The organism is Streptomyces sp. NPDC097640, from assembly GCF_040302705.1.
GTDB lineage: Bacteria > Actinomycetota > Actinomycetes > Streptomycetales > Streptomycetaceae > Streptomyces.
The window spans coordinates 154036-210801 of record NZ_JBEOSB010000005.1; the positions used below are offsets into that span (position 1 = coordinate 154036).

Genomic DNA, 56766 nt, shown 5'->3' on the forward strand with positions numbered 1-56766 from the left:
CTTCCCGGCCCCTGCCGATTTGCGGCTCCGCCGCGCGGGGGGCTCTGCCCCAGACCCGGGGTCCAGGGGCGAAGCCCCTGGTTACGGATCCGCCGGAGAGGGCCTGGGGCCCGCCGCCCGGAGGCCGTGACGCCTTGTGCGCGTGGGCAGTAGGTTGGCGGCGTGAGACTGAGGGTTGAGTTCACCACCGAGCCGTTCGACCTCGACGAGGTGCCCCCGCACGCCGTGGTGGCCCGCGACATCGTGCAGGGCGCCGCGCTGGACTCCGTCGACGTCGGCCCGTTCGGCAACACCGCGGAGGGCCGGGCGGAGGCCGTCCTGGCCACCATCGACGAGCTGCTCCGCAAGTCCCTGGGGGCGGGCGCCACCCGGGTCTCGCTCCAGGTCAACGTGGTCGCGGAGGAGCCGGAGGAGCCGGAGGAGCCGGAGGAGCCGGACGAGCCGGACGAGCCGGGGGAGGGCGGCCGATGACCCCGCCCGCCGACGACGACCCCTTCGCCAAGGCCGTCAAACCGCTGGTGGACGCCATAGGCGGCGAGCTGATCGCCCCGGACCGCGCCCAGGACGACGACGTGGTCCTCTCCTGGGAGGGCCGGGAGGTCGTGGCCGTACGCCTCCCGCACCTCTCCGACTCGCTCGACCACATCCTCGCCGAGCTCCGCCGCCGCCACGGCGTCCCGCTCGCCGACCTCGACCGCAAGACCAAGCAGTCGGTCGTCCGCCTCCTCGAACAGCGCGGCGCCTTCTCCATGCGCCACGGCGTGGAGACCGTCGCGACCGCGCTCGGCGTCAGCCGCTTCACCGTCTACAACTACATCAATTACGCCAATGAGCAGCGGGCCAAGGCGCGTGGGGGCGGCGGGACGAGCGACCCGGCGCACCGTGACGATCAGGTCGGTTGAACCGCGATCAGGCAGGTGTCGTCGTCGGTGTCGGCGATGTCGCAGGACAGCAGTGCGTCCAGATAGCCCTCGAGGTCGTCCACCGGGCGGCCGGCGGCGGTGAGGAGCTGCCCGAGGGCTTGGTCGATGCCGCTGCCGCGGCGCTCGATCAGACCGTCGGTGTACACCAGCAGGATGTCGTGGCGCCGCAGCTCGTGCCGGGACTCCTCGTACGAGGCGGAGTCCACGGCGCCCAGCAGCACGCCGTCCGGCGGCGTGAGCGCTTCGGCCTTCCCGCGGCGGACGAGGATCGGGGGCACGTGTCCCGCGTTGGCCCAGTGCAAGGTCCGGGCGGCGGGATCGAACAGGCCGCAGACGACTGTGGCGGTGACCTGCTCGGGGAGGCAGCAGGCGACGCTGTTGAGCCAGGAGAGCAGCCGGCCCGGCCCCGCGCCGGTGACGGCGAGGCCGCGCAGCGCGTTGCGCAGGACGACCATGCCCGTCGCGGCGGCGATGCCGTGCCCGGCGATGTCACCGACCGTGAGCAGCATCCGGCCATCGGGCAGCACGACGGCGTCGTACCAGTCTCCGCCGACTCGCTGGTCCTCTTCCGCCGGGCGGTAGCGCACGGCGACGCGCAGCCCCGCCCCGTACACCGGGTGTTCCTCCGGGGGCATGATCGCCCGCTGTAGCTGCCGGGCCAGCCGATGACGCTCCGCGGCCTGCTGCTCGACCCCGGCCAGCCGGTCCCGGGTGGCGGCCAGCGCGACCTCGGTCCAGCGGTGGGGAGAGATGTCCTGGTAGGCGCCGCGCACCGCGACCAGGAGCCCGGAGGCGTCGCAGCGGGGTTCGGCGACCACCCGCAGGTGGCGGACCACCCCGTCGGCGCGCCGGAGCCGGAAGGTGATCGCGCTCTCCTTCCGCTGGTGCAGCACGCTGCGCAGGAAGCGGCTCACGGCGGCGGTGTCGTCGGGGTGCGCATGTCCGGAGAGCTGGTGCAGCGGCACCGGGTCCGCGCCGGGCTCCAGCCCGTACATGGCGGACAGCTGCTCGGTCCAGGAGATCTCACCGGTGGTCAGGTTCTCCTCGAAGGCGCCGATCCGGCTGAGCCGCTGGGCGTGTCCCAGCAGGTCGGCCAGTCGGGCGTCGCCCTCCGGGAGCCGCCAGCTGAGCAGCACCACATCGCCGAAGCGGGCCAGCCCCACGGCAGCGACCACGGCCGGTGGCGCCGGGCCGCCCGGGAACCTGAGCACCGTGCTCCGGCTGCGATACGGGGCCCCGGTGCTGTGCACCCGCTTGATCCGCTCGAACAGGCCGCCCTCCGCGGCGAACAGCGGATACGCCTCCAGCAGCGGGAGCCCGGTCAGCGCGTCACGGGGACGGCCGGCCGGGTCGGTGAAGCGCTCGTTGGTGTGCTCGATCCTGAAGTCGGTGATCCGGCCGTCGCGGTCCCGCAGCGGGCGCAGGAGGGCGGCGGAGTCCAGCAGGCCGTCGAGCAGTCCGACGAGCCAGGCGGCGGTTCCGCCGGGCGGGCTGTCCGACTCCGGGCCGTGGTCGGAGAGCGACAGGGTGCACAGCTGGGCCAGGGCGTCCAGCTGTCGTTGGAGGGCGAGCGCGGGGTGGGGGCCCGGCCAGTGGACCTCCAGGACGCCCACCCGCTGACCCCCGCCTTGAGCAGGCACGACAGCCCGTGTGCCGCCCTCGCCGCCGCCCCTGTCGCCGCTGCCGCTGCCGCCGCCGATGGTGGGCGGCGGCGGGTCGCCGGACTCGGTGATCCACAGCGTCCGGTCCTCGGTGATGGCCTGCTGGGCCGGGGTGCCGAGCCCGGGCGGGACATAGCGCCAGCGGGCGGCCTCGGCGGGGCCGAACCCGGCCTCTCCGGCCAGGGTGAGGGAGCCGTCGGGGGCGGCCGACCACACGGCGGCGGCGGTGGCGCCCAGTGGTTTCAGAGCCCGGTCGAGGAGGCCGCGGGCGAGCGCCTGGGTGTCGTCACCGGCCAGGATGGCGGCGGCCTCCGCCGTACGCAGCCGCAGGGCCGGCCCTTCGCGCCGCGGGCCCGCGGCTCCCCCTGCCGTCCGGCCGGTGCCGGACGCGGCGGCCTGCGCGGCCCGGGCTTCCGCGGCTCGGGCTTCCGAGGCCGCGGCCGCGGTGGCGTCCGAGGCGGCCTGGTTGATGATGTCGGCGGCCAGCTCGGGCAGGGGCATCCGGGCGTCGGAGGCGAGCCTCCGCAACTGCTGCGCGGCTTCGGCCGGAGCGCAGTTCAGCCGTTCCACGAGGACGCCTTCGGCGAGTTCCACCACGACCCGGGCCTCGCGGTCCTCCCACAGGGCGCGAATCTCCGTACTCAGCCGGTCGACCGTGGCCGCCAGCCCGGCCGCTCCGGCCTCACCGTGTGGTGCGGGACGCGCGGCGGGTTCGTGCTGCTGCTCCGCCATGGGGGTTGCTCCTCGGCCCGGGGATCCGGGGGGCCGCTGCTCTGCCCGCCCGGTACCCACCCCAAGCACATCACAGGTCGATCCAGCGGCGCATGCAGTGGACCAGCTGCTGTGCGTCGACGGGCTTGGGCACATAGTCGTCCGCCCCGGCGGCCAGGCACTTCTCCCGGTCACCGGACATGGCCTTGGCGGTGACGGCGATGATCGGTACATGGCGCCGCCCGGGCATGGCACGCATCGCCGCGGTGGCGGCGTAGCCGTCCATCTGCGGCATCATCACGTCCATCAGGACCAGGTCGATGTCCTCGTCGGCCAGCGCCTCCACGCCTACCCGGCCGTTCTCGGCGTGCACGACGCGCATGCCGTGCAGCTCCAGGATGCCGGTGACGGCGAAGACGTTCCGGTCATCGTCGTCGACGATCAGCACGGTGCGGCCGACGAGCGGGTCGGCCTCCCGGGGTGCGGGCCCCGGCCCGGTCTTCGGGGCGTGGACCAGCGGCAGGGCCTCGCCGGGGCGCTCGGCGGTCAGATGCAGCACGATGCGCATCCGCAGCTCGTCCAGGCTGGTGAGCACTTCGAGCGGCTGGCCGCCGGCCCGGGCCCGGAGCCGGTGCTCCTCCTCGGCCGAGGGCGCCGGGTGGCCGCAGTGGACCAGGACGGGGACGTGGCGCAGGGCCGGGTCGGCGTCGAGGAGACTCAGCAGTTCGCCCGCGCCCTCGCGGGGCAGACCGCAGTCCACCACCGCGCAGTGGTGTGTCCGGCCGACCAGTGCGGCCGCCGCCTCCCCGGGGTCGGTGGCGGTGTCCACCCGGACGGGCGAGGGGACCCCGGGCAGGTCGGCGACAGCGCTCTCGGCCAGCAGGGACAGCAGCCCCCGCGGCCTGGCCTCGACGACCAGCACGCGGCGCACCGCGGGTGGCACGCTGTCGGGCGGCGCGGCACCGGGCACCTCCGCCGCGGGGGCCGCCGTGGCAGTGCCCGGCGGGTGCGGTGCCGCGGTGTCCTGGACGGTGGGGTGCACGGTCGGCAGGTACAGGGTGAAGCAGCTGCCCTCGCCCTGGGTGCTCCGGGCGTGGATGGAGCCGCCGAGCAGGTAGGCGATCTCGCGGCAGATGGACAGGCCAAGGCCGGTTCCCCCGTACTTGCGGCTGGTGGTGCCATCGGCCTGCTGGAAGGCGCCGAAGACGCTCTCCAGGTGCTGTTCCGAGATGCCGATGCCGGTGTCGCCGACCCGGAAGGCCAGGGCGGGGCGGCTGGAGCGGCGGACGGAGTCGGGCAGGTCGGCGGCGGATGTGTCGACGCGTTCGATCCGCAGTTCGACATGGCCTGCCTCGGTGAACTTCACGGCGTTGGAGAGCAGGTTCCGGAGCACCTGGCGCAGCCGGGACTCGTCGGTGACCAGTTCGGACGGGACTCCGGGCGCCGTGACGACCTGGAACTCCAGCCCCTTCTGGGAGGTGAGGGGGCGGAAGGCGGCGTCCAGGGAGTCCAGCAGCCGGCGCAGCCGGAAGCGCTCGGGGCTGATGTCCATCTTCCCCGCCTCGACCTTGGACAGATCGAGGATGTCGTTGATCAGCTGGAGCAGGTCGGAGCCGGCGGAGTGGATGACTTCCGCGTACTCCACCTGCTTCGGGGTGAGGTTGCGGCCGGGGTTCTGGGACAGCAGCTGGGCGAGGATGAGCAGGCTGTTGAGCGGGGTCCGCAGCTCGTGGCTCATGTTGGCCAGGAATTCCGACTTGTACCTGGAGGCACGGGCGAGCTCCCGGGCCCGGGCCTCGAGCTCCTGCCGCGCCTGCTCGATCTCCTGGTTCTTCGTCTCGATGTCGCGGTTCTGACTGGCCAGCAGCGCGGCCTTCTCCTCCAGTTCGGCGTTGGAGTGCTGGAGTTCCTCCTGGCGGACCTGGAGTTCCTCCGAACGCGACTGAAGTTCGCCCGCGAGGCGCTGCGACTCGCCCAGGAGCTCGTCGGTGCGGGCGCCAGCGATGATGGCGTTGACGTTGCCGCCGACGGTCTCCATCAGCTGGTCCAGGAAATCCCGGTGCACCGGGGTGAAGCGGCGAGTGGAAGCCAGCTCGATGACGCCGAGCACCTGCTCCTCCGCCATGACGGGCAGCACGACCAGGCTGGCGGGGGCCGCGTCGCCGAGCCCGGAGGAGATGACGTAATCGGCTGGGACGTCGTCCACCGCGATGGTGCGCCGGCTGCGGGCGGCCTGACCCACCAGCGACTCGCCGAGCCGGAACCGCGTGGGGCGGCGGGAGCCTTCGGGACGTCCGTAGGAGTCGATGAGACACAGCCGCACGCCGTCGTGAGTGTCCTCGGCGAGGAAGAACGCGCCGTACTGGGCGGACACCAGCGGCACCAGCTCGTCCATGATCAGCCTGGCGACGTCGGCGAGATCGCGGCGGCCCTGTACCAGGCCGGAGATCCGGGCCAGGTTGGTCTTGAGCCAGTCCTGCTCCTGGTTGGCCCGGGTGGTCTGGCGCAGCGACTTCACCATGGCGTTGATGTTGTCCTTGAGCTCGGCGACCTCTCCGGAGGCGTCCACGGTGATGGAGCGGGTCAGGTCCCCCTCGGCCACCGCACTGGTGACCTCGGCGATCGCGCGGACCTGCCGGGTGAGGTTGCCGGCCAGCTCGTTGACGTTCTCGGTGAGCCGCTTCCAGGTGCCCGAGACGCCCTCCACCTCGGCCTGCCCGCCGAGGCGGCCCTCGCTGCCGACCTCGCGGGCCACCCGGGTCACCTCGGCGGCGAAGGAGGACAGCTGGTCGACCATGGTGTTGATGGTGGTCTTGAGCTCCAGGATCTCCCCGCGGGCGTCCACGTCTATCTTGCGGTGGAGGTCGCCGCCCGCGACGGCGGTGGTGACCTGGGCGATGTTGCGGACCTGGCCGGTCAGGTTGTTCGCCATGGAGTTGACGCTGTCCGTGAGGTCCTTCCAGGTACCCGCCACATGGGGCACCCGGGCCTGTCCGCCGAGGATGCCGTCGGTGCCCACCTCGGAGGCCACCCGGGTCACCTCGTCGGCGAACGCGGACAGCGTGTCGACCATGGTGTTGATGACCCCGGCGAGGGCCGCGACCTCCCCCTTGGCCTCGACGACGATCCGCTGGGAGAGGTCTCCGCGGGCGACCGCGGTGGCCACCTGCGAGATGCTCCGCACCTGGCCGGTGAGGTTGGACGCCATGACGTTGACGTTGTCGGTGAGGCCCTTCCAGGTGCCGGAGACCCCGCGGACGGTGGCCTGGCCGCCGAGGTTGCCCTCGGTGCCCACCTCGCGGGCCACCCGGGTCACCTCGTCGGCGAACGCCGAAAGCTGGTCGACCATCGTGTTGATGGTCTCCTTGAGCTCCAGGATCTCCCCGCGAGCGTCCACGGTGATCTTCTGCGAGAGATCGCCGCAGGCCACGGCGGTGGCCACCTGCGCGATGTTCCGCACCTGAGTGGTGAGGTTCCCCGCCATGGCGTTCACCGACTCGGTGAGGTCCTTCCACGACCCCGACACGTCCGGCACCCGGGCCTGTCCGCCGAGGCGGCCCTCGCTGCCGACCTCGCGGGCCACCCGGGTCACCTCGGAGGTGAACCGTGACAGCTGGTCCAGCATGCCGTTGAAGACGGTGGCGATCTCACCGAGCAGCCCGTCGCAGTCCTCGGGGATCCGGGTGCGGAAATCGCCGTCCCGGACCGCGGTGAGACCGGCGAGCAGACGGCGCAACCCGATCTCGTCCATCTGGCGGGCCACGCTCGCAGGTCCGTCCCGCGCGGCCGCGCCGGAAGCCTCAGCCATCTCCGCTCCAGCCGTACTGATCCGTCACCGGCCGACCGGCCGGAAGGCTGCCTGGAGACCGCGGCCCCTCGACCGCCCGGAGGCCGCCCGGCGGTCGCCCCGTCGTCTCCAGTGTGCCGCCGACGTTTCCCTGGCGGACAGCGCGGCCCGAGGCGCTACTGGGCCCTCCGTCTCACCGCAGGCCGCCGTTGCTGTGGAGCAGCTGGCCGTTGACCCAGCCGCCCTGGTCGGAGCAGAGGAACGTGACCAGGTTGGCGCAGTCCTGCGGCATTCCGAGGCGGCCCAGCGGGGTCGCCCGGCTCAGGTCGGCCTTCTGCCGCTCGGTCATCCAGCCGGTGTCCGTCGGCCCGGGGTTGACGGCGTTCGCGGTGACTCCGAGGTGGGCGAGCTCGTGGGCGGCGGCCAGCGTGATGCGGTCCATGGCCCCCTTGCTCGCCCCGTAGGGCAGATTACCGGCCGTGTGGTCGCTGGTCAGGCTGATGATCCGGCCGGTGCCCGGGGTGCCCCGGAACCTCAGGCCGTACTCCTTGATCAGCAGCCAGGTGGCCCGCGCGTTGACCGCGAAGTGCAGGTCGAAGCTCTCGACGGAGGTGTTCAGCAGCCCCGAGTCGACGGACTCGCAGTGGCAGAGCACCAGCGCGGTGACGTTTCCCAGCTCCTTCTCCGCCGTGTCGAAGAGCGCCGCCGGGGCGGCCGGGTCGCTCAGGTCGGCCTCGACCGCCATCGACCTGGCCCCGAGCGCGCCCAGCCGCTCGCGCAGCTGATCCGCGGCCTCGGGCTGGGCCCCCCAGGACATCCTCCGGTCGTACGGGGGCCAGTGGCTGAACGCCACGTCCCAGCCGGCCTCCGCCAGGCTCAGGACGATGGCCGCGGCGATGCCCTCCCGCCGGCCCGCCCCCGTGACCAGGGCCAGCGGCCGCTCCGCGCCGCCCCCCGCCTGCTCGCTCATCGCGCCCGCGCCATCGCTCATGGGGCCATCCTGCCCGGCCGTCCGGCCCCTGGACACACGGATTTCCGAGCAGTGGGCTGCTCGCCGTAACCCGAAGTTTTCAACAAACTGTTGACGCCCTGCCGTGGCGGCTCCTAGCTTGCGGGTGTGACTTCCAGCGCTCCGCCGGGACTGGCCCGGTTCAACACAGCGGACGAGCCGGGCGCGGCCGTACTGCTGGGCGAGGTGTGCGCCAGCCGGGCCTGGGGCGCGGCGGTGGCCGCCGGGCGGCCGTACGGCAGCGTCGGCGCGCTGCTGGCCGCCGCCGAGGACGCCACGGCGGGGCTGACCGCCGCCGACTTGGCCGAGGCGATGGCCGGGCATCCGCCCATAGGGCGGCCGAAGCCGGGCGACGCCACCTCGGTGCGCGAGCAGAGCGGGGTGGGGGAGGCCGAGCGCGCGGAGCTGCTGGAGCTCAACCTCGCCTACCAGGAGCGCCACGGCCATGTCTTCCTCATCTGCGCCACCGGGCGCGGCGGCGAGGAGATGCTGGCTGCTCTCAACGAGCGGATCGGCAACGACGCGGACACCGAACGCGAGATCGTCCGCACCGAGCTGGGCAAGATCAATCGCATCCGGCTGGCCCGGCTCGTGGACGTCGGGCATGAGGAAGAAGGAGGGCAGGGGTGATGGCCACGCCATCCGGGACGCGCACCTCCGTGTCCACGCACATCCTGGACACCTCCCTCGGCCGCCCGGCCGCCGGGGTGTCCGTCGAGCTGTCCGTACGCCGCCGGGCCGACGCGGCCTGGGCGGCACACGCCGTCTCCAGGACCGACGCCGACGGCCGCTGCAAGGATCTGCCCGCCCTCCCCGAGGGCACCGCACACGCACGGGTGCGCTTCGAGGTCGAGCCGTATCTCGTGCGCGCGGGACACACCCCCTTCTTCCCGGAGGCGGTCGTGGTCTTCGCCGTCGAGCGCGGCGAGCACTACCACGTGCCCCTGCTGCTCAACCCGTTCGGCTACTCCGTATACCGAGGGAGCTAGCACCGATGCCCACGCTCGGCCAGAACCAGTACGGCAAGGCGGAGACCCGCGTCGTCAGGATCGTGCGGGACGGCGCCGTCCACCACATCAGGGACCTGAACGTGTCGGTGGCGCTCTCCGGCGACATGGACGAGGTCCACCTCTCCGGCAGCAACGCCAACGTCCTGCCGACCGACACCACCAAGAACACCGTGTACGCCTTCGCCAAGGAACACGGCATCGCCTCGCCGGAGGAGTTCGGCATCCGGCTCGCCCGCCACTTCGTCACGGGCCAGGAGGCCATCCGCACCGCCCGCGTCCGGATCGAGGAGTACGGCTGGGAGCGGATCGAGACCGCCGGGGCCGCGCGCCACTCCTTCGTGCGCTCGGGACAGGAGACCCGCACCGCCCAGGTCGCCTTCGACGGCGAGCGGTGGGAGGTGATCTCCGGGCTGACGGATCTGACGGTCCTGAACTCCACCGACTCGGAGTTCCACGGCTTCGTCAAGGACGAGTACACCACGCTGCCGGAGACCCGCGACCGCGTCCTCGCCACCGAAGTGCACGCCCGGTGGCGCTACGGCTGGTGCGACGACAGCGAGCCGGTGCCGGACTGGGAGCGTATATACGCAGACGCGAGAGGCGACCTGCTGGCCGCCTTCGCCGAGACGTACTCGCTCTCGCTCCAGCAGACGCTGTACGAGATGGGCGCGCGGGTGATCGACAACCGCCCCGCGATCGACGAGATACGGCTCTCGCTGCCCAACAAGCACCACTTCCTGGTCGATCTGACGCCCTTCGGCCTCAAGAACGACAACGAGGTGTACTTCGCCGCCGACCGGCCGTACGGCCTCATCGAGGCCACGGTCCTGCGGGACGGCGTCCGGCCCCGCATCGCCACGGACTGAAGGGGGCGACTGACGTGAACAACACCGCGGAACCCGGCCACACCGCCGCCGCACCGAACCGCATCGTCATCGAGAACTGCGCCATCGCCACCGTCGACGCCCATGACACCGAGTACGCCTACGGCCACGTCGTGGTCGCGGGCAACCGCCTGGAGTCGGTGGGCCCCGGCCCCGCGCCCGCCGGCCTGGACGGGGTGGTCCGCCGGGTCGACGGCACCGGACATCTGGCGACCCCCGGCCTGGTCAACACCCACCACCACTACTACCAGTGGCTCACCCGCGGCCTGGCCCAGGACCACAACCTCTTCGACTGGCTGGTCGCGCTCTACCCCACCTGGGCCCGGATCGACGAGCCGATGGTGCACGAGGCGGCGCGCGCCTCGCTGGCCATGATGGTCCGCGGCGGGGTCACCTGCGCGATGGACCACCACTACGTCTTCCCGCGCGGCGCGGGCGATCTGCTGGGTGCCGAGATCCGCGCGGCGCGTGAGCTGGGCGTGCGGTTCACGGCCGCGCGCGGCTCCATGGACCGCGGTGTCTCGGACGGCGGGCTGCCGCCGGACTTCGCGGTCGAGACCACCGAGGGCGCGCTGCGCGCCACCGAGGAGGCGATCGACACCCACCACGACCCCTCCTTCGACTCCATGCTGCACATCGCGGTCGCGCCCTGCTCGCCCTTCTCGGTCTCCACCGAACTGCTCCGCGAGGGCGCGGCGCTGGCCCGCCGCAAGGGCGTACGGCTGCACACGCACGGCTCGGAGACGGTGGAGGAGGAGAAGTTCTGCCACGAGCTGTTCGGGATGGGCCCGACCGACTACTTCGAGTCGACCGGCTGGCTGGGCGAGGACGTGTGGATGGCGCACTGCGTCCATATGAACGACGCCGACATCGCGGCCTTCGCCCGCACCGGCACGGGCGTCGCCCACTGCCCCTCGTCCAACGCCCGGCTGGCCGCGGGCATCGCGCGCGTCCCCGACCTGCTGGCCGCCGGGGTGCCGGTCGGCCTGGGCGTGGACGGCACCGCCTCCAACGAGTCCGGCGAACTGCACACCGAACTGCGCAACGCCCTGCTGGTGGGCCGGCTCGGACCGCACCGGGAGGCGGCGCTGAACGTCCGTCAGGCGCTGCGCCTCGGCACCTACGGCGGGGCCCGGGTGCTCGGCCGGCAGGACCAGATCGGCTCCCTGGAGCCGGGCAAGCTGGCCGACCTGGTGCTGTGGAAGCTCGACGGCCTCGGCCACTCGACGATCGCCGACCCGGTCGCGGCGCTGGTCCTCGGCCCGCCCGCGCCGGTGACCCTGTCGCTCGTGGACGGCCGCCCGGTGGTGGAGGCGGGCCGGCTGATGACCGCCGACGAGGACGACATCGCCCGCCGCGCCCGCGACGAGGCCCGCCGGCTCGCCCGTATCGCGGCCGACGGCTGAGCGGCGGGGTGGCTCAGTGGTGGGGTGGCGGGGTGGCTCACCGGCTGAGTGGCTGAGTGGCTGAGCCAATCTCCGGGTCCGGTCAGCGCAGGGCGCTCTTGGCCCGCCACTCCTCCCAGCTCACGTTCCAGTCGCCGAAGCCGTTGTTCAGCGCCACCTGCCCCTTGGTCTCCGCGCCCTTGACCTCGAACGGGTCGCCGATGCGGGCGTGTTCGTACAGCCATGCCGCGTCGGTGTCGCTCATGCCGATGCAGCCGTGGCTCTTGTTGGCCCTGCCGAAGTAGGCGGCGTTCCAGGGCGCGGCGTGCGCGTACGTCCCCGACCAGGTCAGCCGCATCGAGTAGTCGACCTTCTGGTCGTAGGCGTTGCCGAGGCCGACGGTCTCGGAGTTCATCCGGATGGTGCCCTCCTTGGCCATCAGCACCTCCGTGCCCCGCCATGAGCCGGTGTCGGCGCCGGGGGTGCCGCCGGAGACCGGGAAGGTCCGTACCGCCTTGCCGTCGCGTTCCAGGGTGAGCTGCTTGTCGTCGAGGTCGACCTTGACCACCTGCCGGGCGCCGATGGTGAAGCCGAGCTTGTAGTCGCGGACGAACCAGCCGCCGCCCCGGCCCGAGTCGGTGCCGTTCAGCCGGGCGTCCAGGGTGACCTCGGTGCCCGGCCGCCAGTACTTCCTGGGCCGCCAGTCCACCCGGTCCCGGCCGGTCCAGTCCTTCATCCAGCCCCACGAGCCCTCGGTGTTGTTCGAGGTGGTGACCTTGAGCTGTTTCTCGACGGCGGCCTTGTTCTTCACCGGGCGGTCGAAGACCAGGGAGATCGGCTGCGCCACACCGACCGTGGTGTCCCCGCCCGGCCGCCAGTCCACCTTGTTGACCAGGCCCGCGGCGGCGGTGGTGAAGGACGACTTCGCGCTTCCCGCCGCCCCGCCCTCGGCATGGGTCGCCGCCTTGACGGTGTAGGTGGTGCCGGGTGCGGCGTTGCGGTCCGAGGTCCAGGTCCGGCCGTCGCGCGACACCGCGCCGGTGAGCCTGCCGCCCCGTCCGTCGGTGACGGTGACCGAGGCGAGGGTGCCGCCGCTCGCGGAGACCTCGACCGGCTCGCCCGCCCGCCGCGGCGTCACGGTGACCGCTACCTTCTTGCCGCCCCGGCCCTCGCCGTCGACCTTCGCCTCCGCCTTCGCCGGGGCCGAGCCGTCGGAGGAGCAGCCGCTGAGCGCGGCGGTCAGCAGGGCGGCGGCCGCCGCGGCGGTGGCGGCGGAGCGCACACGTATCTGGCGCAACGGAAACCTCCGTGAGAGTCGGGGAGATGACGGGACGCTCGGGACTCTAAGCCGCGAAAAGCACGGGAATCGGCCCGCGCGGCCATGTGACGGCAGCTGGAGAGGAACGGTCATCGTCCGGTCACATGCGCCGCGCGGCACGGTCACGGGCGGCTGTGAGCCTCCTCGCGTTCCGCATCCGAGGAACCGGAAGAAAGGGATCTCGTTGTCCGACACCACACCCCGCGTCGGTGCCGTCCGCCGTCGCCGTCTCGCCGTGGCCCTGGCCGCCGGAGTGGTCGCGCTGGCGATCGGCGCCGCCCCGGCGACCGCCCGGACCGGCTCCTGGCGCGCCGTCGTGCCGGAGGGCCTGAGCGAGGCCGTCCTCTACGACATCTCCAGCGCCGAGGGGGCGACATGGACCGCGGGGATCGATGTGACCGACTGGTCGCCGCTCGCCCTGCGCTGGAACGGCAGCGGCTGGACCAGGACGCCGCAGCCCGTGGAGCACGGCCGCTTCGACGACATCGCCGCGGGCTCCCGCGGCGCGGCCTGGGCGGTGGGCTCCCAGGGCGGCGGCGACGGCGGTGACGCGCCGATCGTCGAACGCTGGGACGGCAGCGCCTGGCAGTTGGAGGACGTGCCCCTGCCCGCCGGGGCGCGCGGCGGCTTCCACGCGGTCGCCGTCTCGCCGCAGGGCACGGTCTGGGCCGGCGGCGGCCTCTTCAACGACAACGAGGACGGGCTCCAGAGTCCGCTGCTGATGACCAAGGGCTCCGAGGGGACCTGGCGGAGCGTGGAACTCCCGGCCGACGCGGCCGTCGGCTCCACGGTCAACGTCCTCCCGCTGGCGGACGACGACGTATGGCTGCTCGGGGTCAAGGGGGTCGCGCACTTCGACGGCACGGCCTGGACCCGCCAGCGGCTCCCCTCCCAGCTCGACGACACGGTCTTCCACCTCTACGACATCGAGGAGCGGAAGCCGGGCGAGCTGTGGGCCGTGGGGCTCGCCCAGGACGACGAGCTGTGGCGGCGGCCGGTGGTGCTGCGCTTCGACCGCGGCCGCTGGAAGGAGGTGCCCACGCCGAAGGAGACCGCCGAGCTGCGCGGCATCACCTTCGACGACCACAAGCGCCCGGTGATCGTCGGAGAGACCGTGGACCCCGCGGTGGACCCCGACGGCAACTACACCCTGACCCTGGACGACGGCGGCCGCCTGGTCCGTGGGGAGCGGCCGCCCGGCGCCGGAAACCTCATCGGGGCGGACACCGACGAACAGGGCCGGATCTGGACATCGGGGACCTCGTTCCACCCGGAAAAGCCCGGTTGGTACCTGCCGTACGCCGCCGTGCGCGACTGACGGACCGCAACCGTACGACCCGTCTCCCGAGGCCAGGTCAGACAACCCGTCTGACCTGGCCTTTCGCCATGCGCGCGCTATGCGACCGGCTTTGCGCGCGGGCGAATGCGCCGACCGGCGGCCGTGTGACGGCGACCGCACAGCAACGGTCATCGTCCGGTCACACGCGCCGCTCGGCACGGTCATGGGCGGCTGTGAATCTTCCTCGCATCCCCATCAACGGCACCCGAGGAGGCGCAGTGTCAGCACTGCTGGTGACGGTGAGCCGCGGTCAGCGGGAAGCCCGGCTGGAGCCGATCAGCCCCGAGGCGTACCGCGCCTTCCTGGCGTCCCGCGCCGGCTCCGCCCTGGGCCCCGGCTTTCTCCAGTGCCCGTCCTGGGCCGAGGTGAAGGACGGCTGGCAGGCGAGGCTGCTCGGCTGGGGCCCGGAAGCCGGACCCGGGGCGGGGGAGCTGAGCGGGGTCGCGCTGGTGCTGCTGCGTCAGCTCCCCGGCACCCGGAAGTACTTCGCCTATCTGCCCGAGGGGCCCGTCGCCGACTGGACCGACCCGGACATCGACGGCTGGCTCGACCCGCTGCTGCGCCATCTGCGCGGCTGCGGCGTGTTCGCCGTGCGCATCGGGCCCGCCCCCGCCTACCGCGGCTGGCACGCCGCCGCGCTGAAGGCGCGCACCGGACCCGGGCGGCGCCTGTCCGACGTCCTCGCCAGCGAGGTCGACCCGCTGGGCAGCGCCGTCGCCGACCGGCTGCGGGCCCGCGGCTGGCAGCGCTGCGGCGGGGACGACGAGGACGGGGACGCCCAGCCCCGCTATGTGTTCCGGGTGCCGCTGGCCGGACGGTCCCGCGAGGACCTGTGGCAGGGGCTCAACCAGGAGTGGCGGCGCAACATCCGCCGGGCCCACAAGGCGGGCGTGCGGGTGGAGTCGGGCGGCCCCGCCGAACTCCCGGAGTTCTACCGGCTGCTGCGGATCACCGAGGAGCGCGACGGGTTCCGCCTCGGCCGCTCACTGGCGTACTACGAGCGCCAGTACGCGGCCCTCAACGCCGAGGAGCCGGGGCGGATGAGGCTCTACCTCGCCCGCCACCAGGGCGAGATCCTCGCCGCCCACACCATGATCACGGTGGGCCGGCGGGTCTGGTACCAGACCGGGGCCTCGGCTGACCACCGGCGCGAGGTCCGCCCTTCCAACGCCCTCCAGTGGCAGATGCTGCTGGACGCCCACGACCGGGGCGCGGAGGTGTACGACATGCGCGGGGTACCCTCCACACTCGACCCCGACGAACGGCCGTTCGGGCTGCTGCGCTGGAAGCTGGGCACCGGAGGCCGGGTCGTCGAGACGCTGGGGGAGTGGGAGACACCATTGAGCGGCACCGCCAACCACGCGCTGTACCGCGCCTTCCAGCTGTATCTGGCCCGCCGATGAGCGCCCCCGCGAACCCGGCGGCCGAGGCGAACTCGGCGGCCGAGGCGGTCGACGAGCCCCATGCCCCGTCCGCCGGCCGCCCCGCCTCCGTGCTGCGCAGCGGGGCGCTCATGGCCGCCGGGTCCCTGGTCTCCCGCGCCACCGGATTCGTCCGCTCCGCCGTCGTCGCCGCCGCGCTCGGCGTCGGGCTGGCCGCCGACGGCTACGCGGTCGGCAACTCCGTGCCCAACATCGTCTACACGCTGCTCCTGGGCGGCGCGCTCAACGCCGTCTTCGTGCCCGAGCTGGTCAGGGCCGCCAAGGAGCACGCGGACGGCGGCGCCGCGTACACCGACCGGCTGCTCACCGTCTGCACCGCGGCCCTGCTGCTGATCACCGCCGGGGCGGTGCTCGCCGCGCCCGCCATCGTCGCGGCATACACCGACTACGCGGGCGGGCAGGCCACGATGACGGTCGCGTTCGCCCGCTACTGCCTGCCGCAGATCTTCTTCCTCGGGCTCTTCACCCTGCTGGGGCAGGTGTTGAACGCCCGGGGCCGGTTCGGCGCGATGATGTGGACCCCCGTCCTCAACAACGTCGTCGTGATCGCCGTGTTCGGCCTGTATCTGGCCACGGCCGGCACCGGGGGCACGCTCACCCCCGGCGAGACCGCGCTGCTCGGCTGGGGGACGACCGCGGGCATCGCCGTCCAGGCGCTGGCACTGCTGCCGTCGCTGCGCGCGGCGCGCTTCCGCTGGCGGCCGAGGTTCGACTGGCGGGGCAGCGGGCTGTCCCGGCCGCTGCGCTCGGCCGGTTGGCTGGTGCTGCTGGTGTTCACCAACCAGGTCGCGTACTGGGTGGTCACCTGGCTGGCGACGCGGGCCGGGGAGCGCGCGGCGGCCGGGGGGACGGACGGCGCCGGGTTCAGCGCGTACAACAACGCGTATCTGCTGTGGGCCGTGCCGCACGGGATCGTGACCGTGTCGCTGGTCACCGCGCTGATGCCGAGGATGAGCGGGGCGGCGGCCGACGGCGACACCGCGGCCGTGCGGCGGGACGTCTCGTACGCCCTGCGCAGCAGCGCCGCCGCCGTCGTGCCCGCCGCCTGCGCGCTCTTCTCGCTCGCCGGGCCGGTGATGGCGGCCGTCTTCCAGTACGGCAGGACCGGCGCGGACGACATCGAGGTCATGGCGGGGACGCTGATGGCGTTCGCCCCGGGGCTGGTGGCCTTCTCCGGGCAGTACGTCCTCTCGCGCGCCTTCTACGCGCTCTCCGACACCCGCACGCCCTTCCTGCTGAACCTGGTGATCTCCGGGCTCAACGCGGGGCTGTCCGTGGCCGCGTATCTGCTGCTGCCCGCGCGCTGGGCGGTCACCGGGATGGCCGGGGCCTATTCGGTGGCGCTGTTCGCGGGCTGGGCGGCCACCGCGTATGTGCTGAACCGCAGGCTCCCGCCGACGCCCGCGCCCCCGCCGGGCGGGCGGGGGCGGACGAGGGTGCGGCGCGGCGGGCTGTGGCGCTCGCCGACCCTGGGCGCGCTGGTCCGGCTGCTGCTGGCCGCCGCGCCGGCCACCGTCTATGGCCAGTGGGCGGCCACCCGCACGGCCTCCTTGGGCCCGGTCGCCGCCGCCACCGCGGGCCTGGCGGCCATCGCGGCGGTCTACGCGATCCTGGCCGGACCGCTGCGCCTGACCGAACTGGACGCCGCCCTCAAGGCGGTGTTCCGCAAACTGCGCCGCCGCGCCTGACCGGATGCCGCGCCTGACCGGATACCGCGCCTGACCAGACGCCGCCTCACCTGCCGGAATGGAATACTCCGCACATGCCACGCGTCCTTCTCATAGAAGACGACCCCTCCGTCCGCGAAGGGATCGAACTCGGCCTGCGCCGCCGCGGACACGAGGTGCGCACCGCCGCCACCGGCGAGGCCGGGCTCACCGCCATCCGTGAGTTCCAGCCCGACCTGCTGCTCCTGGACCTCATGCTGCCCGGCATCAACGGAGTCCAGGTCTGCCGCCAGGTCCGCGAGGCCAGCCAACTGCCGATCATCATGCTCACCGCGCGTGGCGACGACTTCGACGTGGTGGTCGGCCTTGAGGCCGGGGCGGACGACTACATCGTCAAACCCGCCCGCACCGAGGTCATCGAGGCCCGTATCCGGGCCGTGCTGCGCCGGATCGAGGAGCCCGGCGGCCGCCCCTCCGTCGAGTTCCACGGCGACCTCGCCATCGACCGCTCCGGGCTGGCCGTGTCCAAGGCCGGGGAACGCCTCGCGCTCGCGCCCTCCGAGCTGAAGCTCCTGCTGTATCTGACCGCCGCGCCCGAGCAGGTCTTCAGCCGTCAGCAACTGCTCGAACAGGTCTGGGAACACAGCTACCACGGCGACGCCCGCCTGGTCGACGCCTGCGTACGGCGGCTGCGCCACAAGATCGAGGACGTGGCCGGCAGCCCGCGCTACATACAGACCCTGCGGGGCTTCGGCTACCGCTTCGGACCGCTGTGAGCCCCCGTTGACCCGCTGGAGAGCCCGCATCGGGCTGCGCACCCGGCTCGTGCTCGCCTTCCTGCTGGTCGCCGCGGTCAGCGCCGGCACCACCGCGACCCTCACCTACCGCAAGGCACGCACCGCGATCCTCGAACAGGCCCAGGACACCGCCGTCTCCTCCTTCCGGGACCGGGTCAGCGACATGGGCGTCCAGCTCCCCATCGAGCCCAAGTCCCTTCAGGAGCGGCTGCGCCAGCTCGCCCGGCAGGGCAAGCCGCACCCCTGGGTGGTGTTCGCCGAGTACGGATCGATCCGGGTCTCCTCCGGCACCAGCCCCGTCTCCACCGTGATCACCCCGGAGCTGCGCCGCGCCGCGCTCGCCAGCCCGCGCAGGGGCAGCTTCCAGCGCGTCGAGAAGCACGGCGCCCCCTGGCTGACCGTCGCCGTCCCGACCGTCTTCCGGGCCGGGAAGACCGTACGCCCCACCGGTCTTGTGCTCTACGCCGTGATGCCGCTGACCGACGAGGAGGCCAACGTCCGCGCCATGGTCACCGCGGCCCGCGACGGGGCCCTGCCGGGGCTCGCCGTGGCGCTCGTCCCCGCGCTGCTTGCCGCGCGCAGCGTGCTGCGCCCGGTGCGCGACCTGCGGAAGGCCTCGCAGAGCATGGGCCGGGGCCGCCTCGACACCCGGATCCAGGTCAAGGGCAGCGATGAACTCTCCGACCTCGCCCGCACCTTCAACGAGTCCGCCGTCGCCCTGGAGCGATCCGTCGGCGAACTCCAGGACGCCGAGGCGCGCGCCCGCCGCTTCGCCTCCGACGTCTCGCATGAGCTGCGCACCCCGCTCGCCGGGATGCTCGCGGTCACCGAGGTCCTGGACGAGGACGCGGCCCGCCTGGCCCCCGACACCGCGGCCGCCGTCCGGCTGATCAGCGCGGAGACCGGCAAACTCGCGGTTCTCGTCGAGGACCTGATGGAGATCTCCCGCTTCGACGCCGGGGCCGCCGAGCTGAACACCGACGAGGTCGACGTCGCGCAGACCATCCGCAAGACCCTGAGCGGCCGCCACTGGACCGACCCCGACGAGATCGTCACCGACCTGCCCGACGGCATCCGGGCCCGGCTCGACCCCCGTCGTTTCGATGTCGTCGTCGCCAACCTCGTCGGCAACGCGCTGCGGCACGGCGCCGCGCCGGTCGTCGTACGGCTGCGGACGGAGACGCCCCCGGCGCCGGACGGCGAGGTGCCCCGGCTCGTCGCCGAGGTCGCCGACAGCGGCCCCGGCATCCGCCCTGACGCGCTGCCGCATATCTTCGACCGCTTCTACAAGGCGGACTCCGCCCGCACCCGGTCGGAGGGCAGCGGCCTCGGCCTCGCCATCACCCTGGAGAACGTACGGCTGCACGGCGGCACGATCCGGGCGGCGAACGGCCCACAGGGAGGCGCGGTCTTCACCGTGGAGATCCCCCTGACGAGCGGGGAGGTGACGGCGTGAAGCGTCCGGGCAGCCTGGGCCGCCTGGGCCGCCTGGGCTCGGCCACGGTGGCGGCCGCGCTGCTCACCGGCTGCGGGGTGCGGCAGAGCGACGTCGTCGAGGCCGGCGGCCCGGCCACCGTCACCGTCCTGCCCGACGCCGAGCAGCGGGTGATTCTCTTCTTCGTCTCCTCGGAAGGCCGTCTGACCCCGGAGTCCAGGGGGTTCTTCCTGAGCCAGGAGGGGGAGTACGTGGTGCCCGGCGGCAAGGTCCTCACCATGCTGTTGGACGGCCCGAGCGAGCAGGCGCGCGCGGCCGGGCTCCATACGAAGTTGCCCCGGTCGAGGGGGTTCGTGGGGGTGAAGGGGGGCCCGGACCAGGTGTTGGTCAGGGTCCCGATCGCGGTGCGCGACCTCGAGAAGACGGCCGTGCGCCAGCTGGTCTGCACGGCCGCGTACGTCGACGGCGGCGACGGCAACGCGGAGGTGATCATCACGGGCGACGACGGCAGGCTCCCGGCCATGGACTGCGACGCCTGACGCGGAGGGGCTCTGCGCCCCAGCCCCAAGGGGCGGGACACAGAGCCCCTGTGCGGCTCCGCCGCGTGCAGGCCCCGCTCAGCGCAGCAGCTCGTACGCCGGCAGCGTCAGGAACTCCGCGTAGTCCTCGTCCAGCGCGACCTTGAGCAGCAGATCGTGGGCCTGCTGCCAGTTGCCCGCCGCGAACGCCTCCGCCCCGATCTCCTCGCGGACCGCCGCCAGTTCCTCCGCCGCGATCGCGCGGACCAGGGGGGCCGTCGCCTTCTCCCCGTTCTCGAAGACCACGCCCGCGTTGATCCACTGCCAGATCTGGGAGCGGGAGATCTCGGCCGTGGCGGCGTCCTCCATGAGGTTGAAGATCGCGACCGCGCCCAGGCCCCGCAGCCAGGCCTCGATGTAGCGGATGCCGACCTGGACGGCGTTGCGCAGGCCGGCCGAGGTGGGCTTGGCGTCGAGGGAGGCGACGTCGATCAGCTCGGGGGCCGTGACCCGGACGTCCTCGCGCAGCCGGTCCTTCTGGTTCGGCCGGTCGCCGAGCACCGCGTCGAAGGAGGCGCGGGCGACGGGGACCAGGTCGGGGTGGGCGACCCAGGAGCCGTCGAAGCCGTCGTTCGCCTCGCGGTCCTTGTCGGCCCGGACCTTGTCGAAGGCGACGGCGTTGACCTCGGGGTCGCGGCGGGAGGGGATGAAGGCCGCCATGCCGCCGATCGCGTGGGCGCCGCGCTTGTGGCAGGTGCGGACCAGCAGCTCGGTGTAGGCGCGCATGAAGGGCGCGGTCATGGTGACGGCGTTGCGGTCGGGGAGGACGAAGTCCGCCCCGGCGTCGCGGAAGTTCTTGACGATGGAGAAGAGGTAGTCCCAGCGCCCCGCGTTCAGCCCGGAGGCGTGGTCGCGCAGCTCGTAGAGGATCTCCTCCATCTCGTACGCGGCGGTGATCGTCTCGATGAGGACGGTGGCGCGGATGGTGCCCTGGGGGATGCCGAGGTGGTCCTGGGCGAAGACGAAGATGTCGTTCCAGAGGCGGGCCTCGAGGTGCGACTCGGTCTTGGGGAGGTAGAAGTACGGGCCCTTGCCCTGGTCGAGCAGGCGCCGGGCGTTGTGGAAGAAATAGAGCCCGAAGTCGACGAGGGCGCCGGGCACGGCGCGGTCACCGGCCCGCAGATGGCGCTCGTCGAGGTGCCAGCCGCGCGGCCGGGCGACGACGGTGGCGAGCTCTCCGGCGGGGCGCAGCGCGTACGCCTTGCCCTCAGGGGTGGTGAAGTCGATGCGGCGCTCGTAGGCGTCGATGAGGTTGAGCTGGCCGAGGACGACGTTCTCCCAGGTCGGCGCGGAGGCGTCCTCGAAGTCGGCGAGCCAGACCCTGGCGCCCGAGTTGAGGGCGTTGATGGTCATCTTTCGGTCGGTGGGGCCGGTGATCTCCACCCGGCGGTCGTCGAGGGCGGCCGGGGCGGGGGCGACGCGCCAGTCGGGGTCCTCGCGGATGGAGGCGGTCTGCGGGAGGAAGTCAAGGGTGCCGGTTCGGGCGATCTCGGCGCGGCGTTCGGCGCGGCGGGCGAGGAGTTCGTCGCGGCGCGGGGTGAAGCGGTGATGGAGCTCGGCGAGGAAGGCCAGGGCCGAGTCCGTCAGCACCTCTCCCTGCCGCTCGAGCGGCTCGGCGTCGACGATGGCCAGCGGGGACGGTGCTGGTGCGGACATGGGCGGTCACTCCTCGGGCGACACGGCGAAATATGTGAGCTTCCGTCTTCTGTTCTGTGGATACTAATTTCCTCATGGCGGAACTTCAACGTTCTGTTGGGGTCACTCCAGCCGCCCCAGATCCTCCGGGGTGTCGATGTCGTCGGGCCGGGCGACATCGGAGCAGTCGACGAGCCTGACCGCCGACTGATGAGCCTTCAGATAAGCGCGTGCCCCCCGATCGCCCGCCGCACTCGCCGCGACATCCCCCCACCGCTCGGCACCGAACAGCACCGGATGGCCCCGCAGCCCGTCGTACACCGCCGCGACCAGGCACGACGGCGAGTCGTACGCCGCCGCGACGCGGGCCACCGCCGCGGCCCCGATCCCCGGCTGGTCCACGAGCATCACCAGCGCCGCCCGCGCGCCCGTACCGGCCAGCGAGGCGAGGCCGGCCCGCAACGAGGAGCCCATGCCCTCGGCCCAGTCCGGGTTGTCGACCAGCGTGCACCCGGGGAGCTCGGCCCTGGCCCGTACGGTCTCGGCGCCCGCCCCCAGCACGATGTGCACCGGGGCGCAGCCGCCCTCCCGCAGCGCCCGCGCCGCGTGCTCCACCAGCGGCCTGCCCCGGTGGGCCAGGAGAGCCTTCGGCCGCCCGCCCAGCCGCCTGCCGCCGCCCGCGGCCAGCAGCAACCCGGCGACCTGGGACTTTTCATGCGATGTGCGATCCATGGGCATTGTCTACCGCTCGTCCCTTCGAGATCCCCCTGTGGTACCCGGTCTGATTTTCGCTCTCCGTATGGCGTGTCGTGCACAGAGTGGCGTTAACTGATCCGCGGCCTCTCGCGTCCGATCGGCGCGTCCAGGGGCCGTGGGGAGAAGGGGGCAGGCTTCGTGCAAAGCCGCGCGAGGGCGAGCAGGGCAGTGATGCCCGACGATCACATGAGGCTCCGGACGACACCCGGCGCCTGGTCAGTGGAGGGCGCCGCGGTCGTGGAGGACAGCCGAGTGGGCGGCACCGAGGAGGATCCCAGAGCGACGGAGCTGCGCCGGGCCGTCGCCCGGCTGCGGCGCGAACTGGCCGCCCACCCGGCCGACTTGCCGGACCGGGCCATAGCGGACGACGAACTCGCCGCGCTGGACGCCATGGCGCGCGAGGGGGTGCCCGAAGTGCCCCGGCTGCGCCGGGCGCTGCTGCTCATCGCGGGCGCGCTCGGCTCGGTGAGCGCACTGGCTGCCGCGCTGACAGGGGTGCGCGCGGCGATCGACCTCTTCGGCGAGGTGCCGCAGCCGCGGGGAAGGGGAGTCGGCAGGGACTGAGGACTGAGGGGGCCGGGGGATCGGGAGGCCGGGGGGTACCGTCAGGCCGATCCCGTGCTGGCGAGCGCGGAGGACAGCTGGGCCGCGACCTCCTTGAGGATCGGCACCATGTCCTCCGTGGCCTCGTCCGTCACCCGCCCGGCCGGGCCCGAGATCGAGATGGCCGCCGCCGTGGGCGAGTCGGGCACGGCCACCGCGAGGCAGCGCACGCCCATCTCCTGCTCGTTGTCGTCCACCGCGTAGCCCATCTCGCGCACCCGGACCAGGGCCTCCAGGAACTCGTCCGGCGAGGTGATCGTCTTCGGGGTGGCGGCCGGCATGCCGGTCCGGGCCAGCAGTGCGCGCACCTCATCGGCGGGCGTGTGCGCCAGCAGCGCCTTGCCCACGCCCGTCGTGTGCGGCAGCACCCGCCGCCCGACCTCGGTGAACATCCGCATCGAGTGGCGCGAGGGCACCTGCGCCACGTACACCACCTCGTCGCCGTCCAGCAGCGCCATGTTCGCGGTCTCGCCGGTCTCCTCCACCAGCCGCGCCAGATACGGCCGGGCCCAGGTGCCCAGCAGCCGGGAGGCGCTCTCGCCGAGCCGGATCAGCCGGGGGCCGAGCGCGTAGCGGCGGTTCGGCTGCTGGCGCACATAGCCGCAGGCGACCAGGGTGCGCATCAGGCGGTGGATGGTGGGCAGCGGAAGCCCGCTGCTGCCGGAGAGCTCGCTCAGCCCGACCTCGCCCCCGGCGTCCGCCATCCGCTCGAGCAGATCGAAGGCTCGCTCGAGGGACTGGACGCCGCCGGAGGCGGCAGCGGCGGTCTTGGGCTCGGCGGACGGCACGTCGGCATTCCTTTCGCGGCGGGTGGGGCCGGCCCTCGCGCGGCTGTTCCGCCCCGGCCGACCGGCCAACGGGCAGCCTACCCGCCGCTGGGCGGCCAGGTTCTGCGCTCCGAAAATCCACTTCCATTCTATGGACGGTCGCTTGGGGAGCGGACGGGCCTCGGCCTGTCGGGTCTTGACCCGGCGGGCGGCTCGGTGAAAACTCGTAGAGCAGAAAGTTGTTTCCGCTTGGCGGAAGATCTTGCCTGTAGTGAGGAACGGAACGGAGGGTGCGGGTGTCCCACGCGGATCCGGATCTGGTGCTGCGCTCGACCCGTGTGGTGACCCCGGAGGGGACACGCGCGGCATCGGTCGCCGTCGCCACGGCCGACGGAACGATCACGGCAGTCCTGCCCCACGACGCGGCCGTCCCGCCCGGCGCCCGCCTGGAGGACCTCGGGGACGACGTCCTGCTGCCCGGCCTCGTCGACACCCACGTCCATGTCAACGACCCCGGCCGCAGCGAATGGGAGGGCTTCGCCTCCGCCACCCGCGCGGCCGCGGCCGGCGGCGTCACCACCCTCGTGGACATGCCGCTCAACAGCATCCCGCCCACCACCACCGTCCGGGCGCTGGAGATCAAGCGCACCGTCGCCCGAGCCGCGGCCCACATCGACATCGGCTTCTGGGGCGGCGCCGTCCCCGGCAACGTACGGGACCTGAAACCCCTGCACGACGCCGGTGTCCTCGGCTTCAAGTGCTTTCTGCTCCACTCCGGCGTGGACGAGTTCCCCCAGCTCGCCCCCGCCGAACTCGACGCGGCGCTCGGCGAGATCGCGGGCTTCGGCGGCCTGCTCATCGTCCACGCCGAAGACCCCCAGCTGATCGACCGCGCCCCGAGCCCCGGCGGCCCGCGCTACGCCGACTTCCTCGCCTCACGCCCGCGCGAGGCCGAGAACCGGGCCATCGCGGGGCTGATCGAACTCGCGCGCAAGCACGCCGCCGCCCGCGTGCACATCCTGCATCTGTCCTCCGCCGACGCCCTCCCGCTGATCGCCGCCGCGCGGGGCGAGGGCATCGAGGTCACGGTGGAGACCTGCCCCCACTTCCTCACCCTGACCGCCGAGGAAGTCCCCGACGGTGCCACCGAGTTCAAGTGTTGCCCGCCCATCCGCGAGGCGGCCAACCAGGACGCGCTGTGGCAGGGCCTGGCCGACGGCACCATCGACTGCGTGGTCTCCGACCACTCGCCGTGCACCGCGGACCTCAAGGTCGGAGACTTCGGACAGGCCTGGGGCGGCATCTCCTCCCTCCAGCTCGGCCTCCCCGCGGTCTGGACCGAGGCGCGCCGCCGCGGCCGTACCCTCCACGACCTCGCACGCTGGATGTCCACCGCCCCCGCCGCGCTGGTCGGCCTCGCGCACAAGGGCGCCATCGAACCCGGGCGCGACGCCGACTTCGCCGTCCTCGCGCCCGAGGAGACCTTCACCGTCGACCCGGCCGCGCTCCACCACCGCAATCAGGTCACCGCCTACGCAGGGAAGACCCTGTACGGCGTCGTACGGTCCACCTGGCTGCGCGGCCGGAAGATCGCCGACCACGGCGCCCCGGCCGCACCCACCGGACCCACCGGCCGACTCCTGGAAAGGCAGCACACCGCATGACCGCGCCGATTCCCCGCTTCACCGGCGACGCGAGCCCCTACGGCGGCGGCGACCCGTACGCCGACTACCGCACCGCGGACCTCCCCTTCACCCACCTCGCGGACCTGGCCGACCGGCGGCTGGGCGCGAGCGTCATCGCGGCCAACGACGAGTTCTTCGCCGAGCGCGAGAACCTGCTGCGGCCCGAGGCCCCGCACTTCGACCCCGAGGACTTCGGCCACAAGGGCAAGGTCATGGACGGCTGGGAGACCCGCCGCCGGCGCGGCGCCTCGGCCGAGCACCCGCACCCCGCCGACGAGGACCACGACTGGGCGCTGATCCGCCTCGGCACGCCCGGCGTCATCCACGGCATCGTCGTCGACACCGCCCACTTCCGCGGCAACTACCCGCAGGCTGTCGGCGTCGAGGCGACATCGGTGGCGGGCACCCCGTCCCCCCAGGAGCTGCTCGCCGACGGCGTCGAGTGGACGGAGCTCGTTCCCCGCACCCCCGTGGGCGGCCACGCGGCCAACGGCTTCCCGGTCGCCGTGGCCCGCCGCTTCACCCACCTCAGGCTGAAGCAGCACCCCGACGGCGGGATCGCCCGCCTCCGCGTCCACGGCGAGGCCGTCCCCGACCCCGGCTGGCTCACCGCCCTCGGCACCTTCGACCTGGCCGCCCTGGAAAACGGCGGCGCCGCCGAGGACGCCTCCGACCGCTTCTACTCCCCGCCCGCCAACTCCATCCGGCCCGGCCGCTCCCGCAAGATGGACGAGGGCTGGGAGACCCGCCGCCGCCGCGACCACGGCCACGACTGGGTCCGCTACCGGCTCACCGAACAGGCCCGGATCCGGGCCGTCGAGATCGACACCGGCTGCTACAAGGGCAACGCCCCGGGCTGGGCCGCGCTCTACGCCCTCGACGCCACCGCCGACGCCGACCCCGCCGACCACACGGCCCCCGCCTGGACCGAACTCCTGCCCCGCACCCGCCTCCAGCCCGACACGGTCCACCGCTTCCAGCTCGCCGGGGCCCCGCCCGCCACCCACGTCCGCATCGACATCTTCCCGGACGGCGGCATCGCCCGCCTGCGGCTGCACGGCACGCTCACGGAGGCGGGCGCGCAGCGGCTCGCGGCGCGGTACGCGGAGCTGGGGGGGTGAACCTCACAGGTAGCGGAGCTTTATGCCCGGTCCGAGGTGGTTGGTGCCCGTGACGACCTGCCCCCGACCGACGTCGACGGTGAGGCGGGGGTGGGACGGGCGGCCCTCCAGTGAGGACAGGTCCAGCGGGCCGGGGTACGGGCCGTGGCACATGCCGAAGAACACCCGGGTGACTGAGGTGATCCCATGGAGAGGGCTGAGATCGGCGGGAAGGGCACATTCGTAGAAGATCAGCTCCGTGGCGCGGAGACCGACGGAAGGCCAGGCGCCAAGTTGCTCGGTCATGTCGAACCCGGCCAGCCGCAGTCGCCCGAGGTCGGCGATCGCAGTCGAGTCCATGAGCCCCCGAAGGCTCCCTGTGCCCTCCAGAGACAGGTACTCGAGCTTCGGCAGACGGTCGAGAAACGCCAGATCGGGGTCGGCCGGGACGTATCCCAGCCACAGGTCGGTCAGCGACGGTGGCAGGGGGAGCTCGTCCAGCGGGGGGAGGGTCGACCAATAGGTGAGGAAGAGCTTCCGCAGGCGAGTGAATCGGTCCAACACCTCGGTGCCCTTCAAGGGACCGGTTCCGTTGACCAAGAGATTTTCCAACGCTCGGTGGTCGGCCAGTGGCCTGAGATCGCAGTCGCCCTTGAGGCGAGTTATCCACAGCTGGGAAAGCTGGGGAAATTCCTTCAGAGCGGCGAGGCCGGGGGTGAACGGATAGGTGATCGACACTCTCCGGACGGACCCCAGCCACGTGGCCGTGGCCCACTGGCTGGGATGGGAGAGGGTGAGGTGCAGGTCTCGCAGTGGCAACTTGCAGAGCACACGCCGGACATACTGATCAGGGGCGAAATAATCCCATACCCGGGCAAGTTCCTTGTGCACATTGGTGCGCCCGTCTTCGGCGTAGGCACTCAGTAAGTCCAGCGCGCGCCCTCCGCCGATGAGGGCGGCTGTACGTACGGCCGCCCTGGCCGCGGTCTCGCTGAGACCGTCGAGCGAGCGCGGCAGTCTGCCCAGTACTGGATCGCCCACGGCTGCCAGCGACTCCGCATCGCTCCGGCGCCGCGGCGGCACCAACTGGCCGAGATTCACGTCAAGCCGCTCGGCGAGCCCGACGGGCACCGACTCCATCGTCTCCAGGCAGGACGCCGCCAACAGCCGTAGCCCACGCGCATGACGGCGCTCCGCCTCCGCGCGGTCCAGGATGCCGGTGATCAGCTCCTCCCGCTGGCCGCGGTTGGCGTGTCCGGCGGCCATGATGATGGTCTCGCGCCAGGTGTCCAGATGGGCCCGCTCGATGAGATTGCCGACGCGGTCCTCCTCCGCCGCCTCCTCGGCGGCCAGGTACTCCTGGAAGCTGCGGTGCAGGAAGTCGATGCGGTCGTCGGCCGGGGCGCGCAGCACCCCGGAGCGGGTCACCAGGTGCTCCAGGGCCCGCCCGCCCTCGGCGTCCAGATGGCGCATCGACCTCAGCTTGGCCGTGACGTGGTCGAGCGCCTTCTCCCGGGCGATCTCGCTGCGGTTGTTGTCCGACAGCCGCCAGGCCAGATCGCGCAACAGGCACAGCTTGTCCGTGAGGCTCAGCCGTACGTCCAGGGCGCTGGGTACCCCGCGCTCCGCGTCGCGGCGCTGCACCAGCAGCTCCAGCGCGATGCGGTACAGCTCCATGCGGTTTCGCGGCAGCCGGCTGCGCCGCCCCAGGTGCAGCGCGCACAGCAGGGCGGCCAGGAGCGGGTTCGCGGCGAGGGCGAGCAGATGGGGGCGGTCCTGGAGGCTGGCCACGAGCGCCCGTTCGTAGTGCGGGAGCTCTTCCGGTGCGCATGGGGCGTCGCCGGAGTGGAGTTGTACGGCCTGATGCCACTGCTGGACGAAGGCGCGCAGGTCGGCGGGGGTCATCCGTTCGAGACCGACCGGGGCGAAGCCCTCCGACCGCAGCCAGTCGCCGCCGGCGGCGGTCGGCCGGGTCGTCACCACGGCGCGGGTGTCCGGGTAGGCGCTGAGCAGCAGCCTGAGCCAGTCGCGGACCTTGCGCCGCTCGCTCGCGACGAGTTCGTCAAGACCGTCGACCAGGAGCAGCACCCGGCCCGCCTGGAACTGGCGGTCGACCCACGCGGCGGGCATATGGCCGGTCAGCGGCCCGGCGGTGACGTCCAGCAGCTGCTCAAGACGCGGCAGCTCGCGCGTCGCGTAGTGGCGGAGCTTGACGAGGACGGGGACCAGGCCGCTCCAGTCGGCCAGATCGCCACCGAAAGAGCCCCGTGCCGCGGTGACGGCCAGCCAGTTGAGCAGCGTCGTCTTCCCGGAGCCCGCTTCCCCGCGCAACAGCACACGTGGCGCCTGCTTCAGCGCCGCCTCGACCCGTACGCTCGCCGACGACTCCTGCTCGGCCGTGTCCCATGCGCCGATGCCCGCCCGTAACCGGTCGACGGATCCGTGGCCCGTCCGCCGCGCCGCCCGCTCCTCGTCCGTGCTGACCCGCAGGCTGATGTATGCGACGGACAGCTTGGTGCGCGGCGCCTGCCCTGCCGTGAAGCTGAACAGCTCCACCTCGTCCATGGTGCGGCTGATGAACTCCAGATACTCACGGCGGAAGGCGGCGTCCTGATCCGCGCCCTGCGGCGCGTACAACGACCTGACGGGCAGCCGCTCCAGCACCCGGCTCAGCTCCGAGCCGAGCTCGCCGACCCGCCCCAGCAGCTCGGTGACGCCACGCTCGGTGAAGACCGGGAGGCGGCGCAGGGTCTGCACATAGCAGTCGCAGCACTCGGCCAGCAGGAGTTCGTAGAAGCGCGTTTCCACCTCGCCAAGACCGGTCGGCGGGGGAGCGGCGGTACGGACCCGGCGGGCGAGCTCGGCGGGGTTGGCGTCGGACCCGAGGATCGCCTCGTCGGACAGGTCCGCGTGGGCGAAGGCCGCCGTCACGGCGTCGAGCGCCGCCCGCCGTCCGCCCTCGTCCAGGCCGCGGAACTCATGCCCGCAGATGGGCTCAAGCCGCGCCGCGACCGCGTCCGCGATCTGCTCGAACTGCCGCTCCACGCCACGCTGGGCCCGCAGCCCCGGTATCCGCCGCCGGATCAGCGCGGACATGTCCATCCGGCTCTCCTGCTCGCGCGTACGCGGGTCGAGCCACATCCGGACGACGCGCGTCGCCAGCGTCCGCCCGAGGTTGATTGCCGCGACCTCAGCGCTCACACCACTCCGCCCCTTCGAGGTGACTGTCGGCTTTCCCGCATCGACATCTTCCCGGATCGGCGCTATCGCCCACCCGTGTCCGCGTCGCTGCGGTCTTCACCGGGATTCCCGGAGAATGCCCCAGCCTTCAGGCCGGGGAGGGATCCGGTTTCCCTCGTAGCGGGGCAGGAGAAGCCGGATCGCCGCTCGGCGATCCGGGGTCCACCCGGGCAATGGCGGAGGCGACCTTCAAGCATCCTGGAGCGTCTCGGAGTTGAGGGACGCCGGTCCCAGCGGCTCGGGCGGTCACTCGTTCGAGTGGGTCTGCCGGAATACGAAGTGACAAACGAATCATGACGCTACGTTGACTGCATGATGACGCCACGTGAAGCCGATGATGCCGGGCATGCCCGGTACACGTACCGGCTTCGCGTGTCCTCGAGTGCCCGTGGGGCGCTGATGGCGGAATGGGACCGGTGCCGGTTGATCTGGAACGAGTGCGTCGCCAAGTCCAAGTCCATCCACCTGCACAACAAGGCCACGGGGGAGAAGCGGACTTGTGGTCCGGCGCGGCTCGACAAGATGCTGACACAGGCGCGGGAGTGCATGCTGTGGCTGCGTGAGGGCTCCAGCGTTGCGCAGCAGCAGCTGATACGGGATTTCGGCAAGTCCCGCGCCAAGGCGCACAAGGACATCCGGGAGGGCCTGCCTCAGCGGCAGCGGGCTGGTATGCCGAAGTGGAAGAAGAAGCGCGAGGCCGCTCCGACGTTGAACTACACCCGGCGCGGGTTCCGGCTGAGGACGATCGCCTTTACCTGGCGGGCGGGATCGTGGTGACGGTGGTGTGGTCGCGGGACCTGCCCGCCGAACCGTCTTCGGTGCGTGTGTACCAGGACAGTGTCGGGCACTGGTACTGCTCGTTCGTTGTCCCCACCGAGGTGCGGCTGCTGCCGGAGACCGGTCGGGTGCTGGGCGTGGACTGGGGCGTGAAGGAGACCGCGACCACCACCTCGGACGCCCATGACCTCCCGCATGCCCAGCATGGCCGCAAGGCCCAGGCCAAGCTGGCCCGGTACGACCGGATGATGGCCCGCCGTAGACCGAAGAAGAGGCAGGCCGCCTCCAAGGGCTACCGCGAGGCAGGGAAGTGGCGGGCGAAGACCTACGCGAAGATCGCCCGGCAGCGGCAGGACACCGGGCGCAAGTGGGCGAAAAAGGTCGTGACCGACCACGACGCCGTCGCGGTGGAGGACTTCAGGCCGAAGTTCCTCGCCAGGTCCTCGATGGCGCGCAAGGCGGCGGACGCCGCGATCGGTGCCACGAAGAAGGCTCTGATCGAAATGGGCCGCAAGCACGGTCGGGACATCCGTCTCGTGCATCCCGCGCACACCACCATGGACTGCGCATCGTGCGGAGCGAGAACCAAGCACGCACTGCCGCTGTCCGAGCGCACCTACACCTGCACCACGTGCGGAGCCGTCTCCCCCAGAGACAAGAACTCCGCCCACGTGATGCTCCACCGGGCAGGTCTGAACCCGGCTGGTGCCGAGGGCGCAAGACCTCCGGGAGCGCCGCTCCCGCAGGCAGCCTGAGCCAGGAATCCCCTCCCTCCAGGGAGAGGAGCATTCAAAGGCCGTACTCCCGGCGTACATGCTCCCAGCCCAGCTTGACCAGTGAGCTGATCGTGGCGCCGAATGCGATGCCGAGCCCCTTCTTCGCGTATCGCGAGTATTTCCGCTCGGATTTCCGCCGCCTGCGGGTGCTTTCGTCTGTCCTGGGCACTGCTTGCCTCCTCGGTGTCTTCATAGAGGAGACGCGGCCGGGGAGGGAATTACGTCAGAAAGCATGTGTGCAGCTGAGGAAGAAATACGTCGGGGCCCGGTCTCGACTTCCCCCTGCTGTCGAGACCGGGCCCCTCCCCCGAAACGCGCGCGGCAACCCCTGTTTACCGCCCGCGTACTTGTTGCGTCACGTCTCGCTCGGCTCTGCCCCCCGTGTCAGGGCCGGGCGAATCGCTCAGCGGAAGAACGCTGGGCCGTTCTCCTGAGAGTTCTTGCTCCGTGTGCAGTTCCTCGACGACAGCGACCGCTACTTCGTCGCCGGCCTGCGCTGCGTGGCGCCACCACGCGTAGGCCGCTTCTTCGCCGTCCAGGAGTTCCACGATTTCCGCGATACGTCGGAGTCCTGCACCATCCTTTCCCTCGTGATTCCGGGTGATCTCTCTCAGCTCGTCCAGCAGCTCCTCCCGGCTCGCGCCGTCCTCCTCGGATTCGGCCCGCCGGGGGCCGGCCGCGCTGTGGCCGACCCCCATGGCGGAAACCGCTGAAGAGACGAATCCCAGCTCGGGGAACACCCGAGCCAGGAAGGTCTCCGCGTCGGGCCGAACCGAATCCGGGGAAGCGTGCTGGGATGCCAGGACGAGACGTTCAACGACGTCCATCCCCGCCTCCTTTCTCTCCCCACGCCCGTTCGGCTTCCGCGAGTGCGATGAGCGCCCTCTTGTCGAATCGGCGGGCGGTCGACTCGGAGATGCCCATGATCGCGGCGATCTCGGGGAACGACCTGCCCTGCTGGTACCGCAGTTCAATGACTGAACGCCAGGTGGGGTTGAGCATTTCCAGCATGGGCGGAAGGCTCAGCTTCCACTCGATGTCGGAGTAAAGATCCTGCGTTTCCGGCACCAGCTCGCCGGAGGCGTATTTCTTGAGACGCTCGCGTTCCGCGGTCTCGCTGCGCTCCATGGAGCGCCAGGCGTTGATCACGCAGCGCCGGGCGTATCCGGGTGTGTTCCTGACCTTCCGGCGAAGGTCGGCGTCATCCCATTTCTTCCAGAGGCTCTCCAACACATGTTGTACGGCGTCGTCCGCGGCCTGGTGGTCGCGAGCGTGCCGACGCGCGGTCAGCCGGAGCGGCCCGGTGTGTTCACGGCACCAGGCCATGAAATCCGCCCGCGCGTCGAACTCCTCGTCGCTCATGCGGACCTCCCGGACATCCGCGCGACGCCGGCGGCGCGCGCCGTCGCCGGGGCGGCGGAATGGTGGCCCGGCCGGCTGGACCCGACGGTGTGGCGCAACGTCGAGTGGCCGCCGGAGGTGACCTCGCGGGCGGTGGTGTGGGCGGCGGCGTGGACCTGGGTGGCCCGGCTCTCCGCTCGGTGGCGCGTCGCGGGGTCGCGCGGGAAGGCGTCGTCGACTGCGGTCATCGACGGCTCCCCCTCTCGGTGAATCGATCGCCTCGGACCCCGGTCCCAGTGGGGGCCGAGTCCGATGGCCGCCGAAGAAGTACGGCCGACCACCCCGTAGACGCGGCCGCCGCGGCGGTTCTGTCACAACGGCCGGAAAATTTTTGTCCGTTGGGCCGGACGGGGTCAGATCTCCGGCTTCGGCTCGGGTTCCGGTTCCGGCCCCGGCCCCGGCTCCGGCTCCGGCTCGCGGACGATCGCGAGGATCGTCAGCGTGGCCCGCGCCAGCCTCTCGTCCCCGCGCACCGTGGCCCGGCGCCGCGCCTCCCGCGGGGTGATCCCGCGCGTGGCCAGCCGCCACAGCGTGTCCGCGGCGAGCTCGACCTCCGCGGTCGCCGGGGTGGAGGGGGTGCGGAGCGCCCAGTGGTCGCCCTCGCGCACCGCCGTCCACGCCCCGCCGCCCGGGCCGGGCACCAGGACCCGTACCGTCGCTCCGCCATGGGCCGGGCGGGCGCGCAGGGTGTGGGGGAGGGCGCGCAGAAACGTGTCGAGCACCGGGTGCAGCAGCTCGGGGCCGGTGGCGCCCGGCCGGTCCACGGCGTCGCGGATCTGCTGCTGATGGACCCAGAACTCGGTGTACTCGCGGGCGGTGTCCAGCCAGTTCGGGGCGGGCGCCCCGGGGGCCGCCCAGGACACGTCCAGGCCGGCGGGCGCGGCGGGGTCCAGGCCCGCCCAGAAGTCGTCGAGCCGCGGGCCGAGCGTGGCCAGCAGCTCGGTCAGCACGCGCGGGCTGAGCTGCCGCGATACGCGGACGAAGTCCTCGTTCGTCCGCGTGATGAACCGCGGCAGCGTCTCGCCGGGGCCGAACGGCGACCCCGGGTGCCCGTCGCGGCCGCCGGACAGCCGGCGGAGGTGATCGTGGAGGAGGTGGGCCACCACGTCGTGCACATCCCACCCGGGGCAGACGGTGGGGCGCCGCCAGTCCGCCGGGTCCAGGGCGGTCAGCAGATCGAGCAGGGCGCTGCGGTCGGCGGGGAAGAGGGGGCGTACGTCCAGGGGCGGCCCCAGCCATGCCAGGTCCACGCCGGTGCCTGTGTCCATGATCGGGATTATTGTGCCGTCGGCCTGTGACCGCGATCGCGTTTCTCCGGCGGAACCCAGGGCCTCGGGTCGAACGTTGGCCATTGCGATATATCCGCCATGTCCGTACCGAGGAGTCCTGCTGTGACCCTGCGCCAAGAGATCGTCGGCAACGCCATGCAGATGGCGGTTTGCAGCCTCCAGCCCGGCCAGACCGTCTACTGCGAGGCCGGAAAGTTCCTGTTCAAGACGTCGAACGTGACGATGGAGACCCGGCTGTCCGGGCCCGGCGCGGGCGGCGGACAGGCCGCCGGGGGCAACGGGGACGGCGGCGGAAGCGGTGGCATGGGCGGCATGCTGCGCCAGGCCATGGGCACCGCCATGCAGGTGGGTCAGCGGGCGCTGGCGGGGGAGTCGCTCGCCTTCCAGTACTTCACCTCGACCGGCGGCGAGGGCACCGTCGGGTTCGCGGGCGTGCTGCCCGGGGAGATGCGGGCGCTGGAGCTGGACGGCGGCCGCGCCTGGTTCGCGGAGAAGGACGCCTTCGTGGCGGCCGAGTCGACCGTGGAGTTCGGCATCGCCTTCCAGGGCGGCAGGACGGGGCGCAGCGGCGGCGAGGGGTTCGTCCTCGAGAAGTTCACCGGGCGCGGCACGGTGATCATCTGCGGCGCGGGCAATTTCATCGACCTCAACCCCGCCGACTTCGGCGGCCGGATCGAGGTCGACACGGGCTGCATCGTGGCCTTCGAGGAGGGCATCCAGTACGGCGTCCAGCGCATCGGCGGGCTCAACCGCCAGGGCCTGATGAACGCGGTGTTCGGCGGTGAGGGCCTGTCCCTGGCCACCCTGGAGGGCAATGGCCGGGTGATTCTCCAGTCGCTGACCATGGAGGGCCTGGCCAACGCGCTGAAGAAGGCGCAGGGCGGGGACAAGCAGGGGCCGACGGGCGGGCTGTTCTCCACCCGCGCGGGGTGACGGCGCCGCGCCCGGGGGCCGCTCCGGGGGCCCCTCCGGAGGGTCGCTCCGGGGGGTCGCTCCGGAGGGCCGGGCTATTTCGCCCCGGCCAGGTAGAACAACAGGAAGAGGAACCCGGCGATGAAGTGAACGCCGACGAGATAGATGAAGACGCGGATGGTGAACCCCATCGGGGCCCGGTCCTCCTCCCGCACGACCTTGCCGGTCGGTGCGGTTCCGCTGTTCTGTGCGGCCCCGGTGCCCGGTGTGGCGCCCAGGGTGTTGTCGGCGTCGGTCATGGCGCGTTGTGCCTCCCTCCGCGGACGGCGTCGCCGAGGCAAAGGTCGGCTGTGCCGCTCTGAAGCAGTGTGTGGACGAACAGCAGATCCACGCCTCCGGACGAGGCGGCGGCGATGCGGTGCGGGGTCAGCGAGTCGAAGTGGGCCGCGTCGCCGACGGCGAGCACATGGACGGTCTCGCCGAGCGTCAGCCGCAGCCGTCCCTGGGTGACGTACAGCCACTCCTCGCCCGGGTGGACCCGCACCAGGTCCTCCTGGGGGCCGGGCCCCGCGGGCACGTGCACCCGCAGCGCCTGCATCGCCCGGCCGCCGCCGCCGGCCCGCCAGTACGTCCAGCCGCCCGTCCGTGAGGCCTCCATCCGGTCGGCCCGCAGGATCGGGTCCCGTTCCGGCGAGACCTCGCCGAGGAGGTCCGATACCGTGGTGCCGTAGGTACGGGCCAAGGCCAGCAGCATGGGGAGCGACGGCTGGCGCCGGGCGGTCTCCAGGCGGGACAGATGCGCGGGTGAGAGCCCGGCCAGCCGGGCGGCGGATTCGAGCGTCAGGCCGCTGCGCCGCCGCAGGTCGCGCAGGCGCGGGGCGACGGAGGGCAGCTCGGCGGGAGGCCCGTCGGCGGGCCCCTCAGGAGGCGGGAGCATGCCTCCGGTATAACCAGTTTTCGCCTCTCGGGCAAAAGTTTTGCCTCTGAGGCAAAGGCCCCCGCGGCGTTACGTCTCCATCACTTCTCCCGGCGCTTCGCGCGGGTCTTGTGAACTCCACGGAAACTCCTTCCACTTGGCATTGACATGTCATGGTCTACGCGCGTCATGCTGTAAGGCATGAGAATCCCCCCACGGATCGCCCGCATCGGTGTGCTCGGCGCACTCGCCTCGAGCCTTCTCATCGGCGGCCCGGCCGTCGCGTCCGCCCCGGCCGCACCGCTCGCACCCCAGGCCGTCGCGTCGGTCTCCCAGATCGCGGCCGTCGGAGACATCTGCTACTCCGACCTGCCCTCACAGGCCCATGACACGCTCGACCTGATCGCCTCCGGCGGCCCCTACCCGTACCCGCAGGACGGGACCGTCTTCCAGAATCGCGAAGGCATCCTGCCGTCCCAGTCCACCGGCTACTACCACGAGTACACCGTCAAGACCCCCGGCTCCAGCACCCGCGGCGCCCGCCGCATCGTGACCGGGAAGAAGACGGACGAGGACTACTACACGGCCGACCACTACGCGTCGTTCGACCTGGTCGACTACCGCTGCTGACCACCGAAGACCGCCACCCCCCGCACCTCGGCCGCCGCCTGTTCGCAGGCGGCGGCCGCCGCGTTGCGGGCCCCGTCTCCCTCCGGCGGGAACGGCTTTGCGTACGACGGACGTTGACGTGTCGTGAAGTGACTCGAACCCCGCGGGGGCGTCTGTCGGCGCCTCCGGGTAGCGTTTCCGGGAGAAGGGGACGCGCGGGGAGCAAGGGGAGGCACCGGTGGTGAGCGGCCCGGAAGTGGTCACATGCGGTGAGGCGATGCTGCTGTTACTCGCCGAGCCCGGCGTCCCCCTGGAGCAGGCCGTGCACTTCCGCCGCTCGGTCGCCGGAGCCGAGTCCAACGTGGCCACGGGCCTCGCCCGGCTCGGCCATCGCGTCCGCTGGGTCGGCCGGGTGGGGGACGATCCGGCCGGTCGGACCGTGCTGCGCGAGCTGCGCGCCGACGGGGTGGATGTGACCTTCGCCGGGGTGGACGAGCAGGCCCCGACCGGGCTGCTGCTGCGCGACAGCCATCCGCACCGCGCCATCGATGTGCAGTACTACCGCTCGGGCTCGGCCGGCTCCCGGCTCGCCCCCGAGCACATACCGGGCGAGGCCCTGACGGGCGCCCGGGTGCTGCATCTGTCCGGGATCACCCCGATGCTGTCGCCGACCGCGGCGGCCGCCACCGACCGGCTGGTCGAGCTGGCCCGCGCCGCCGGGGCGGAGGTCTCCTTCGACCCGAATGTGCGGCACAAGCTGGGCGGCGCGGCGCAGTGGGCGCAGACGGCCGGGCGGCTGCTGCGCGAGGCCGACCTCGTGCTCGCGGGGGAGGACGAGCTGGAGCTGCTGACCGCGAGATCCGCCGACGACGCCGCGGCGGAGCTGCTGGACGGCCGGGCGCATACGGTCGTCATCAAGCGGGCCGACCGCTCGGCGACGGCCCTGACCGCGGGCGGCCGCTGGGACCAGCCGCCCTATCCGGTGCCGGTGGCCGACCCGGTCGGCGCCGGAGACGCCTTCGCCGCGGGGTATCTGTCGGGCCGGCTGCGCGGGCTGCCCGAGCCGCGGGCGCTCGCCGAGGCCGCCTGTGTCGCCGCGCTGGTCGTCCAGACCGCGACCGATACGGACGGGCTGCCCTCGGCGGCCGGGCGCGATCGGGCCCTGGCCGCGTTCACGGGCGGCGCCGACTCCGTCCACCGCTGAACCCCGCGTCCCGTCCCGCCCCTTTCCACCGCACCGAGAGGCAGATATCTCCCATCGCTCGCCGCCGCTGACCGACCGTCAAACCCCCCACACCGCTTCCCCCTACAGCGCTTTCCCCACCGACCATCGCACAGCGAAAGGCCGCATATCCCGGAGGCAATCCGGGGCGGCATCTCCAGGAGACCCTGCTGAGAGGAAAGGCGGCGAATTGCCGTGTACCGCTGGGAGATCACCCGGGCCGCGCTCGCACAGCGGGTTTTCGCCATCATCCGCAGCGACAGCTATGACCACGCGACCGCGGCGGCGGACACCCTGCTCTCCGCCGGCCTCACCACCCTGGAGTTCTCGCTGACCACGCCCTTCGCGCTGGAGGCCGTCACCACGCTGGTCCGCGAGGTCGGCGACGAGGCGGTGATCGGCGCGGGCACGGTGCTGGACGCCGCCTCCGCCCGGATGGCGGTCGACGCGGGCGCCCGCTTCCTGGTCTCCCCGAGCCTGGACCCGGAGGTGATCCGCACCGGCCACCGCTACGGCCTGCCGGTCTTCCCCGGCGTGGCCACGCCCACCGAGATGGTGCGCGCGCTGGAGCTGGGCGCGGACGCCCTGAAGCTGTTCCCGGCCTCCGCCCATAGTCCCCGCTGGGTCAAGGACGTACGGGCCGCGCTGCCGCAGGCCGCGCTGCTGCCCACCGGTGGGGTGACCGTCGCCGACGCCCCGGAGTGGATCGCGGCCGGGGCGGTCGCCTGCGGGATGGGCTCGGCGCTGTCGGAGGGCGACCGGGACGTCGTCGCCAAGCGCGGCGCCGAGCTCCTCGCCCGGCTCCAGGACGTGGCACCGGCCGAGGAGTTCTGACGCCGGATCGGTCCCGGACGCCGTGTCAGCTGGTGCTCAACGGGTTCCGCCGGGCGGCCACTTCTGCCACCCTGACCCCGCTGTGATCACGCGCAGGCGCCCGCCCCACCCGTGCGCCCCGCGCGCGCCGTTCCGTGCCGCTCGCCGCGGCCTGTGCGAAGGAGTCGCCATGCGACGTTCCGTCACGCTGTCCGCCCTCGCCGCCGTCCTGGCCGCCACCGCCGCCGGCTCGGCCCTGGCCGCCGGCCCCGCCTCCGCGCCCGCCGCCACGGGCAAGCACCAGCGCGGCACCCTGCTCGACCGGGTGCCCGAGCGCGGCGTGCTGCGCGTGTGCACCACCGGCGACTACCGCCCCTTCACCCACCGCGATCCCAAGACCGGCGACTACACCGGCATCGACATCGACATGGCCCGCGACCTCGCCAAGAGCCTGGACGCCAAGCCCGCGTACGTCGCGACGACCTGGGCCAAGCTGGTCGACGACCTGGCCGCCGGGCGCTGTGACATCGGCATGGGCGGGGTGTCGGTGACCCTGCCCCGGGCCCGTAAGGCGTACTTCAGCGAGCCGTATCTGACCGACGGCAAGGCCCCGGTGGTGCGGTGCGAGGACGAGCAGAAGTACCAGACGCTGGAGGACATCGACCAGCCGGACGTCCGGGTGATCGTCAACCCGGGCGGCACCAACGAGCAGTTCGCCCGCGCCCACATCAAGCGGGCCACCCTCACCGTCCACCCCGACAACACCACGATCTTCGACGAGATCATCGCGGGCCGGGCCGATGTGATGATGACCGACGCCAGCGAGACCCGCTACCAGGCGAAGATCCACCCGGAGCTGTGCGCCGTCCACCCCGACAAGCCGTTCTCCTTCTCGGAGAAGGCGTATGCCGTGCCGCGCGGCGACGCCGAGTTCAAGGAGTACGTCGACCAGTGGGTGCACCTGGCCACGCACGACGGCACGTACGCCAAGTACGAGCATGAGTGGATGAATTGACTGCCCCCCCTGACGGGGGATTTCTGGCTCAGGCAGCTTGGCCGCACTGCGTGCGGTCGAGTCTTACGCCCTCAACACCAGCCGGGTTCAGACCTGCCCGGATGAGCATGACGCGGGCGGAGTTCTTGTCTCTGGGGGAGACGGCTCCGCACGCGGTGCAGGTATAGGTGCGTTCACTCAGCGGCAATGCGTGCTTGGCTCTCGCTCCGCAGTGCGCGCAGTCCATCGTGGTGTGCGCGGGGTGTACCAGGTGCACGGTCCGTCCGTGCTTGCGGCCCATTTCGATCAGGGCCCGTTTGGTGGCGCCGATGGCGGCGTCAGCGGCCTTGCAGGCCATTGACGTCCTGGCGAGGAACTTCGGACGGAAGTTCTCAACCGCGATCGCATCATGGTCGCGTACGACCTTCTTGGCCCACTTGCGGCCAGTGTCCTCACGCTGATGGGCGATCTTCTTGTGCAGCTTCGCCCGCAGCTTCTTCGCCTCGCGGTAGCCCTTCGAGGCGGCCTGCCCCTTCTTCGGCTTGCGGCGGGCCATCATCCGGTCGTAGCGGGCCAGCTTCGTGGCGGCCTTCTTGCCGTGTTGGGCGTGGGGAAGGTCATGGGCATCGGAGGTGGTGGTGGCGGTCTCCTTCACGCCCCAGTCCACGCCGATCACCCGCCCGGTCACCGGCAGCGGTTCGGTCCGGGCGGGGACGACGAAGCTGACATACCAGTGCCCGAGGCTGTCCCGGTACACGCGCACGCTCGACGGGCCGGCGGGCAGCTTGCGCGACCACACCACGGTCAGCGCGATGCCTCCGGCCAGATGCAGGCGCCCGTCCTTCAGCCGGAAACCCTGCCTCGTATATTTCAGGGTCGGATCCGCCTCGCGCTTCTTTTTCCACTTCGGCATCCCGGCACGCCGCTTGACCGGCAGCCGGTCCTTGATGTCTTTCTGCGCTTTCGCGCGGGATTTACCGAAGTCCCGGATGATCTGCTGCTGAGGAATGCTGGAGCCTTCGCGCAGCCACGGGGTCATCGCGCGAGCTTCGGTCAGCATCTTGCTGAGTTGGGCCGGGCCGCAGGTCTGCTTGTCGTTGAGGTTGGTCTTGTTGTACAGGCGCACGGCCTTGGACTTGGCGACGCATTCGTTCCAGATCCAGCGGCACCGGTCCCACTCTGCGAGCAGAGCCTCGCGGACCGTCGACGACACGCGCACCCGGTAGGTGTAGCGAGCATGCCCGGCCTCCGCAGCCGTACTCACCTGCTCCATCCCGCCCCCTCACAGTCCCCGGCCGGGACGCCACGCCATCCCGAACCCCTGAAGAACCATACGTACGGCCGCCGCACACACGTGCCCCGATCCTGCGGTCACCACCCCGACCAGCGATCATCGGCGCACACGTTCGAATCATCCTGGCGGTGCCGACACGGTATGGGCCCCGCGCCCTGAAGCGGGTACGCGACGCTGCGCGTCGCAACACCCGGACACGATTCCTCCTCGGCCTAAACGCAGGGGCCTCCTCGCGAGAAACCAGGCGAAGGGGAGGGGCCGCAGGCTACAGCGGGGCCGCTCAGGGCCCGACCTGCCCGTTCCGGGGCAGATCGGGCGATGCGTTCAGCAGGGCCTCGACGAAGTCGCGGACGGCCGCGCGGTGGTCGTCCGGCCGCCAGACGAGCGCCAGTCGGCTCGGCGAGAGCCCGCTGACCGGGAGCGTGACGACGCCGGGCCGCTGGTAGATCGCGGCGTTGCCCGCGGCCAGCAGCACGACCCCGCTGCCCTCCTCCACCGCCTCGAAGGTCTCGTCCGCGTTGGAGACGACCAAGCCGATACGGACCGGATGCCCGGCCGCCTGAGCACGGCTGGGCGGTATGCGGCTCTGACGGGTGCTGGCATCGTCTCGCGCCTTCGGCGCAATGCGGTCAGCCGAGGGGAGGGGGAGGGGTGGGGCTTGCTGGGAAGCGGCAGCGATTCCTGGTGGGTTGGGGTTGTGTGAAGCCGGGGGACAGTGGATCCGGTGGGGGCCTCCCACCATCCTTGCAAAAATCGCTTGATGCAGAGCAAGTAAAGGAATGCCAGATGCAATTTCTTGTGGTGCATCTGTGCCAAGTGGGGAGCAAGAGTTGGTCACCCGTTGTGTTCGACGGTGTCGAGGGCCAGGCTCCACGGGAAGGTGTCGAGTAGCGCGCTGCCGGTGCCGGGGGCGTGGGGCTCTGGGCCGTGTCCCTTGCCGTGCAGGATGTTGACGCCTGCGGATCGCAGGTCTGCGATGTTGCGCTGGTAGGCGGGGTGAGCGGCCAGTGCTGCGTTGACGAACGGGAGCACGGCCACGGGGATGCCCAGCCCGATGGATTCGGCGAGGATGCCCAGCGCGTAGGTGTCGCTGATGCCCAGTGCCCATTTGTTGATGGTGTTGTAGGTGGCGGGGGCGACGATGATGGCGTCTGCCTGCGGGGCTGAGCGGGTGTCGTCGCCGGGTTTTCGGTATTCGCTGCGGAGGGGCCGCCCGGTCTGGGCTTCGAGCGTTGAGACGTCTACGAAGGTTCGTCCCGTTGGGGTGGTGATGATCTGCACGTCCCAGGAGCGGTCTTGGGCTTGCTGGATGAGCTTGCCCACGTGTGCGGCGGGTCCGGCGGCGCAGACGATGACGTAGAGGGTCCGCTGAGGTGGCGGTGTGGTCATGGGCGGGCTCCGACTCGGGCGGCCAGCTCGGGCAGGCCGCGCAGTTCACCGCGTACGTCTTGGTGGTGGATGCGTCCGACCAGTGCCTTGACGGTCGGGCGGGTGCGGATCTCTTCGGGGGCGAGGTCTTCGGCGGTGCGCAGGGCGGCGTATGCCTGGGGGTATTTGTTCCATTGCTCGCAGGCCCTGGCCACGTCTACCCAGAGGGTTGCCTCGCGTTCACGGACGTCGATGGTGTCGATGTCGATCGTCTGGGCGTAGGCGAGTGCTGCTCCGGCGTCGCCAAGGGTGGTGGAGATGTTGACCCGGTGGAGGAGCACGTTGGTCGGGCCGAAGGCGGTCCATTGGTGGTTGGCGTCGCTGCCGAGCATACGGGCGGCGTGTTCAGCCTCGTCGAGAAGTTCGGTTGCCGAGTCGCGGTCGCCTTGCTCGGCTGCGGCCACTGCGCCCCGCAGGAGGAGAGCACCATAAATGGACTGGTGATCAGGCGAGTGTGTGATGGACTTCGGGTCGAGTCGCTGAGCTCGTGTGCGCGCGAGGTCGGCGGCCTGGCCGCCGTGTCCCATGGCCATGTAGGCATGGACAAGGATGCGGGCGCTGGCTGCCTGGGTGAGGGGGTCCTCGCTGGTCTGGGCTGCGTGCATGCTGCGGTCGGCGGTGATGGCTGCCGGACCTCGGTCGCCGAGTTTGAGTAGCAGGCTGGTTGTGGTGTGGTACAGCTCCGCCAGGCATGCATGCGCGGTCAGCCGGTCATCTCCGGTCAACACCTCGCACGCCGTCTCGCACTCGGTGAGAACGCGCGGAAGGTCGTTGGCGAGGGTCGTGTACTCGCATGCCTGGTAGGTGCGTTTCGCCCAGGTGACGGCTGTCCTGAGTTCGGCGGGGGTGCGCTGTTCTGGTTCTCTGACGCTGAGGGCGGAGAGGTGATGCAGGAGGAGGGCGGCAAGCCCGGTGTGCTGTGGTGCGCTGCTGGCCCCTGCGGATGGTGTTGTGGCTGCGGCCAGCAGCGCGGCGCCTGACAGGCTCATGAAATCGCGTCGTAGCACGTGATCGTCTCCACGGTCCATGCCGATACGGGCCATCGGGCGTATGGCTCCAGACGCGGGGGTGTGCGATTCCCAGGGGCGAGGTGCCAGACCAAGTAACACGCCGGGAATCCTGAGCCCGTCGGCTACCGCAATGATCTTGTCGATCGTGGTGATCCGGCCATTGCCCTTGGCGACGACTCCGACTCGGTCGGTCTTCATCCCGCAGGCATCAGCGATCTTGGTGAAACTGATGCCGCCCCATTTGCGGGCGAGCGTGAATACGGTCCCGAAGTCGTGGCAGGCGAGAGCCGCGCGCATGTCCTCACGTTCCAGGACGTGCGGCGGGAGTGCTGCCGGTGAGACGTAGTCGGTCATCTCGTGCCCCCGCGCATCTCTGACGTGATGAAGTATCGATCAGGGCCTGCCTCCCGGGCTTACCCATGATGGGTCTACTCACCATGGGTTAGAGACCGATAGGCGGCAGAGCGGTTGGCGGTGTCACGTGCTGCATCTCCTGAAAGCCCCCGGCGCGCGGCGGAATGCAAGGTGATCTGGCCGAGTCTACCCACGGTGGGTCTACCCATCAGGGGGTAACGCGCAGGCCACACGAACGGCGACGCTGGGAGATCAGGACCCCCGCGACGTGGCTGCGTCCGGGGGCGTGGTCAACGCTGCAAAGGAGCGTCAACAATGCGGAAGACTACCGCCCGATTTGTGGAATGGCTGTTACGGCTGCTGTTGCCTGCTCCAGGGCGGCATCGGGCCGTTGGAATCCGGCCAGACGCCCGGCGCCCGGATGCCCCGATGGTTCGCCTGGCGAGTGACCCCCTGGGTGAGCGGCAGCGTGGAGCCGTTGGGTGCGGGGTGAAGGCGGTGGCGACATGAGCACGCGGCCTCGTCTGCTGCCGTGGCCGAGCGAGGCCGGGCAGCGCTGCTATCTCGTGACGGATGACGACGGCAACAGCCGTCTGGTGAGGCTCGCCGATGAGATGGAGGCCGCGCAGCTGAAAGCGGGCGTCGAACTCCTCGGTCACGCACGCAAGATGCTCGGCGATTGCAAGGTGAGCGAGGGGGAACTGCGGTTCCTCGTCAAGTCCCTGTGTGAGGCGCTGGGCGACGCGTTGCGGGTCGCCGAGAGTCGGGGTGGGCGGCTGCCTTCCTGCGCTGACGGCGAGCCGCACGAGGGTCCGGACGGGGCTCCGGAGTGTGAGAGGGGAGCGTGCGAATGAGCCGAGCCCAGTCAGGTCCGCCAGAGAGGTGGGAGGCCGGGCCTGTCCCGGGTCGTGGCCTGCGCCGCGATCGGGATGGACACCTGGTGTTGCCGCTTCAAGTCGTCCGTCCCGGGCAGCACGTAGCCCTTGCTTCGCTGCTGCTGACGGTGGCGGAAGCGGAGCAGTTGCACGCCGCCCTGTGCTACGCACTGGGCGCTGAGCCCGCGCCTGCTGACGGGCCGGAGTGCCGAGAGCCGATCCACTATCCCGGCGGCCGACAGCGGTACTGACACCTCGTCCCCAGCGGGACAGCAACCACAGATACGACGCCGGACCACCCCCGCACCTGCAAGTAACTGGGGTGGTCCGGCTGGGGATTGATCACAAACCTCGGTGCCGATGGTACTGGGGCCGATGGCGTGTTCGGACACGGCGCGGTCCGGTTGATCGGAAGTTCGGTCGGTGCTCATCAGGAGAAGGGGGGATGTTCCTCGATGACGCCCCGGCCGGCGGGGCCGCTCGAAGCGCCGCATGTCCCGATCATCGCGGGGCCGCGCCGCCGCCCCTCGCCGTGGCTGCGTGGCCAGGCGGCCCTGCCGGTTTCAGCTGTGCAGCCGCAGCACCCGCACCCCGTACGGGGCCAGGGCCACCGTGTCCGCCGGGGTGCCGTCCAGGGTGGTGAGCCTGCCGTCGGGCACCACCGGCTTGACCGCCAGCTCCTCGCGGGCCTGGCTGACCAGCCAGACGAACACCCGGCCGTCCTCGTGGACCAGGCGGTCCACGGCCACCCGGGGGTCGGCGACGGTGACCGGGCGGCGGACGCCGGCGTGGGCGGCCAGCGCGTCGTACAGCGTGGTGGTGGCCTCGGGGTTGACCCGGGGGGTGACGGCCGCCATGTGCTCGATCGGGTAGGTGCAGAAGACCACACACCCGTCGCCGGTCTCGCGCAGCAGCAGCGCGGGGCGGCCGTGGCCGTCGACCGCGAGGACCTGCGAGCCGTCGGGTTCGACGGGGAGGAAGACGCGGCTGTTCTCGGTGCCCGCGGCGCGGAAGGTGAGCCCGGCGCCCTCGGGGAGGGTGCCGAGGTCGCGGGTGAGGGTGAAGGTCACCTCGTCGTCCTCGATCGGGTCGACCAGGCCGTACTCGAGCTGGTGGCGGACGCCGAACAGCTCGTTGAGATGCGCGTACCAGGGGCCGCGCTGCTCGCTGTGGGCGCCGGGGGAGTACGAGACATAGACCGTGGCGCCGTCCCGGGCCCGCCGCTCCAGCTCGTACCAGGTGGGGGAGAGCAGCTGCTTGGTGGACGGGACGAGCCACAGGCGTACGTCCGCGGGCAGCGCGCCGTCGCTCTCGCGGACCACCGCCGCCGGGGCGTCGGCGAGCCGGGCGGCGACCCAGGCCTGGCGGCCGGTCTGCTGGACGTAGGCGCGGTCCTCGGCGCGGGTGAAGGGGTAGACGGTGTCGAGGTAGGAGGAGAGCAGCAGGGCCGTGTCGGCGTCGGCGCGGTGGCAGCGGGGGAAGTCCACGGCGCTCAGCACCTCGGAGAAGTCCCGTAGCTCGCGCAGTTGCGGCTTGGGGGTGCCGGCGGTGTCGGTGAGGCCGAAGTGCATCTCGAAGGCGTGGTGGCGGTAGGGCGGCTGCTCGCTGAGGTTGTCGTAGTCGGTGTTGTTCCAGGCGATCCAGCCGGTGGCGCCGGCCAGCAGGCTGTTGTGCAGGGTCTGCCGGTAGTAGCGGGCGGCGCCGGGGCCCGCGGCGAAGTCGGAGCTGACGCCGAACTCCTCCAGCACCACCGGCCGCTGGAAGGTGCCGGTGAGCTCGCACACCCAGGCGGCGGCGTAGTGCTGCCGCACCGAGTCGTCCTCCATGCGGTAGACGTGCGGGCCGAGGAAGTCGCACAGCTCGGCCGTGTCCGCGAGCCGGAAGCCGTTGTCGTGACCGGAGTTCTCCAGGCCCCAGGCGCCGTCGCCGAGCGAGACGGGCTGGGTGCCGCCGCCGGCCCGTACGGCGTCGAGGACGATCTGGGCCCAGGCCGCGACCGTCTCGCGCTCCGCGGGCACCTGGTCGGAGCGCACGCCGGGCTGGCGGCCGTAGATCGGCATCTCGTTGGAGACCAGCCAGCCGGCCACCGCGGGGTGTCCGGCGTAGCGGCGCACCGTCTCGCGGGCGAACCACGCCTGGCGGGAGACCAGCCACACATCGCTGTACAGGTCGCGGCCGCCGCGCCAGGACGGGTCCCAGTTCTCGCCGGACATATGGCCGACGAGGAAGGTGGGGACGGTGGTCATGCCGAGCGCGTGGTGGCGGTCGAGGAAGTCGGCGAAGCGGGCGCACAGCTCCGGATCGAGGCGGTCGGGGGCGGGCATGAAGTCCGGCCAGTAGAAGAACGACCGGGTCATGTTCAGCCCGTGGTCCCGCAGCACCCGCAGCTCGGCGTCGACCACGTCCGGGTCGTACGAGCGCCACATCAGCGGACCGCCGGTGCGTGACCAGTAGTTGGCGCCGAGCCAGATGACGGGCTGATCGCCGACGGTGAGCCGTGCGGACGTGCGCTGCATCTGCGAACTCTCCCTCAGGCAGGGGGCGTCAAGGATGCGGCCCGGTGCGGACGGGCGGTGCCGCGCAGCAAGCAGTGAACGGCTTTACCGGTTTAGTGTCAACACTTCGGACAAGGTTCGTACGCACGGCCGTCCGAGGTCCTGGATTGCCCAACTTCCCGTCTGTCAGGCCGTTCCGGGGCGAGACCTGGATGTTCGACTGATTCGACTAGCCCGGTTCAGCGACGGGGCCGTGCCGGGACTATTGACACCCTCTTCCGGGCGCCTTTAATTTCACGGCGCCGACGGTGTGCGGACCACCGTCCGGCTTGCGTTCGTTCAACCGCACCGTTCATCCCGCTCTGTTCGACCCGCGCAGCTTCGATTCCGTACATCGAGGGGAACCCATGATCTCGACGACAACGGCCGGTCCGCGCCGCGCGCTGGCCGCCGGGGCCGCGCTCGCGCTCACCGTCACACTCGCCGCCTGCGGCGGGGGCAAGGACAAGAGCGGTGGCGGGGGCGGAGTGCTGACCGTTGCCACGGGATCCACGGGCAATTTCATCCGGAACTTCAATCCGTTCGCCCCGCAGCCCCTCCAGGCGACCCACGGGATGATCTATGAGCCGCTGTTCCATATGAACGCGGCGAAGGCCGGGGAGATCGACCCGTGGCTGGCGACCAAGTACACCTGGTCGGACGGGGGCAAGAAGCTCCGCGTCCAGGTGCGCAAGGGCGTCACCTGGAACGACGGAAAGCCCTTCACGGCCGAGGACGTCGCCTGGACGTTCCAGATGGCGAAGGAGAACAAGGCGCAGAACATGTACGCCCTCCCCATCGCCTCGGCGGGCGTGGAGGGCGAGGACGCCGCGGTGATCACCTTCTCCAAGTCGGCGTACACCAAGGAGTACTTCATCCTCGGCAAGATGAAGATGCTGCCCAAGCACATCTGGTCGAAGATCCCGGTCAAGGAGCGGGCCACCACGCTCAACGCCAACCCCGTGGGCACCGGCCCGTGGAAGGTGAAATCCGTCAAGGGCATGACCATGGATCTGGTCGCCCGTGACGACTACTACTTCAAGGGGCTTCCGCACTTCAAGGTCATGCGGTACCGGTCCTTCACCGGAAACAGCGCGGTCACCGCCGCGGTCACCTCCGGGCAGATCGACTGGGGCGGCGGCTTCATCCCCGACATCAAGAAGAACTACCTCGCCAAGGACAAGAACTTCGAACTCGTCAACATCCCCCTGGCGACGACATCGTTCGTGCCCAACGCCCAGCGCGGCCCGACGGCCGACGTCAATGTGCGCAAGGCGATCAGCGCCGCCCTCGACCGCGAATTCATGAACCGCAGCGTGTACGACGGCCAGGCCCCCGTCGCCAACCCCATGGCGCTGCTGCTCCCCAACTACGCGTCCGTGCTCGATCCGTCCCTGAAGGACGCCGTGATCGAGACCGGCCAGGACAAGGTCGACAAGTATCTGATCGCCTCCGGATACGCCAAATCGGGCGGTATGTGGCAGAAGGACGGCAAGAAGCTGTCCGTGACGGTCGAGCTGGTCTCCGGCTGGACCGACTACGTCAGCGTCGCCCAGCTGGCCAAGCAGCAGCTGAAGAAGGCCGGCATCGAGCTCGTCGTCAAGGCCGAGTCGTACGCGCAGTGGTCCAACAACCGCGCCCGCGGCCAGTTCCAGCTGCTGCTCGACAACAGCGGCTACACCCCTGACCCCCGCGCCTACTACGCGCAGCTGTTGGACAGCACCATCCCGCCGAAGATCGGCGAAGCCACCAACGTCGGCAACTTCGGCCGCTACGCCAACCCGGCCATGGACAAGGCCCTGGACGAGATCGCCTCCAGCACCGACCTGGAGAAGCAGAAGCCCTGGTACTACAGGATCCAGCAGGAATTCATCAAGGACATGCCGGTCATCCCGCTCTTCTACGGCCAGAACGAGCAGGAGTTCAACGGCAACCGCGTCACCGGATACCCCACCGAGGACAACCTCTACGCGGCCCCGTCCATCTGGCTCGACCCCGACGGCGGCTGGGTGGCCGCCCGGATCAAGCCCGCCACCGGTAAATCCGGCAAGTAAGGGCGCGGCAGCGTGCGGTACGTACTGCGGAAACTCGGCTTCTACGCCGTCGCCGCCTGGATGGCCGTCACCGTCAACTTTTTTCTGCCCCGGCTCATCCCCGGCGATCCGGTGCAGCTGATGATGGCCCGGATGGCGCAGTCCGGGCCCGTGGAACCGGGCCAGGAGGAGGCCCTGGCCAGCATGCTCGGGCTGAGCCACGGCAATATCGCGGTCCAGTACTGGGACTATCTGGGCTCCGTGATCCACCTGGACTTCGGGCTGTCGGTCACCTACTTCCCCAGCCCGGTCAGCAGCGTACTGAGCGACGCCCTGCCCTGGACGCTCGTCCTCGTCGGCGCCGCCACCCTCATCAGCTTCGTCCTCGGCCTCACCCTGGGCACCCTGGCCGGCTGGCGGCGCGGCAGCTGGCTGGACTCCCTCGTCCCCTCCACCACCTTTCTCGCCGCCGTCCCCTACTTCTGGCTCGCGCTGCTGCTCCTCTACCTCTTCAGCCAGGTGTGGGGCGTGCTGCCGCTGGGCGGCGGCTACGACGAGACCCTGGACATCGGGCTCAGCGGCGACTTCCTCTCCTCCGCCGTCGAACACGCGGTGCTGCCCGCCGCCACCATCGTGCTCAGCTCGGTCGGCGGCTGGATGCTCGGCATGCGCAACATGATGGTCTCCACCCTCGCCGAGGACTATGTCACCGCCGCCGAGGCCAAGGGGCTGCGCCCGCGCACCGTCATGTTCGGCTACGCGGCCCGCAACGCGGTGCTGCCCTCGGTCGCCGGATTCGCCATCTCGCTCGGCTTCATCGTCAGCGGCTCGCTGGTCATGGAGATCGTCTTCTCCTATCCCGGCATGGGCTTCACCCTGCTCCAGGCCGTCGAGAACACCGACTACCCCCTGATGCAGGCGGTCTTCCTCGTCATCACCTTCGCCGTCCTGGCCGCCAACTTCCTGGTGGACCTGGTGTACGGCTTCGTCGATCCCCGGACCAGGCAGGCCCGATGACCGCCACCCTCCCGCCCCCCGCCACCGCCGCGCCCGAACGCCCCGCCGGCCGCGGACTGCTGCGCCTGGCGCTGCGCTCCCGCCGGCTGGCCTTCGGCCTCTCCATCCTCGCGATCTTCACGCTCACCGCGCTGATCGGCCCCTGGCTGGTCGACGACCCCGAGGCGGTCAGCGTGGACCTGGGCCAGGCCCCCTCCGGGGCGCACTGGCTCGGCACCACCCAGACCGGCCAGGACGTCTTCGCCCAGCTCGTGGTCTCCGCCCGCGGCACCCTGCTGATCGGCGCCGCGGCCGCGGTCGTGGCCACCGTCATCTCCGTGGTCATCGGCATCGGCGGCGGCTTCCTCGGCGGCGTCGCCGACGAGACCATCTCCCTGATCAGCAATGTCTTCCTGGTCATCCCCGGGCTGCCGCTGGTCATCGTGGTCGCGGCCTACGTCAAGGGGGACGGGGTCCTCTCCACCATCCTCGTCATCGCCCTGACCAGCTGGGCCGCCTCCGCCCGGGTGCTGCGCGCCCAGACCCTCTCGCTGCGCACCCGCGACTACGTCCTGGCCGCGCGGGTCTACGGGGAGAAGCGGTGGCGGATCGTGCTCGTGGAGATCCTCCCCAACGAACTGGCGATCATCGTCTCGCAGTTCATCCACGCGGTGATCTTCGCGGTGCTCACCCAGGCCGGCCTGGCCTTCCTCGGCCTCGCCGACCCCTCCTATCTCACCTGGGGCACGATGCTCTACTTCGCCCAGAACGCGGAGGCCCTGGCCGGCGGCGCCTGGTGGTGGTTCATCCCGCCGGGCCTGGGCATCGCCCTCCTGGGTACCGCCCTGTCCCTCATCAGCTTCGGCCTCGACGAGGTCCTGGACCCGCGGCTGCGCACCCGCCGCCCGCGGCAGCGGAAGGAAGCGCGATGAGCGAGAGCGCCGCGAGAGACGACGTCGTGCTGCGCGCCGAGCACATCGACGTCGCCTACGAGGGATACGGCGGGGCCCGCGCGACCCGGGCCGTCCGCGACGTCAGCTTCGAGCTGCGCCGCGGCGAGCTGCTGGGCATCGCGGGCGAGTCCGGCTGCGGCAAGTCCACCCTCGCGTACGCCGTCGCCCGCTGTCTCCAGCCGCCCGCCCGCCTCACCGCCGGCTCCGTGACCTTCCACGGCCGCGACGGCGGCGCGGCCGACCTGCTGGCGCTGGAGGGCGAGGCGCTGCGCGCCTTCCGCTGGAACAAGCTGTCCATCGTCTTCCAGAGCGCGATGAACGCCCTCAACCCGGTGACTCGCGTCGGCCGGCAGTTCGACGACATCTTTCGCGCGCACCGGCCCGGCATGCCAGGACCCGAGCGCCAGGAGCGCGCCCGCGCCCTCCTCGACATGGTCGGCATCGACCCCGCCCGCATCCGCTCCTACCCGCACGAGCTGTCCGGCGGCATGCGCCAGCGCGTCGTCATCGCCATGGCGCTCGCCCTGGAGCCCGAGGTCGTCATCATGGACGAGCCGACCACCGCCCTCGACGTGGTCGTCCAGCGCGAGATCCTCGACGAGGTGGAGCGGCTGCGCGAGGAGCTGGGCTTCAGCGTCGTCTTCATCACCCACGACCTGTCCCTGCTGCTGGAGATCAGCGACCGGCTGGCGGTGATGTACGCGGGCTCCATCGTCGAGTACGGGCCGTGTGACCGCATCGCGGCGGACGCGGGCCACCCGTACACCCAGGGGCTGCTGCGCTCCTTCCCCGAGCTGACCGGCGAGCGCCGCGCGCTGCGCGGCATCCCCGGCTCGCCCCCCGACCTGCGCGAGGAGCTGCCCGGGTGCCCGTTCGCCGACCGCTGCGACCGGGCGTTCGCGCCGTGCCGCACGGTCACCCCCCGGCCGGTCCCGCTGCCCGGCGGGGGCTACGCCGCCTGCCATCTGCACGACCCGGCCCATGCCGCCGCGGCGGCCGGGCCGCTCCACGAAGGGAGCCAGTCGTGACCGCGCTGGACGTGACCGGGCTCACCGTCGACTTCCCGCAGCCCGGCGGGCGGCCCTTCCGGGCCGTCGACCGGGTCTCCTTCACCCTGCACCCGGGCCGCACCCTGGCGCTGGTGGGGGAGAGCGGCAGCGGCAAGTCCACCGTCGTGCGCGCCCTGTCCCGGCTGGTGACGCCCACCGCCGGGACGGTACGGCTCGGCGGGGCGCCCCGGACGCGCGGCGCGGACTACCGGCGCGCCGTCCAGATGGTCTTCCAGGACCCGTTCGCCTCCCTCAACCCGGCCCACACCATCGGCCACCATCTGCGGCGGCCGCTGATGGTCAACGGGCGGGCGCGGCGCGGCGCCGACGCCCAGGAGAAGGCGGAGGAGCTGCTTCGGTCGGTCAATCTGACGCCCCCGGCCGATGTGGCCCGCAAGCGCCCGCACGAGCTGTCCGGCGGACAGCGGCAGCGGGTGGCCATCGCCCGCGCGCTCGCTCCGGGCCCCCAGGTGCTGCTGGCCGACGAGCCGGTGTCGATGCTCGACGTCTCGATCCGGCTGGAGATCCTGGGCCTGCTGGACGGGCTCAAGGACGAGCGCGGGCTGGCCCTGCTGTATGTGACCCACGACCTGGCCACCGCCCGTCACTTCTCCTCCGAGGTGATGGTGATGTACCGGGGCGAGATCGTCGAGCGCGGCCCCAGCGACGAGGTGATCCTCGCCCCCAGGCACCCCTACACCCGGCTGCTGGCCTCCGCCGCGACCGGCTCCGGGGCCACGCGGGAGGAGGCGCGCGCGGCGCGGGCGGCCCGGCTGGCGGCGCGGGCGCGGAGGGACGCCGAGCGGCGGGAGATCGTGGTCGGCGACGGCTGCCGGTTCCGGCCGCGCTGCCCGCTGGCCATGGACGCCTGTACGCGGCGGCCGCCGGAGGCCGAGGTGGGCCCCGGGCACCGCGCCCTGTGCTGGCTGCACGTCCCCGAGGGCGCCGCCGGCGGCCGTGAAAGCGGCGGCGACGACAGCGTTGGCAACGTTATCGCGTAAGCCTGCGCGTTTTGTCCGGACAACAGAACTTCACGACTTCCCGTCATGTGCTCATCCGGCTACGCTCGCCCCGTGGCAAAGCAGGAGGAAGACTCATCCGGATCAGCGGAGGCGCTTCAGCTCAGCGTGGACCGCGGCAGCCCCGTTCCGCTGTACTTCCAGCTGTCCCAGCAGCTCGAGGCGGCGATCGAGCAGGGGCGGCTGGCCCCCGGCAGCCTGCTCGGCAATGAGATCGAGCTGGCCGGGCGGCTCGGCCTGTCCCGGCCCACCGTCCGCCAGGCCATACAGTCCCTGGTCGACAAGGGGCTGCTGGTGCGCCGCCGCGGCGTGGGCACCCAGGTGGTGCACAGCCAGGTCAAGCGCCCGCTCGAGCTGAGCAGCCTCTACGACGACCTGGAGAACGCCGGACAGCGCCCCGCCACCCGCGTCCTGCGCAACACCACCGAGCCCGCGACCGCCGAGGTCGCCGCGGCCCTCGGGATCGCCGAGGGCACCGAGGTCGTCCTGATCGAGCGGCTGCGCATGGCCCACGGCGAGCCCATGGCCCATCTGTGCAACCACCTCCCGGCGGGTCTGCTGAAGCTGGACAGCGCCGAGCTGGAGGAGACCGGGCTTTACCGGCTGATGCGCGCGGCCGGGATCACCCTGCACAGCGCCCGCCAGACGGTCGGCGCCCGCGCCGCCACCGCCGAGGAGGGCGAGCGCCTCGGCGAGCCGGCGGGGGCGCCGCTGCTGACCATGCAGCGGACGGCCTTCGACGACACCGGCCGGGCCGTCGAATTCGGCTCGCACACCTACCGGGCCTCGCGCTACTCCTTCGAGTTCCAACTGCTCGTGCGCCCCTGACCTCGATTACTGCCGTACACCCCCTGGACCCCCGCCGTGCACCGTGACGGATACTTGGGCGGCGGCCGGGCCGATGACGCCTGCCCGGACGCCGTATTCCGGGACAAAACTGGACGTCTTCGAGAAGGGCTGGGTCTTCGTGGCCAGGGTTGGGACAGGGGCACGTGCGTTGACCGCCGCGGTGCTGGCGGGGCTGCTGGGGTTCGCCTCGGCGGGGTGCAGCAGTACGGGCGGCAAGCGCGCCGAGGAGCGGGCCGAGAGGGCGGCGGCCGCTTCGGGGCGGGCGGCGGTGAACACCCCGAGGATGACCTTCGCCATGGTCACCCACTCCGGCGACGGTGACACCTTCTGGGACATCGTCCAGAGCGGGGCCGAGCAGGCCGCCCTCAAGGACAATGTGAAGTTCCTCTACGCGCACCACGAGGAGGGCAAGGACCAGGCCCAGTTCGTGCAGACCTACATCGACCAGAAGGTCGACGGGCTGATCGTCACCCTCGCCAAGCCCGAGGCCATGCAGGCCGTGGTCAAGAAGGCCGAGAAGGCGGGCATACCGGTCATCACCGTCAACTCGGGGGCCGCGGAGTCCAAGGCGTTCGGGGCCCTGAGCCACATCGGCCAGGACGAGACCATCGCGGGCGAGGCGGTCGGCGAGGAGCTGAACAAGCGGGGCCGCAAGAAGGCCCTGTGCGTGCTGCACGAGCAGGGCAACGTCGGCCTCGAGCAGCGCTGCGACGGCGCCGAGAAGACCTTCGACGGCAAGATGGAGCGGATCTACGTCGAGGGCACCAACATGCCCGACGTCGCCTCCTCGATCGAGGCGAAGCTCCAGGCCGACAAGGACATCGACACCGTGGTGACGCTCGGCGCCCCGTTCGCGGCCACCGCCGCCAAGGCGGCGGACCAGGCGGGCAGCAAGGCGGAGATCGACACCTTCGACCTCAACGCCAAGGTCGCCGAGGCGCTCCAGAACGACACGCTCGGCTTCGCCGTCGACCAGCAGCCGTATCTCCAGGGCTACGAGGCCGTGGACCTGCTGTGGCTGTACCACTACAACGCCGATGTCCTCGGCGGCGGCAAGCCGGTCCTCACCGGCCCGCAGATCATCACCAAGGACGACGCCGCCGAGCTGGCCAAGTACACCAAGCGGGGGACCCGATGAGCGCGGAGGCGCCACCCCTGACCCCCCTGACCAAGGACGAGCGGCTGATCCGCCGCTCGCTGCCGCGCCGCCTGGCCGGCCGCCCCGAGCTGGGCGCGGTCGTCGGCGCCGTCGCCGTCTTCGTCTTCTTCTCGGTCGTCGCCGACAGCTTCCTCCAGTGGTCCAGCTTCAGCACCGTGCTGTACGCCTCCTCGACCATCGGGATCATGGCGACGCCGGTCGCGCTGCTGATGATCGGCGGCGAGTTCGATCTGTCGACCGGGGTGATGGTCACCTCCTCGGCGCTGGTCTCCTCGATGTTCTCGTTCCAGATGACGGCCAACGTCTGGGTCGGCGTCGGGGTGTCCCTGCTGGTCACCCTGGCCATCGGCTTCTTCAACGGCTTTCTGCTGGTGCGCACCGGGCTGCCGAGCTTCATCATCACGCTCGGCACCTTCCTGATCCTCCAGGGCTGCAACCTCGGCTTCACCAAGCTGATCAGCGAGTCGGTCTCCACCAAGACCATCGCGGACATGGAGGGCTTCCCCGCCGCCCAGGACGTCTTCGCCTCGCACCTGACCATCGGGGACGTCGATCTCCAGGTCACCGTTCTGTGGTGGCTCGGCCTGGTCGCGCTCGCCACCTGGATCCTGCTGCGCACCCGCGCGGGCAACTGGATCTTCGCGGTGGGCGGCAACAAGGAGGCGGCCCGCGCGGTCGGCGTGCCCGTGGACCGCACCAAGATCGGGCTCTACATGGGCGTCGCCTTCGCGGCCTGGATCGCCGGGCAGCACCTGCTGTTCAGCTACGACGTCGTCCAGTCCGGCGAGGGCGTCGGCAACGAGTTCCTCTACATCATCGCGGCCGTCATCGGCGGCTGTCTGCTGACCGGCGGCTACGGCTCGGCGGTCGGCGCCGCCGCCGGCGCGTTCATCTTCGGCATGGCGAACAAGGGCATCGTGTACGCGCAGTGGAGCGCGGACTGGTTCAAGTTCTTCCTCGGCGCGATGCTGCTCCTCGCGACCATGCTCAACTGGTGGGTCCGTAAGCGGGCGGAGGCCAGCACATGACCACGACAGACACCGCCGCCGACACCGCTGCCGATCCGTCCGGCCGCACGCCGCTGGTCGAGCTGCGCGACGTCAGCAAGCAGTACGGCAACGTCAAGGCGCTCCAGGACGTCTCCCTCGAAGTGCACGCCGGGGAAATCACCTGCGTCCTCGGCGACAACGGCGCGGGCAAGTCCACCCTCATCAAGATCGTCGCGGGGCTGCACCGGCACGACGCGGGCAGCCTCACCATCGAGGGCGAGGAGACCAGGCTCGGCTCGCCGCGCGAGGCCCTGGACCGCGGCATCGCCACGGTCTACCAGGACCTCGCGGTGGTCTCCCTGATGCCGGTGTGGCGCAACTTCTTCCTCGGCTCCGAGCCCCGGAAGGGCCGCGGGCCCCTCAAGCGGCTCGACGTGGAGACGATGCGTTCCACGACGCGGGCGGCGCTGCTGCGCATGGGCATCGACCTGCGCGACGTCGACCAGCCCATCGGCACCCTCTCCGGCGGCGAGCGGCAGTGCGTGGCCATCGCCCGCGCCGTCCACTTCGGCGCCAAGGTCCTGGTGCTGGACGAGCCGACGGCGGCGCTCGGCGTCAAGCAGTCGGGGGTGGTGCTCAAGTACGTCGCGGCCGCCCGTGACGCGGGTCTCGGTGTGGTCCTGATCACCCACAACCCGCACCACGCGCACCTCGTCGGCGACCGCTTCGTCCTGCTCAAGCGGGGCGCGATGGCCGGCAGCCATCTGAAGTCGGAGATCACCC

General features: G+C 71.5%; 50 protein-coding genes and 1 pseudogene (1 of these 51 only partly in view). 31 read left to right on the forward strand and 20 right to left on the reverse strand.

Going from position 1 to position 56766, the window contains the following annotated elements; genetic code table 11:
- Nucleotides 1-162 precede the first annotated feature (162 nt).
- Nucleotides 163-471: a hypothetical protein gene (locus ABTY62_RS09230; RefSeq protein ID WP_352128781.1), complete on the forward strand. Its 309-nt coding sequence runs from the start codon at nt 163-165 to the stop codon at nt 469-471.
- Complete coding sequence (locus ABTY62_RS09235; RefSeq protein ID WP_352128782.1) at nt 468-902, forward strand: helix-turn-helix domain-containing protein; 435 nt, start codon at nt 468-470, stop codon at nt 900-902. Before ABTY62_RS09230 ends, ABTY62_RS09235 begins: the two co-directional genes overlap by 4 nt.
- Here the strand turns inward: ABTY62_RS09235 and ABTY62_RS09240 are convergent.
- The 3 genes from ABTY62_RS09240 to ABTY62_RS09250 form a co-directional block, all read right to left on the reverse strand.
- Complete coding sequence (locus ABTY62_RS09240) at nt 890-3316, reverse strand: SpoIIE family protein phosphatase (RefSeq protein ID WP_352128783.1); 2427 nt, start codon at nt 3314-3316, stop codon at nt 890-892. The genes ABTY62_RS09235 and ABTY62_RS09240 overlap by 13 nt on opposite strands.
- A gap of 70 nt (nt 3317-3386) precedes the next feature.
- The gene (locus tag ABTY62_RS09245; RefSeq protein WP_502997432.1) at nt 3387-7103 is read right to left on the reverse strand and encodes a HAMP domain-containing protein; all 3717 of its coding nucleotides are present in this window, start codon (nt 7101-7103) and stop codon (nt 3387-3389) included.
- A 172-nt stretch (nt 7104-7275) separates the two neighbouring features.
- Complete coding sequence (locus tag ABTY62_RS09250; RefSeq protein WP_352128784.1) at nt 7276-8073, reverse strand: SDR family oxidoreductase; 798 nt, start codon at nt 8071-8073, stop codon at nt 7276-7278.
- 126 nt (nt 8074-8199) lie between these two features.
- On the opposite strand from ABTY62_RS09250, the gene uraD reads away from it, so the two are divergent.
- From uraD to ABTY62_RS09270, 4 genes are read left to right on the forward strand one after another with little or no spacing between them, the layout of a single operon-like run.
- Entirely contained in the window at nt 8200-8721 is a 522-nt protein-coding gene (uraD, locus tag ABTY62_RS09255) for a 2-oxo-4-hydroxy-4-carboxy-5-ureidoimidazoline decarboxylase (protein WP_352128785.1), read from the forward strand.
- Nucleotides 8721-9080, forward strand: coding sequence for a hydroxyisourate hydrolase (uraH, locus tag ABTY62_RS09260; RefSeq protein WP_352128786.1), 360 nt, complete (start codon nt 8721-8723; stop codon nt 9078-9080). The genes uraD and uraH overlap by 1 nt, the downstream gene beginning before the upstream one ends.
- 5 nt (nt 9081-9085) lie before the next feature.
- Nucleotides 9086-9967 (forward strand): factor-independent urate hydroxylase, encoded by an 882-nt coding sequence (pucL, locus tag ABTY62_RS09265; RefSeq protein WP_352128787.1) that lies wholly within the window; start codon nt 9086-9088, stop codon nt 9965-9967.
- 14 nt (nt 9968-9981) lie between these two features.
- Complete coding sequence (locus ABTY62_RS09270) at nt 9982-11391, forward strand: 8-oxoguanine deaminase (RefSeq protein WP_352128788.1); 1410 nt, start codon at nt 9982-9984, stop codon at nt 11389-11391.
- Between the two features lie 82 nt (nt 11392-11473).
- On the opposite strand, the gene ABTY62_RS09275 is transcribed toward ABTY62_RS09270, so the two are convergent.
- Nucleotides 11474-12667, reverse strand: coding sequence for a L,D-transpeptidase (locus ABTY62_RS09275; RefSeq protein WP_352128789.1), 1194 nt, complete (start codon nt 12665-12667; stop codon nt 11474-11476).
- 205 nt (nt 12668-12872) lie between these two features.
- On the opposite strand from ABTY62_RS09275, the gene ABTY62_RS09280 reads away from it, so the two are divergent.
- From ABTY62_RS09280 to ABTY62_RS09305, 6 genes are all read left to right on the forward strand, one after another.
- On the forward strand, nt 12873-14006 hold the full coding sequence (locus ABTY62_RS09280) for a hypothetical protein (RefSeq protein WP_352128790.1): 1134 nt from the start codon (nt 12873-12875) through the stop codon (nt 14004-14006).
- A 239-nt stretch (nt 14007-14245) separates the two neighbouring features.
- Nucleotides 14246-15430 (forward strand): lipid II:glycine glycyltransferase FemX, encoded by a 1185-nt coding sequence (locus tag ABTY62_RS09285; protein ID WP_352128791.1) that lies wholly within the window; start codon nt 14246-14248, stop codon nt 15428-15430.
- Nucleotides 15427-17157 (forward strand): murein biosynthesis integral membrane protein MurJ, encoded by a 1731-nt coding sequence (gene murJ / locus ABTY62_RS09290; protein ID WP_352128792.1) that lies wholly within the window; start codon nt 15427-15429, stop codon nt 17155-17157. Before ABTY62_RS09285 ends, murJ begins: the two co-directional genes overlap by 4 nt.
- A 74-nt stretch (nt 17158-17231) precedes the next feature.
- On the forward strand, nt 17232-17912 hold the full coding sequence (locus ABTY62_RS09295) for a response regulator (protein WP_352128793.1): 681 nt from the start codon (nt 17232-17234) through the stop codon (nt 17910-17912).
- A gap of 7 nt (nt 17913-17919) precedes the next feature.
- Nucleotides 17920-19389, forward strand: a complete 1470-nt coding sequence (locus tag ABTY62_RS09300; protein WP_352128794.1) for an ATP-binding protein — start codon at nt 17920-17922, stop codon at nt 19387-19389.
- Nucleotides 19386-19907, forward strand: coding sequence for a hypothetical protein (locus ABTY62_RS09305; protein ID WP_352128795.1), 522 nt, complete (start codon nt 19386-19388; stop codon nt 19905-19907). Before ABTY62_RS09300 ends, ABTY62_RS09305 begins: the two co-directional genes overlap by 4 nt.
- 78 nt (nt 19908-19985) lie before the next feature.
- Here ABTY62_RS09305 and aceB read toward each other — a convergent pair whose 3' ends face one another.
- A complete protein-coding gene (aceB, locus tag ABTY62_RS09310; protein WP_352128796.1) occupies nt 19986-21602 on the reverse strand; it encodes a malate synthase A in 1617 nt (538 codons plus the stop codon).
- Nucleotides 21603-21704: 102 nt separating this feature from the next.
- Entirely contained in the window at nt 21705-22313 is a 609-nt protein-coding gene (locus ABTY62_RS09315; RefSeq protein ID WP_352128798.1) for a nucleotidyltransferase family protein, read from the reverse strand.
- A 195-nt stretch (nt 22314-22508) separates the two neighbouring features.
- On the opposite strand from ABTY62_RS09315, the gene ABTY62_RS09320 reads away from it, so the two are divergent.
- Nucleotides 22509-22901: a DUF5955 family protein gene (locus tag ABTY62_RS09320; RefSeq protein ID WP_352128799.1), complete on the forward strand. Its 393-nt coding sequence runs from the start codon at nt 22509-22511 to the stop codon at nt 22899-22901.
- Between the two features lie 41 nt (nt 22902-22942).
- On the opposite strand, the gene ABTY62_RS09325 is transcribed toward ABTY62_RS09320, so the two are convergent.
- Nucleotides 22943-23728: an IclR family transcriptional regulator gene (locus ABTY62_RS09325; RefSeq protein WP_352128800.1), complete on the reverse strand. Its 786-nt coding sequence runs from the start codon at nt 23726-23728 to the stop codon at nt 22943-22945.
- 275 nt (nt 23729-24003) lie between these two features.
- On the opposite strand from ABTY62_RS09325, the gene allB reads away from it, so the two are divergent.
- The gene (allB, locus tag ABTY62_RS09330) at nt 24004-25371 is read left to right on the forward strand and encodes an allantoinase AllB (RefSeq protein ID WP_352128801.1); all 1368 of its coding nucleotides are present in this window, start codon (nt 24004-24006) and stop codon (nt 25369-25371) included.
- Nucleotides 25368-26513 carry an allantoicase gene (gene alc / locus ABTY62_RS09335; RefSeq protein WP_352128803.1) on the forward strand — a complete coding sequence of 382 codons (1146 nt, stop codon included), beginning with the start codon at nt 25368-25370 and terminating at the stop codon, nt 26511-26513. Before allB ends, alc begins: the two co-directional genes overlap by 4 nt.
- Nucleotides 26514-26516: 3 nt before the next feature.
- Here alc and ABTY62_RS09340 read toward each other — a convergent pair whose 3' ends face one another.
- Entirely contained in the window at nt 26517-29693 is a 3177-nt protein-coding gene (locus ABTY62_RS09340; RefSeq protein WP_352128804.1) for an NACHT domain-containing protein, read from the reverse strand.
- A 354-nt stretch (nt 29694-30047) separates the two neighbouring features.
- On the opposite strand from ABTY62_RS09340, the pseudogene ABTY62_RS09345 reads away from it, so the two are divergent.
- Nucleotides 30048-31264: pseudogene (locus tag ABTY62_RS09345) on the forward strand (RNA-guided endonuclease InsQ/TnpB family protein).
- A gap of 34 nt (nt 31265-31298) precedes the next feature.
- On the opposite strand, the gene ABTY62_RS09350 reads toward ABTY62_RS09345, so the two are convergent.
- The 5 genes from ABTY62_RS09350 to ABTY62_RS09370 all read right to left on the reverse strand — a co-directional run bounded on the left by ABTY62_RS09350 (nt 31299) and on the right by ABTY62_RS09370 (nt 33954).
- Nucleotides 31299-31454, reverse strand: a complete 156-nt coding sequence (locus tag ABTY62_RS09350) for a hypothetical protein (protein WP_352128805.1) — start codon at nt 31452-31454, stop codon at nt 31299-31301.
- Nucleotides 31455-31617: 163 nt separating this feature from the next.
- On the reverse strand, nt 31618-32112 hold the full coding sequence (locus ABTY62_RS09355) for a hypothetical protein (protein ID WP_352128806.1): 495 nt from the start codon (nt 32110-32112) through the stop codon (nt 31618-31620).
- Complete coding sequence (locus ABTY62_RS09360; protein WP_352128807.1) at nt 32099-32647, reverse strand: RNA polymerase sigma factor; 549 nt, start codon at nt 32645-32647, stop codon at nt 32099-32101. The genes ABTY62_RS09355 and ABTY62_RS09360 overlap by 14 nt, the downstream gene beginning before the upstream one ends.
- On the reverse strand, nt 32644-32874 hold the full coding sequence (locus ABTY62_RS09365) for a hypothetical protein (RefSeq protein WP_352128808.1): 231 nt from the start codon (nt 32872-32874) through the stop codon (nt 32644-32646). Before ABTY62_RS09365 ends, ABTY62_RS09360 begins: the two co-directional genes overlap by 4 nt.
- Before the next feature lie 165 nt (nt 32875-33039).
- Nucleotides 33040-33954 (reverse strand): maleylpyruvate isomerase family mycothiol-dependent enzyme, encoded by a 915-nt coding sequence (locus ABTY62_RS09370; RefSeq protein WP_352128809.1) that lies wholly within the window; start codon nt 33952-33954, stop codon nt 33040-33042.
- A 123-nt stretch (nt 33955-34077) separates the two neighbouring features.
- Here ABTY62_RS09370 and ABTY62_RS09375 point away from each other — a divergent pair, with 123 nt between their 5' ends.
- The gene (locus ABTY62_RS09375; RefSeq protein WP_311723449.1) at nt 34078-34908 is read left to right on the forward strand and encodes an AIM24 family protein; all 831 of its coding nucleotides are present in this window, start codon (nt 34078-34080) and stop codon (nt 34906-34908) included.
- A 74-nt stretch (nt 34909-34982) separates the two neighbouring features.
- Here the strand turns inward: ABTY62_RS09375 and ABTY62_RS09380 are convergent, their stop codons facing one another.
- Both ABTY62_RS09380 and ABTY62_RS09385 read right to left on the reverse strand, forming a co-directional pair.
- Nucleotides 34983-35186 carry a DUF6126 family protein gene (locus ABTY62_RS09380; RefSeq protein WP_352128810.1) on the reverse strand — a complete coding sequence of 68 codons (204 nt, stop codon included), beginning with the start codon at nt 35184-35186 and terminating at the stop codon, nt 34983-34985.
- Complete coding sequence (locus ABTY62_RS09385; RefSeq protein WP_352128811.1) at nt 35183-35824, reverse strand: helix-turn-helix domain-containing protein; 642 nt, start codon at nt 35822-35824, stop codon at nt 35183-35185. The genes ABTY62_RS09380 and ABTY62_RS09385 overlap by 4 nt, the downstream gene beginning before the upstream one ends.
- A gap of 180 nt (nt 35825-36004) precedes the next feature.
- Here ABTY62_RS09385 and ABTY62_RS09390 point away from each other — a divergent pair, with 180 nt between their 5' ends.
- The 4 genes from ABTY62_RS09390 (at nt 36005) to ABTY62_RS09405 (ending at nt 39462) form a co-directional block, all read left to right on the forward strand.
- Nucleotides 36005-36433 carry a ribonuclease gene (locus tag ABTY62_RS09390; protein ID WP_311723446.1) on the forward strand — a complete coding sequence of 143 codons (429 nt, stop codon included), beginning with the start codon at nt 36005-36007 and terminating at the stop codon, nt 36431-36433.
- A 217-nt stretch (nt 36434-36650) separates the two neighbouring features.
- Nucleotides 36651-37616, forward strand: coding sequence for a sugar kinase (locus ABTY62_RS09395; protein WP_352128812.1), 966 nt, complete (start codon nt 36651-36653; stop codon nt 37614-37616).
- Nucleotides 37617-37829: 213 nt separating this feature from the next.
- Nucleotides 37830-38468, forward strand: coding sequence for a bifunctional 4-hydroxy-2-oxoglutarate aldolase/2-dehydro-3-deoxy-phosphogluconate aldolase (locus ABTY62_RS09400; protein WP_352128814.1), 639 nt, complete (start codon nt 37830-37832; stop codon nt 38466-38468).
- Nucleotides 38469-38637: 169 nt separating this feature from the next.
- Complete coding sequence (locus ABTY62_RS09405) at nt 38638-39462, forward strand: transporter substrate-binding domain-containing protein (protein ID WP_352128815.1); 825 nt, start codon at nt 38638-38640, stop codon at nt 39460-39462.
- Between the two features lie 28 nt (nt 39463-39490).
- Here the strand turns inward: ABTY62_RS09405 and ABTY62_RS09410 are convergent, their stop codons facing one another.
- From ABTY62_RS09410 to ABTY62_RS09425, 4 genes are all read right to left on the reverse strand, one after another.
- Nucleotides 39491-40714: an RNA-guided endonuclease InsQ/TnpB family protein gene (locus ABTY62_RS09410; protein WP_352128816.1), complete on the reverse strand. Its 1224-nt coding sequence runs from the start codon at nt 40712-40714 to the stop codon at nt 39491-39493.
- A gap of 301 nt (nt 40715-41015) precedes the next feature.
- Nucleotides 41016-41267, reverse strand: coding sequence for a type 2 periplasmic-binding domain-containing protein (locus ABTY62_RS09415; RefSeq protein ID WP_352128817.1), 252 nt, complete (start codon nt 41265-41267; stop codon nt 41016-41018).
- Nucleotides 41268-41569: 302 nt separating this feature from the next.
- Nucleotides 41570-42124 carry a flavoprotein gene (locus ABTY62_RS09420; protein WP_352128818.1) on the reverse strand — a complete coding sequence of 185 codons (555 nt, stop codon included), beginning with the start codon at nt 42122-42124 and terminating at the stop codon, nt 41570-41572.
- The gene (locus ABTY62_RS09425; protein ID WP_352128819.1) at nt 42121-43527 is read right to left on the reverse strand and encodes a hypothetical protein; all 1407 of its coding nucleotides are present in this window, start codon (nt 43525-43527) and stop codon (nt 42121-42123) included. The genes ABTY62_RS09420 and ABTY62_RS09425 overlap by 4 nt, the downstream gene beginning before the upstream one ends.
- Before the next feature lie 506 nt (nt 43528-44033).
- Between ABTY62_RS09425 and ABTY62_RS09430 the strand changes: the two genes are divergently transcribed.
- Nucleotides 44034-44381, forward strand: a complete 348-nt coding sequence (locus ABTY62_RS09430) for a hypothetical protein (protein ID WP_352128820.1) — start codon at nt 44034-44036, stop codon at nt 44379-44381.
- Between the two features lie 584 nt (nt 44382-44965).
- Here the strand turns inward: ABTY62_RS09430 and ABTY62_RS09435 are convergent.
- Complete coding sequence (locus ABTY62_RS09435; protein WP_352128821.1) at nt 44966-46918, reverse strand: glycoside hydrolase 5 family protein; 1953 nt, start codon at nt 46916-46918, stop codon at nt 44966-44968.
- 386 nt (nt 46919-47304) lie between these two features.
- Between ABTY62_RS09435 and ABTY62_RS09440 the strand changes: the two genes are divergently transcribed.
- The 9 genes from ABTY62_RS09440 to ABTY62_RS09480 all read left to right on the forward strand — a co-directional run.
- Nucleotides 47305-48990, forward strand: coding sequence for an ABC transporter substrate-binding protein (locus ABTY62_RS09440; RefSeq protein WP_352128822.1), 1686 nt, complete (start codon nt 47305-47307; stop codon nt 48988-48990).
- 12 nt (nt 48991-49002) lie between these two features.
- On the forward strand, nt 49003-49986 hold the full coding sequence (locus tag ABTY62_RS09445) for an ABC transporter permease (RefSeq protein ID WP_352128823.1): 984 nt from the start codon (nt 49003-49005) through the stop codon (nt 49984-49986).
- Nucleotides 49983-50897, forward strand: coding sequence for an ABC transporter permease (locus ABTY62_RS09450; RefSeq protein WP_352128824.1), 915 nt, complete (start codon nt 49983-49985; stop codon nt 50895-50897). The genes ABTY62_RS09445 and ABTY62_RS09450 overlap by 4 nt, the downstream gene beginning before the upstream one ends.
- Nucleotides 50894-51946, forward strand: a complete 1053-nt coding sequence (locus ABTY62_RS09455) for an ABC transporter ATP-binding protein (RefSeq protein ID WP_352128825.1) — start codon at nt 50894-50896, stop codon at nt 51944-51946. The genes ABTY62_RS09450 and ABTY62_RS09455 overlap by 4 nt, the downstream gene beginning before the upstream one ends.
- Nucleotides 51943-52968 (forward strand): ABC transporter ATP-binding protein, encoded by a 1026-nt coding sequence (locus ABTY62_RS09460; RefSeq protein ID WP_352128826.1) that lies wholly within the window; start codon nt 51943-51945, stop codon nt 52966-52968. The genes ABTY62_RS09455 and ABTY62_RS09460 overlap by 4 nt, the downstream gene beginning before the upstream one ends.
- Nucleotides 52969-53094: 126 nt before the next feature.
- Nucleotides 53095-53814, forward strand: coding sequence for a GntR family transcriptional regulator (locus ABTY62_RS09465; protein WP_311723855.1), 720 nt, complete (start codon nt 53095-53097; stop codon nt 53812-53814).
- A gap of 139 nt (nt 53815-53953) precedes the next feature.
- Nucleotides 53954-54973, forward strand: coding sequence for a sugar ABC transporter substrate-binding protein (locus ABTY62_RS09470; RefSeq protein WP_352129026.1), 1020 nt, complete (start codon nt 53954-53956; stop codon nt 54971-54973).
- On the forward strand, nt 54970-56022 hold the full coding sequence (locus ABTY62_RS09475; RefSeq protein ID WP_352128827.1) for an ABC transporter permease: 1053 nt from the start codon (nt 54970-54972) through the stop codon (nt 56020-56022). Before ABTY62_RS09470 ends, ABTY62_RS09475 begins: the two co-directional genes overlap by 4 nt.
- A protein-coding gene (locus ABTY62_RS09480; protein WP_352128828.1) for an ATP-binding cassette domain-containing protein crosses the window boundary here: on the forward strand, nt 56019-56766 show its 5' portion. It continues 101 nt past the right edge of the window; only the first 748 of its 849 coding nucleotides appear in the window; its start codon is at nt 56019-56021; its stop codon lies off the right edge, out of view. Before ABTY62_RS09475 ends, ABTY62_RS09480 begins: the two co-directional genes overlap by 4 nt.

What these genes read in the sequence shown, in the direction of transcription:
- ABTY62_RS09235 (WP_352128782.1), top strand. Translation starts at nt 468, where the DNA reads ATGACCCCGCCCGCCGACGACGACCCCTTCGCCAAGGCCGTCAAACCG.
- ABTY62_RS09240 (WP_352128783.1), bottom strand. Translation starts at nt 3,316, where the DNA reads ATGGCGGAGCAGCAGCACGAACCCGCCGCGCGTCCCGCACCACACGGT.
- ABTY62_RS09245 (WP_502997432.1), bottom strand. Translation starts at nt 7,103, where the DNA reads ATGGCTGAGGCTTCCGGCGCGGCCGCGCGGGACGGACCTGCGAGCGTG.
- ABTY62_RS09250 (WP_352128784.1), bottom strand. Translation starts at nt 8,073, where the DNA reads ATGAGCGATGGCGCGGGCGCGATGAGCGAGCAGGCGGGGGGCGGCGCG.
- uraH (WP_352128786.1), top strand. Translation starts at nt 8,721, where the DNA reads ATGGCCACGCCATCCGGGACGCGCACCTCCGTGTCCACGCACATCCTG.
- pucL (WP_352128787.1), top strand. Translation starts at nt 9,086, where the DNA reads ATGCCCACGCTCGGCCAGAACCAGTACGGCAAGGCGGAGACCCGCGTC.
- murJ (WP_352128792.1), top strand. Translation starts at nt 15,427, where the DNA reads ATGAGCGCCCCCGCGAACCCGGCGGCCGAGGCGAACTCGGCGGCCGAG.
- ABTY62_RS09295 (WP_352128793.1), top strand. Translation starts at nt 17,232, where the DNA reads ATGCCACGCGTCCTTCTCATAGAAGACGACCCCTCCGTCCGCGAAGGG.
- aceB (WP_352128796.1), bottom strand. Translation starts at nt 21,602, where the DNA reads ATGTCCGCACCAGCACCGTCCCCGCTGGCCATCGTCGACGCCGAGCCG.
- ABTY62_RS09315 (WP_352128798.1), bottom strand. Translation starts at nt 22,313, where the DNA reads ATGGATCGCACATCGCATGAAAAGTCCCAGGTCGCCGGGTTGCTGCTG.
- ABTY62_RS09320 (WP_352128799.1), top strand. Translation starts at nt 22,509, where the DNA reads ATGCCCGACGATCACATGAGGCTCCGGACGACACCCGGCGCCTGGTCA.
- alc (WP_352128803.1), top strand. Translation starts at nt 25,368, where the DNA reads ATGACCGCGCCGATTCCCCGCTTCACCGGCGACGCGAGCCCCTACGGC.
- ABTY62_RS09355 (WP_352128806.1), bottom strand. Translation starts at nt 32,112, where the DNA reads ATGGACGTCGTTGAACGTCTCGTCCTGGCATCCCAGCACGCTTCCCCG.
- ABTY62_RS09360 (WP_352128807.1), bottom strand. Translation starts at nt 32,647, where the DNA reads ATGAGCGACGAGGAGTTCGACGCGCGGGCGGATTTCATGGCCTGGTGC.
- ABTY62_RS09365 (WP_352128808.1), bottom strand. Translation starts at nt 32,874, where the DNA reads ATGACCGCAGTCGACGACGCCTTCCCGCGCGACCCCGCGACGCGCCAC.
- ABTY62_RS09370 (WP_352128809.1), bottom strand. Translation starts at nt 33,954, where the DNA reads ATGGACACAGGCACCGGCGTGGACCTGGCATGGCTGGGGCCGCCCCTG.
- ABTY62_RS09380 (WP_352128810.1), bottom strand. Translation starts at nt 35,186, where the DNA reads ATGACCGACGCCGACAACACCCTGGGCGCCACACCGGGCACCGGGGCC.
- ABTY62_RS09385 (WP_352128811.1), bottom strand. Translation starts at nt 35,824, where the DNA reads ATGCTCCCGCCTCCTGAGGGGCCCGCCGACGGGCCTCCCGCCGAGCTG.
- ABTY62_RS09390 (WP_311723446.1), top strand. Translation starts at nt 36,005, where the DNA reads ATGAGAATCCCCCCACGGATCGCCCGCATCGGTGTGCTCGGCGCACTC.
- ABTY62_RS09405 (WP_352128815.1), top strand. Translation starts at nt 38,638, where the DNA reads ATGCGACGTTCCGTCACGCTGTCCGCCCTCGCCGCCGTCCTGGCCGCC.
- ABTY62_RS09410 (WP_352128816.1), bottom strand. Translation starts at nt 40,714, where the DNA reads ATGGAGCAGGTGAGTACGGCTGCGGAGGCCGGGCATGCTCGCTACACC.
- ABTY62_RS09420 (WP_352128818.1), bottom strand. Translation starts at nt 42,124, where the DNA reads ATGACCACACCGCCACCTCAGCGGACCCTCTACGTCATCGTCTGCGCC.
- ABTY62_RS09425 (WP_352128819.1), bottom strand. Translation starts at nt 43,527, where the DNA reads ATGACCGACTACGTCTCACCGGCAGCACTCCCGCCGCACGTCCTGGAA.
- ABTY62_RS09430 (WP_352128820.1), top strand. Translation starts at nt 44,034, where the DNA reads ATGAGCACGCGGCCTCGTCTGCTGCCGTGGCCGAGCGAGGCCGGGCAG.
- ABTY62_RS09435 (WP_352128821.1), bottom strand. Translation starts at nt 46,918, where the DNA reads ATGCAGCGCACGTCCGCACGGCTCACCGTCGGCGATCAGCCCGTCATC.
- ABTY62_RS09440 (WP_352128822.1), top strand. Translation starts at nt 47,305, where the DNA reads ATGATCTCGACGACAACGGCCGGTCCGCGCCGCGCGCTGGCCGCCGGG.
- ABTY62_RS09450 (WP_352128824.1), top strand. Translation starts at nt 49,983, where the DNA reads ATGACCGCCACCCTCCCGCCCCCCGCCACCGCCGCGCCCGAACGCCCC.
- ABTY62_RS09455 (WP_352128825.1), top strand. Translation starts at nt 50,894, where the DNA reads ATGAGCGAGAGCGCCGCGAGAGACGACGTCGTGCTGCGCGCCGAGCAC.
- ABTY62_RS09475 (WP_352128827.1), top strand. Translation starts at nt 54,970, where the DNA reads ATGAGCGCGGAGGCGCCACCCCTGACCCCCCTGACCAAGGACGAGCGG.